At 72.6% G+C, this 57,671-nt stretch carries 45 protein-coding genes and 1 pseudogene (1 of these 46 only partly in view); 31 read left to right on the top strand and 15 right to left on the bottom strand.

The window, feature by feature from the left end:
- The first annotated feature begins 172 nt into the window (after positions 1-172).
- From OV079_RS05790 to OV079_RS05780, 3 genes are all read left to right on the top strand, one after another.
- Complete coding sequence (locus OV079_RS05790; RefSeq protein ID WP_267766714.1) at positions 173-439, top strand: YdeI/OmpD-associated family protein; 267 nt, start codon at positions 173-175, stop codon at positions 437-439.
- 448 nt (positions 440-887) lie between these two features.
- On the top strand, positions 888-1,262 hold the full coding sequence (locus OV079_RS05785) for a hypothetical protein (RefSeq protein WP_267766713.1): 375 nt from the start codon (positions 888-890) through the stop codon (positions 1,260-1,262).
- Between the two features lie 334 nt (positions 1,263-1,596).
- Positions 1,597-1,896 (top strand): hypothetical protein, encoded by a 300-nt coding sequence (locus tag OV079_RS05780; RefSeq protein WP_267766712.1) that lies wholly within the window; start codon positions 1,597-1,599, stop codon positions 1,894-1,896.
- A 158-nt stretch (positions 1,897-2,054) separates the two neighbouring features.
- On the opposite strand, the gene OV079_RS05775 is transcribed toward OV079_RS05780, so the two are convergent.
- Positions 2,055-2,657, bottom strand: a complete 603-nt coding sequence (locus OV079_RS05775; RefSeq protein ID WP_267766711.1) for a nitroreductase family protein — start codon at positions 2,655-2,657, stop codon at positions 2,055-2,057.
- A gap of 111 nt (positions 2,658-2,768) precedes the next feature.
- Here OV079_RS05775 and OV079_RS05770 point away from each other — a divergent pair, with 111 nt between their 5' ends.
- From OV079_RS05770 to OV079_RS05760, 3 genes are all read left to right on the top strand, one after another.
- Complete coding sequence (locus OV079_RS05770) at positions 2,769-3,467, top strand: hypothetical protein (RefSeq protein ID WP_267766710.1); 699 nt, start codon at positions 2,769-2,771, stop codon at positions 3,465-3,467.
- Positions 3,468-3,536: 69 nt separating this feature from the next.
- Entirely contained in the window at positions 3,537-3,737 is a 201-nt protein-coding gene (locus tag OV079_RS05765) for a hypothetical protein (RefSeq protein ID WP_267766709.1), read from the top strand.
- A 20-nt stretch (positions 3,738-3,757) separates the two neighbouring features.
- Positions 3,758-4,312, top strand: a complete 555-nt coding sequence (locus OV079_RS05760) for a YceI family protein (RefSeq protein WP_267766707.1) — start codon at positions 3,758-3,760, stop codon at positions 4,310-4,312.
- A gap of 183 nt (positions 4,313-4,495) precedes the next feature.
- Here the strand turns inward: OV079_RS05760 and OV079_RS05755 are convergent, their stop codons facing one another.
- Positions 4,496-6,667 (bottom strand): M56 family metallopeptidase, encoded by a 2,172-nt coding sequence (locus OV079_RS05755; protein ID WP_267766706.1) that lies wholly within the window; start codon positions 6,665-6,667, stop codon positions 4,496-4,498.
- Complete coding sequence (locus OV079_RS05750; protein ID WP_420829505.1) at positions 6,660-6,920, bottom strand: BlaI/MecI/CopY family transcriptional regulator; 261 nt, start codon at positions 6,918-6,920, stop codon at positions 6,660-6,662. The genes OV079_RS05755 and OV079_RS05750 overlap by 8 nt, the downstream gene beginning before the upstream one ends.
- A gap of 32 nt (positions 6,921-6,952) precedes the next feature.
- Between OV079_RS05750 and OV079_RS05745 the strand changes: the two genes are divergently transcribed.
- Positions 6,953-7,075 (top strand): hypothetical protein, encoded by a 123-nt coding sequence (locus OV079_RS05745; RefSeq protein ID WP_267778871.1) that lies wholly within the window; start codon positions 6,953-6,955, stop codon positions 7,073-7,075.
- A 643-nt stretch (positions 7,076-7,718) separates the two neighbouring features.
- A complete protein-coding gene (locus tag OV079_RS05740) occupies positions 7,719-8,510 on the top strand; it encodes a hypothetical protein (RefSeq protein ID WP_267766704.1) in 792 nt (263 codons plus the stop codon).
- 66 nt (positions 8,511-8,576) lie between these two features.
- Here OV079_RS05740 and OV079_RS05735 read toward each other — a convergent pair whose 3' ends face one another.
- Entirely contained in the window at positions 8,577-8,912 is a 336-nt protein-coding gene (locus OV079_RS05735) for a hypothetical protein (protein ID WP_267766703.1), read from the bottom strand.
- Between the two features lie 393 nt (positions 8,913-9,305).
- Between OV079_RS05735 and OV079_RS05730 the strand changes: the two genes are divergently transcribed.
- The 4 genes from OV079_RS05730 to OV079_RS05715 all read left to right on the top strand — a co-directional run bounded on the left by OV079_RS05730 (position 9,306) and on the right by OV079_RS05715 (position 13,737).
- Complete coding sequence (locus OV079_RS05730) at positions 9,306-10,052, top strand: hypothetical protein (protein WP_267766702.1); 747 nt, start codon at positions 9,306-9,308, stop codon at positions 10,050-10,052.
- 378 nt (positions 10,053-10,430) lie between these two features.
- Positions 10,431-10,799: a hypothetical protein gene (locus tag OV079_RS05725; RefSeq protein ID WP_267766700.1), complete on the top strand. Its 369-nt coding sequence runs from the start codon at positions 10,431-10,433 to the stop codon at positions 10,797-10,799.
- Positions 10,796-11,962 carry a WD40 repeat domain-containing protein gene (locus OV079_RS05720; RefSeq protein WP_267766699.1) on the top strand — a complete coding sequence of 389 codons (1,167 nt, stop codon included), beginning with the start codon at positions 10,796-10,798 and terminating at the stop codon, positions 11,960-11,962. Before OV079_RS05725 ends, OV079_RS05720 begins: the two co-directional genes overlap by 4 nt.
- Positions 11,963-12,231: 269 nt before the next feature.
- Entirely contained in the window at positions 12,232-13,737 is a 1,506-nt protein-coding gene (locus tag OV079_RS05715) for an NHL repeat-containing protein (RefSeq protein ID WP_267766698.1), read from the top strand.
- Between the two features lie 52 nt (positions 13,738-13,789).
- Here the strand turns inward: OV079_RS05715 and OV079_RS05710 are convergent, their stop codons facing one another.
- The 3 genes from OV079_RS05710 to OV079_RS05700 all read right to left on the bottom strand — a co-directional run bounded on the left by OV079_RS05710 (position 13,790) and on the right by OV079_RS05700 (position 20,529).
- The gene (locus OV079_RS05710; protein ID WP_267766696.1) at positions 13,790-14,236 is read right to left on the bottom strand and encodes a response regulator; all 447 of its coding nucleotides are present in this window, start codon (positions 14,234-14,236) and stop codon (positions 13,790-13,792) included.
- A complete protein-coding gene (locus tag OV079_RS05705) occupies positions 14,185-19,878 on the bottom strand; it encodes an ATP-binding sensor histidine kinase (RefSeq protein ID WP_267766695.1) in 5,694 nt (1,897 codons plus the stop codon). Before OV079_RS05705 ends, OV079_RS05710 begins: the two co-directional genes overlap by 52 nt.
- Positions 19,879-20,055: 177 nt before the next feature.
- A complete protein-coding gene (locus tag OV079_RS05700; protein WP_267766694.1) occupies positions 20,056-20,529 on the bottom strand; it encodes an SgcJ/EcaC family oxidoreductase in 474 nt (157 codons plus the stop codon).
- Between the two features lie 67 nt (positions 20,530-20,596).
- Here OV079_RS05700 and OV079_RS05695 point away from each other — a divergent pair, with 67 nt between their 5' ends.
- The 4 genes from OV079_RS05695 to OV079_RS05680 all read left to right on the top strand — a co-directional run bounded on the left by OV079_RS05695 (position 20,597) and on the right by OV079_RS05680 (position 26,937).
- Positions 20,597-21,628, top strand: coding sequence for a LysR family transcriptional regulator (locus OV079_RS05695; RefSeq protein WP_267766693.1), 1,032 nt, complete (start codon positions 20,597-20,599; stop codon positions 21,626-21,628).
- Positions 21,629-21,998: 370 nt separating this feature from the next.
- Entirely contained in the window at positions 21,999-23,975 is a 1,977-nt protein-coding gene (locus OV079_RS05690; protein ID WP_267766692.1) for a hypothetical protein, read from the top strand.
- Positions 23,976-23,980: 5 nt separating this feature from the next.
- Entirely contained in the window at positions 23,981-25,810 is a 1,830-nt protein-coding gene (locus tag OV079_RS05685; RefSeq protein ID WP_267766691.1) for a HEAT repeat domain-containing protein, read from the top strand.
- Positions 25,807-26,937, top strand: a complete 1,131-nt coding sequence (locus tag OV079_RS05680; protein WP_267766690.1) for a zinc metalloprotease — start codon at positions 25,807-25,809, stop codon at positions 26,935-26,937. Before OV079_RS05685 ends, OV079_RS05680 begins: the two co-directional genes overlap by 4 nt.
- Before the next feature lie 59 nt (positions 26,938-26,996).
- On the opposite strand, the gene OV079_RS05675 is transcribed toward OV079_RS05680, so the two are convergent.
- The 3 genes from OV079_RS05675 to mtnP all read right to left on the bottom strand — a co-directional run bounded on the left by OV079_RS05675 (position 26,997) and on the right by mtnP (position 30,463).
- On the bottom strand, positions 26,997-27,980 hold the full coding sequence (locus tag OV079_RS05675) for a LysR family transcriptional regulator (RefSeq protein ID WP_267766689.1): 984 nt from the start codon (positions 27,978-27,980) through the stop codon (positions 26,997-26,999).
- 567 nt (positions 27,981-28,547) lie between these two features.
- The gene (locus OV079_RS05670; protein ID WP_267766688.1) at positions 28,548-29,489 is read right to left on the bottom strand and encodes a PfkB family carbohydrate kinase; all 942 of its coding nucleotides are present in this window, start codon (positions 29,487-29,489) and stop codon (positions 28,548-28,550) included.
- 89 nt (positions 29,490-29,578) lie between these two features.
- Entirely contained in the window at positions 29,579-30,463 is an 885-nt protein-coding gene (mtnP, locus tag OV079_RS05665) for an S-methyl-5'-thioadenosine phosphorylase (RefSeq protein WP_420829504.1), read from the bottom strand.
- A gap of 194 nt (positions 30,464-30,657) precedes the next feature.
- Between mtnP and OV079_RS57325 the strand changes: the two are divergent.
- Positions 30,658-31,455 (top strand): annotated as a pseudogene (locus tag OV079_RS57325) (gamma-glutamyltransferase); the annotation flags it as partial.
- 112 nt (positions 31,456-31,567) lie between these two features.
- Positions 31,568-32,161, top strand: coding sequence for a gamma-glutamyltransferase (locus OV079_RS05655; protein WP_338089054.1), 594 nt, complete (start codon positions 31,568-31,570; stop codon positions 32,159-32,161).
- Between the two features lie 132 nt (positions 32,162-32,293).
- Here OV079_RS05655 and OV079_RS05650 read toward each other — a convergent pair whose 3' ends face one another.
- The 4 genes from OV079_RS05650 to OV079_RS05635 all read right to left on the bottom strand — a co-directional run bounded on the left by OV079_RS05650 (position 32,294) and on the right by OV079_RS05635 (position 39,243).
- A complete protein-coding gene (locus OV079_RS05650) occupies positions 32,294-35,389 on the bottom strand; it encodes an efflux RND transporter permease subunit (protein WP_267766685.1) in 3,096 nt (1,031 codons plus the stop codon).
- A gap of 6 nt (positions 35,390-35,395) precedes the next feature.
- On the bottom strand, positions 35,396-36,559 hold the full coding sequence (locus tag OV079_RS05645) for an efflux RND transporter periplasmic adaptor subunit (protein WP_267766684.1): 1,164 nt from the start codon (positions 36,557-36,559) through the stop codon (positions 35,396-35,398).
- Positions 36,556-37,857 (bottom strand): TolC family protein, encoded by a 1,302-nt coding sequence (locus OV079_RS05640; RefSeq protein WP_267766681.1) that lies wholly within the window; start codon positions 37,855-37,857, stop codon positions 36,556-36,558. Before OV079_RS05640 ends, OV079_RS05645 begins: the two co-directional genes overlap by 4 nt.
- 501 nt (positions 37,858-38,358) lie before the next feature.
- Positions 38,359-39,243: a hypothetical protein gene (locus tag OV079_RS05635; protein WP_267766680.1), complete on the bottom strand. Its 885-nt coding sequence runs from the start codon at positions 39,241-39,243 to the stop codon at positions 38,359-38,361.
- A gap of 817 nt (positions 39,244-40,060) precedes the next feature.
- Here OV079_RS05635 and OV079_RS05630 point away from each other — a divergent pair.
- The 9 genes from OV079_RS05630 (at position 40,061) to OV079_RS05590 (ending at position 51,361) form a co-directional block, all read left to right on the top strand.
- Positions 40,061-41,761, top strand: a complete 1,701-nt coding sequence (locus OV079_RS05630) for a serine/threonine protein kinase (RefSeq protein ID WP_267766679.1) — start codon at positions 40,061-40,063, stop codon at positions 41,759-41,761.
- A gap of 204 nt (positions 41,762-41,965) precedes the next feature.
- On the top strand, positions 41,966-43,405 hold the full coding sequence (locus OV079_RS05625; protein ID WP_267766678.1) for a hypothetical protein: 1,440 nt from the start codon (positions 41,966-41,968) through the stop codon (positions 43,403-43,405).
- Between the two features lie 225 nt (positions 43,406-43,630).
- Positions 43,631-47,089 (top strand): TonB-dependent receptor domain-containing protein, encoded by a 3,459-nt coding sequence (locus OV079_RS05620; protein ID WP_267766677.1) that lies wholly within the window; start codon positions 43,631-43,633, stop codon positions 47,087-47,089.
- Positions 47,086-47,775 (top strand): MotA/TolQ/ExbB proton channel family protein, encoded by a 690-nt coding sequence (locus tag OV079_RS05615; RefSeq protein WP_267766676.1) that lies wholly within the window; start codon positions 47,086-47,088, stop codon positions 47,773-47,775. Before OV079_RS05620 ends, OV079_RS05615 begins: the two co-directional genes overlap by 4 nt.
- Complete coding sequence (locus OV079_RS05610) at positions 47,775-48,215, top strand: ExbD/TolR family protein (RefSeq protein ID WP_267766674.1); 441 nt, start codon at positions 47,775-47,777, stop codon at positions 48,213-48,215. Before OV079_RS05615 ends, OV079_RS05610 begins: the two co-directional genes overlap by 1 nt.
- 289 nt (positions 48,216-48,504) lie before the next feature.
- Positions 48,505-49,341, top strand: a complete 837-nt coding sequence (locus tag OV079_RS05605; protein ID WP_267766672.1) for a TonB family protein — start codon at positions 48,505-48,507, stop codon at positions 49,339-49,341.
- A 48-nt stretch (positions 49,342-49,389) separates the two neighbouring features.
- Positions 49,390-49,710, top strand: coding sequence for a hypothetical protein (locus OV079_RS05600; protein WP_267766671.1), 321 nt, complete (start codon positions 49,390-49,392; stop codon positions 49,708-49,710).
- Positions 49,711-49,861: 151 nt separating this feature from the next.
- A complete protein-coding gene (locus tag OV079_RS05595; protein ID WP_267766670.1) occupies positions 49,862-50,554 on the top strand; it encodes a hypothetical protein in 693 nt (230 codons plus the stop codon).
- 51 nt (positions 50,555-50,605) lie between these two features.
- Positions 50,606-51,361, top strand: coding sequence for a hypothetical protein (locus tag OV079_RS05590; protein WP_267766669.1), 756 nt, complete (start codon positions 50,606-50,608; stop codon positions 51,359-51,361).
- 264 nt (positions 51,362-51,625) lie between these two features.
- On the opposite strand, the gene OV079_RS55605 is transcribed toward OV079_RS05590, so the two are convergent.
- Positions 51,626-53,818, bottom strand: coding sequence for a vWA domain-containing protein (locus OV079_RS55605; protein WP_267766668.1), 2,193 nt, complete (start codon positions 53,816-53,818; stop codon positions 51,626-51,628).
- A gap of 275 nt (positions 53,819-54,093) precedes the next feature.
- On the opposite strand from OV079_RS55605, the gene OV079_RS05580 reads away from it, so the two are divergent.
- The 4 genes in view from OV079_RS05580 to OV079_RS05565 are tightly spaced (at most 9 nt apart) and all read left to right on the top strand, a layout consistent with a single transcriptional unit that may run on beyond the window.
- The gene (locus OV079_RS05580; protein ID WP_267766666.1) at positions 54,094-55,155 is read left to right on the top strand and encodes a hypothetical protein; all 1,062 of its coding nucleotides are present in this window, start codon (positions 54,094-54,096) and stop codon (positions 55,153-55,155) included.
- A 9-nt stretch (positions 55,156-55,164) separates the two neighbouring features.
- Positions 55,165-55,731: an RNA polymerase sigma factor gene (locus OV079_RS05575; RefSeq protein ID WP_267766665.1), complete on the top strand. Its 567-nt coding sequence runs from the start codon at positions 55,165-55,167 to the stop codon at positions 55,729-55,731.
- Complete coding sequence (locus OV079_RS05570) at positions 55,719-56,444, top strand: hypothetical protein (protein ID WP_267766664.1); 726 nt, start codon at positions 55,719-55,721, stop codon at positions 56,442-56,444. Before OV079_RS05575 ends, OV079_RS05570 begins: the two co-directional genes overlap by 13 nt.
- 8 nt (positions 56,445-56,452) lie before the next feature.
- A protein-coding gene (locus OV079_RS05565; RefSeq protein WP_267766663.1) for a hypothetical protein crosses the window boundary here: on the top strand, positions 56,453-57,671 show its 5' portion. Its footprint extends 356 nt past the window's final position; only the first 1,219 of its 1,575 coding nucleotides appear in the window; its start codon is at positions 56,453-56,455; the stop codon falls past the right edge of the window.

Below are 57,671 nucleotides of genomic sequence, written 5' to 3'. Positions count from 1 at the left end.
GCCGTCACCGCGCGGCGAGCTCCACGGGACTGGGTCGTCGGAGCATGCGGAAAGATATCGTCGAACCTGGGGCGGCAGCAGAGGGTGCTCGCGTGATGCGCGGCCCGGTCGCGCGACGGTCGGCGAGCGAACGGCTTGACCGCCGGTGGCCCTTGCGCTCCTACTCGTCTCCGTGACCAGCAAGCGCGTGCCCGGCGGGGTGGTGCACAAACTCCCTGAAGACCTGCGTGAGGCGCTGATCGCAAGCTCCACGGCGCTTGCTGCCTGGAGGGACATCACCCCCCTGGCACGCAACGAGTTCATCTGCTGGGTCGAGGACGCGAAGCAAGCGGAGACGCGAGAGCGCCGCATTCGCAGGACTCGAGAGGAGCTGGAAGAGGGCCAGCGCCGGCCCTGCTGCTGGCCTGGGTGCAAGCACCGCGAGCGAACGGGTGGGTGAGCCTCCGCCCTCGGAGGCATCGCATGGCCTTCAAGACATGTTCATACGAGCATGCGCAGGCTGGCCGCGGCACGCGCGGCCCTGTTGTCATTGTCGATGCAAGCATGTCTTTCAGGACATCTTCCATCCAGCGTGCGCTCGTCGACCCGGCACCGCCGCGAGCGGCCTCTGCCGTCATTCACCGGCGACCTCGCGCGTGCGCGTGCGCGCCCGTGCCGACGCCTGCGGGCGGCGAGGTGGCCGGTCCCCGAGAGCGCTCACGTCGGGCGTCCGCGGCCGCGACGGGGCCGCAAAGCCCGTTCGCGAGGCGTTGCGCGATTGTGCGGGCATGGGCGCTCGCCCGGCTTGCGGTAGCCTGCGAGGCGGTCGAGATCGGCGCCGCGCCGCGTCTCGACGAGTCGCGTCAGGAGATTCGATGATGGTCCGGTTCGATCGGTGCGCTGCTTCCGTGCTGCTCCTCCTCGCCGCGGTCCTGGTCGGCGCCTCGCCGGCGTCCGCGGGCAAGCCCATCAAGCCCGGCGTCCACCCCCCGAAGGAGGGCGGCGCGCTGGAGCCGAGCGTCACGCCGACGACGCCCTCCCCGGCGCCGAGCGCCACGCCGACGACGCCCGCGCCGGCGCCCGCGGGCAAGGTCCACAAGCCCGGCGTCCACGCGCCGAAACAGGGCGGCGCGCTGGAACCAGGCGTGACGCCGACGGCGCCGACGACCTCGCCGACGACGGCGCCGACGATGACGCCCGCAGGCCATGTCATCAAGCCCCGGTCAACATCCCGACGGGCGGCGTGTTCCAGCCGACGCCGCCGCCGCCTCCGCCCGAGGTGAAGGGTTGGCCGCACTCGATCCTCACCGCCGCCGCGACCAACTGCGCGCGCAACCCTTTGCCGCACGAGGTCATCGTCTACCGCGACCCAAACTTCACCGGCCAGTGCGCCGTGCTGGTCGCGGGCTTCTATCCCTACGCGGCCAACTTGGTGGTCGGTAACGACGCCATCAGCGCGATCAAGGTCGGCAGCGCGGTGCGGGCCCGGATCTTCAAGGACCCGGTGTTCGCCGGCGACTGGAACGCCTACGCGCCCGGGACGATGGCCGGGGGCATCGGCGGCTTCAACGACAAGATCACGTCGATCCGGGTCGAGCCGGCCAACCGCTCGCAGCTGTGCGACGATCTGCGCGAGGGGAGATCGCGCTGTTCGAGAACCCCCACGGCACCGGCGACTGCGTGGTGCTGCCCGGCGACGAGTCGTACGCGAACGCGGAGAGCATGGGCATCGAGAACGACAGCATCTCGTCGATGCGCAACAACAGCGCGCGCCGGCTGCTCACCTTCTGGCACCCCTCGTTCTCCCAGGGGAGCCTCCAGCTGCCGCCGCACTCGAAGGTCGACTCGCTGCCCACGGACGGTTTCATGACCACGGGCATCAACGACAACATCTCGAGCATCCAGATGGCGCAGTAGTCGTCGGCGTCGAGCGCGGCAGCGCGTCCGAGGTCCGGGCGAACCGTCGCGTCACCGCCGATCGACGAGCGGCCCGCGCACCACCGCGTGGACCCAGACCGAGAGCCGTCAGCTCGGGCCCGTGGCGGAGGAGCGACGGCTCCTCGATCGCTTCGGCGTCACTGCTCGTCGAAGGCCCGGCGCGCGCCGCTGCCGTCGAGCACGCTGGCGAAGTCGGCCAGGACCAGCGGAGGACGCGGGGCCGGGGCGGCCTCGTCGCTGGCGCGGCCGAGGTGGATCCACCCGAACATCTCCTCCTCGGCGCTCAGGCCGAGGACGCGGGTCAGCGCCGCGCCGCGGGTGAACGGCACGCTCTTCCAGTTGGCGCCGACGCCGAGCGCGTGGGCGGCGAGGACCACCGCATAGCCGGCGCAGGCGGCGGTCGCGTGCTGCTCCCAGCGCTCGATCTTGTCGTTGCGCGGCGAGGCGATCACGGCGACGAGCGTCGGCGAGCGGAACGCCTTGGCGCGGATCTTCTCGAGCCCTGCCGCCGGCATCCCCGGGCGGTGTTCGGCCGCAGTCTCGGCCAGAGCGTCGCCGAAGGCCGCCCGCCCTTCCCCCTCCGCCACCACGAAGCGGAACGGCCGCAGCGAGCCGTGGTCGGGCACCGTACCCGCGGCCGCGAGGATGCGCGCGAGCTCGGCGCGGCTCGGGCCCGGTTCCTTCAACACGGGGGCGCTGCGGCGGGCGAGCATGAGGTCGAGCAGGCGTGCGTCCGTCATGCCGTAGCTGTCTCGCGGCCCGCCCGCGCCGTCAAGCCGGAGCGAGGCGAGTCGCCGCTTCGGCGTGGACCGCGGGCTCGCCGGCGCTGTAGCTTGGCCGGGAGCGAGCCCATGTACGGATCTCTGAAGACGGCCCACGGAAGTTTCCGGGCAGAAGATGGCGAGACCTGCTTCGTCCAGACGGACGAGCGCCCGGCCTCCGAGATCGCGCAAGACCTCGACTACTCGACGCTGTTCGCGCTGGTCCGGACGCTGAACCCGCTGCGCATGAAGCCGGAGGGTCGGCCCCGGCTCCACTACGTCTTCGCCGAGGTGCCGCCGGATCCGGTACAAGAGGCCGTCGCTTCGGCGGGCGGGTATCTGATCCACAAGTCGAGCCTCATCCCCCACGACGGCCTGCGCGCGCCCGAGGACATCGCCGACCTCGCCCTATCCCGGATCGCGCAAAGAGTCGCGGCCGAACGCAACCTGGAATTCACGGGCGACCACCTGTTGCAGCTCGAGACGGAGCTGGCTCGTCCCCCGCTCACCGACGACCCGGCCTACTGGCGGGCCGTGTTCGACCTCGGCGCCTTCGCCGGTGAGGCTCTGCGGAAGGTCGCCGGTGGGCGATGGATCCGCTGCGACCAGGCCGGCGTCGTCCCCTTCGCCTTCGCATCCCGTTTCCGCTCCGAGCCCGCCCAGCTCTACGTCCTGGCCAAGGCGATGAAGTTCTTCGCCAACGGCCCGGAGGACAGCCTGACCGGCTTCGTCGACCTGGCGGCGCCGCCGAGCCCGAAGACGAGCCTCTGGTCGCGGATCTTCGGCTAGCCGGACTCCCTCGCCACTCGGGTCCATGCCATCCAGCGAGCAGCGGGTGTTGCGCCCAAGGGCCCTCCCATGAGCCGACACACCGCCTCGACGCTCGCCGCGCAGGCCGGTGTGCCCCCGCTGGCCTTGCAGAAGCTAGCCCGTCACAGCACGCTCGAAACGACGATGCGCAACTGCGTCCACATCCACGATATGGAGATGGCTGCCCTCGCGGTGGCCGCCCTCGACCCGACGCCTGCCGGCCCGTTTGGCGACGGACTGGCAACGTAGGCAATGGACCGGGAATTCCCATGACCACGCAGGACAAAGGCAAGATCCACGTCTTCACTTTCAAGGACGGCCTGCTCGCGCGGCTCGCCCACGATCTCCGGCTGTCGCTGGGTCGCTTCGAGATCCGCCGCGATGGCACCGCGCTCAGCGGTCGCTTCTGGCCGGCCACCTTGAGGGTCGACGGCGTCGTCGGCAAGGACGGGCGCGTCGACGTCGACGGCCTCGGCGCCGGCGACAAGGCCAAGATCCAGCGCAACATCACCGACGAGATCCTGCTGACCGCGCAGCACCCGGAGGTCAGCTTCACCGGCGCGCTCACCCCCGGCGGCGTCCTGGATGGCCGATTGGTCATGCTCGGAAGGACAGCCCCGGTGCGCGCCCCGGTCCGCGTCGAGGGCGACCGCCTGCGCGCCGACTTCACGCTCGTGCCCTCGCAATGGGGCATCGCACCGTACAAGGCGCTGGCCGGCGCGATCAAGCTGCAGGACCGCATCGTCGTCTCCCTCGACTTGCCCGCCGATCCCACCGCCGGCGGCGAGACCACGCCCGACCCCTGCACCTGGGCAGCCCCCTGACCGCGCGACCGCGCTCGGTCTCCGCGCCGACCCGCGCGGCCGCGCATCTCCGGCCGCGCGCCCCGCAGGCCGCGAGCGCGCCCGGCCTGCCGGACATGCCCGAAAGGACATGCCCGTAGGGCCATGAAAAAGAGGACATGCTCGCACGAGCATGTCCCCTCGGACATCTGCGAAACTACCGCCTCACTTCACGCGGGCCTGGCGGGCCGCCTCGCTGATCTTGCGCTGCTCCTCGGCGTCGATCACCCCGTCGCGCAGGGCCTCGTCGACCGCGCTGCGGACCGCAGCTGCGGCCCGCGAGGTGTCGGCCTTGCGGCGGCCTTTCTCGGCCTGCCGCTCGGCCCGCTCGCGCGCCCGCTCGGCCCGCTCGCGCGCCCGCTCACCCTGCTCGCGCGCCCGATCGCCCTGCTCACGCGCCCGGTCCGCCCGCTCGCGCGCCCGGTCCGCCTGCTCGCGCGCCCTCTCGACGCCGCGGAGCGACGCCTGGACCCCGCGCTGCACGTCGGCCGCGATCTTGTCGAAGTCGATGCTCTCCAGCTCGCGCTCGATCTGCTCGTCGAGGCCCTCGAGCTGGGCTTCGACCTGGGCCGCGATCGCCTCGGCCTGCGCCGCGATCGCCTCCTCGTCGATGTCCGGCACGTGGAACACGTGCGGGTGGACCGCCACGTGCGGCACGGCGATCGGCCGGACCATCACGTCGTGATCGTCGTCGTCGCAGTCGTCGTGGTCGTGCGCGACCACGACCTTGAAGCTCGGCGGCGTCGGCGGCGTCGGCGGCGTCGGCGGCGTCGGCGGCGTCGGCGGCGTCATGTGCGACACCGGCACGTACACCGCGTGGGTCGCCGGCACCGCGTACAGCCCGCTCTTGGCGCGCAGCTTGGCCGCCTTGCGGGCGTGCCGCTCGGCCCGGCGCAGCAAGCGTTTCTGCTTGCGGGTCAGATCCTGCGCATGCTCGACGACGATGATCTCGTGCCCGTGCACCGCGTGGTCGTGCGGCGTCCGCACGGCCACGATCGGCGTCTCGGGCACGTGGACGAACGACAGCGTCGGCTGCGGCGCCGGCCCGTTGTCGGGCAACGTCGGCCACTCCGGCCCACCTTGCGCCTCGGCCGCGATCGACAGCCCGGGCGCGCCGAACGTCACCATCGCCAGCAGCGCTGCGCCGAGCGCCACCCGCCAGCGCCGCGCCCACAGCCCGCGGTCGCGCAGCTGCACGTCGAGCAGCCGCTTCACCCGGCGCACCAGCTGCGAGGCGTGGCCCGCCATCGGGCTGGCGAACGCCGACATGTCCCGATGACCAGGCCACGCCGCGACCTCGGCCAGGCAACGCGCCAGGTGCACCTCCGAGCCGGTGTGACGGACCGCCCAGTCGTCGCACAGCTCCTCCGCCGCCTCCTGCATCCCGCGGCGGGCCACCCGATTGAGCGGCTGAAAGAACAGCAGCGACTCGACGAACGCCGCCAGCACCTGCCACGCCGGATCGCGGCGCAGCACGTGGGCCAGCTCGTGGGCCAGCATCGCCTCCTGCTGCCGCGGCGCCAGCTCACGCACCTGCTCCGGCACCACGATCTCGCGGCCGGTGAGGGCGACCGGCGAGCTGATGTCCGTCGACTCGCTCAGCGTGACGCTGTGGCCGGGCAGCCGCGCGTGGGCCAGCAGCCGCGTCAGCCGCTCGCGCAGCGAGCCCGAGCCGAGCAGGCGACGACCGCGGAGCCCGCGGCGCAGGCGAGAGAACGTCATCCCCAGCCGGCCGAGCGAGGCCGCGGCGCCGAACACGAACAGCCCCGCGAACGCCCACACCGCCGCGCTCACGCCCCCGACCGGACCCGCGGTCGCGATCTGCATCGGCGCGGCCGCGGTCGTCGGCGCGGCCATCGGCGCCGGCGTCGGCGCGACCGCCCAGCCCGGCGCGTCGACGAACAGCGGCGGCGAGGCGAACACTGCCGTGAAGTCGTCGTCGCGGACGACCACCACGTGCGACTCGCAACCGACGCACGCGCGGGTGAACGGCACCAGCAGCGTCGCCGGCTCCTCCTCGACCACCGGCGGCGGCGCCGGAGCCGTCGTCGGCGCGCCCAGGTCAGGGCTGCTGGCCGCCACGGTGACGCGGCCGAACATCGGTTCGACGCCGAGCCCCGTCTGCAGCGTCGCCGTGAACAGCCCGCCGACCAGCGATGTCTTCCACAGCAAGCTGCGGGTCAGCGCGTCGAGCGGCAGGAAGCGGCTGAACATCCACACGCCGCCGATGAGCACCGTCGAGTGGACAAAGTAGGTGCCGAGCCAGCTCACCGTCGTGTGAGCGGCAGGCGCCGCGAGACCGGCGAGGCCGGCAGGATCGATCGCAAGATCAAACATCGTCGTGTTCCTCAGCTCCGCCGGATCGTTCGGCCACTAGTTGTTGCAGGCGCGCGACGTCGTCCGGTTCGACGCAGCGGCCTTCGACGAGGTGGCTGACCAGCGCCGCCACGTCCCCGCCGAAGAAGTAATCGGTGAGCCTGCCCAGCATCGAGCGCCTCACGTCCCCCTCGCACACGAGCGCCCGGTAGATGAACTGCCGGCCCTCCGTGCGGTGCGCGAGGGTCCCCTTCTTCTCCAATCGCGACAGCATCGTCGACACCGTCGTCGGCGCGAGCCCCGGTCTTGCTCGACCAGAGCCGCATGCACCTCGAGCGCCGTCGCCTCCCCGCGGTCCCACAAGATCCGCAGCAGGCCGAGCTGCAGATCGCTGAGCTGGAGTACCTCACCCATGAACGACAAGCGTAGTACTACAGGTGTAGTAAGCCGTCAAGCGAGAATTTCCGGCCCCCGGCGGCCTTCCAGAGCAGGCGCGCGATATCGATCCGACCTGCACTTTCGTACATGTCAGCGGCCGATTGCGCATTTCGCGCCAGGCGTCGCACGGCCTCCTTTAATGGGCTCGCCCGGACCCGACGTGCTCTCTCAGACATGTACGATAAGACATGTCTCATTCGACATTACCATATGGACATTTCTCGATGGACATGTCACGAGGCTCGCTCGGGCGCGCCGCAGCACCTCTCCTCGTCCGAGCCGACAGCGCGTGGCTCTCTCACCGATATGCATCCGCGCCATCGCACGAGCGACGGCGTGATACCTCGCCGAGCGCGGGCAGACAGTCCCCGGGCGCCGCTCACGAACGCGCCGCTGCCCCCGGTGCGCGAAGGTGAGGGTCACCGGCCGGGCGCACACGAGACCTGTGGCATTTCGCATCACCGAGGCGCCCGACCGATTGGTTTCACCGTCGCCCGCGCCCCCGCGTGCGGACGCGACGGGCCCTGCTCGCCCCCGGCGTGATCCGCTGCTGCGCCTCTCGCAGCTACTCCGGCGTGGCGCGGCGACGCGGCCGGCTTCGGGCCCGCGAATCGCAGCACCCCGTAGGATTATCATGTCAGCACGAATCTTCGTCTCTACCTTTGCGATGCTCCTCTTCACCGGCGCCTGCGGCGACGACGGCGACGGCCCCGGGGACACCACCGCCGCGACTGCGGACGGGCCGACCACCGACGACACCGCCGCGACCACCGACGAGTCGCCGACCAGCGCCAGCGAGGCCACCACCGGGGCCATTCCCACCACCAGCGTCAGCGACGGCGAGATCACCACCGACGCGACCACCGACGCGACCACCGACGCGACCACCGACGCGACCACCGGCGGTCCGTCGACCGACACCGGCGCGACCACCGACGCCGACACCACCACCGGCGGCCTCGATCCCGACGCCCTGAACGCCTGCCAGGCCTACTGCGAGCGCTGGGGCGAGTGCGGCTTCCAGCCGGACCTCGCCGGCTGCATCGACGGCTGCAGCGACAATCAGTGGGGACTCGCCGGCGAATGCAAGCAGGCTAACCTCGCCGTCCTCGCCTGCTTCACCGGCTTGAGCTGCGACGACCTGCTGGCGTCCGTCGACGAGAACAGCGCGATGTGCAGCGAGCAGAAGGCCGCGGTCACCGACGCCTGCGCCGGGGACGAGTGCGCCCAGAGCGTGATCGGCGGCGGCGACGAGTGCGAGGTCCAGCTCGAGTGCCCCGACGGGCCGGTGCAGCGGATGGTCTGCGACGCTCAGACCTGCACCTGCCTCGAGGACGGCGTGACCGTCGGCGAGTGCGCGGCCGAGGGCGTCTGCGACGCGGGCGACGCCATCGTCGACAAGGCAGCGACCTGCTGCGGCTTCTGAGGGCCGGCCGCTCGCCCGGCGCGTCCTCGCGCCGGGCCGCGACTTGAGCCCGCGCGCGACCTCGCGTCACACTGCCGCCATGCCCACCGCCGAGGCTGGCGTCCGCCACCCGCGTGTCCCTCGATCGCTCCGCCTCGCAGCCGCGCTGCTGCTCGCCGGTTGTCCGGCGAACGGCGCCGGCGCCACCGACAATCCTCCGCTCACGTCCTCCGGCACCACCGCCGCCGATCCATCCACCACGTTCGCTACCACCGAGGTCGCCACGACGACGACCACCACCACCACCGGCGAGCCCATCTCCACCTCGACCACCGGCGACGAACCGAACCCCACGACCACGGGCACCACCGCCGCCGGCACCACCGGGGCCATTCCGCCGCCGGAGGTCGCCCTGACGCTCATCACCGACGACAACCGCGCCTACGTCGAGATGCACGGCGGTTGGGGACCGCACCTGCGCGGCCTCATGCGCGCGCCCGACGACAGCCTGTGGTTTCACGTCGACGCCGGCGAGGACGTGTACCACAACCGCACGATCCGCTACTTCCGCCGCGGCGCCGGCGAGCCCGCGTGGAGCCTCGTCGCCGAACAACCGCACACCGAGGGGATCCAGCAGAACGCCGCCAGCGTGCTGGTCGGCTCGACGATCCTCACCTACGGCGTCAACATCCAGCAGCACTTCCTCGAGGAGTGCTACCTCGACACCGCCGATCCGTCGGTGCACGCCTGCAACGCGGTGCTCGTCAGCGGCCAGGTCTACACCACCCCGCCCGCCTCGAATACGTCGGCGCCGCGGTGCTCGGCCCCGGCGCCCGCGTCGCGTGGTTTACCGTCGTCGGCGAGGGCGGCGGCCCCGGTCGCTGGGTCTACACCTACAACTTCGGCGGCGGCTGGAACGGCCCGGTCGAGGTCGACCTCGGCGGCGCCAACGACCTCGGCTACGTCCACGCCATGGCCACGCCCGGCGGCCAGCTGGCGCTGGTCGGCCAGACCTTCACCGGCCAGTACCCTGACGGCACCTACGCCGCGGTGGTCGCCGACGTCACCTTGGGACAGGTCCCGACGTTTATGTCCCTCGAGCCACCCGACCCCGCCGCGCAGGTCCGCAGCGGCGCCGACCTGTTTTACGACGGCGCCGGCGACACCCACGTGCTCGCCTACTTCGACGGCGTCGTCGCCTACTATCACCGCCCCGCCGGCGCCGGCTGGGCCGGGCACACCGCCCCGCTGCACGTGTTCCCGGACACCTACCGCGCTCGCTTCCTCCGGCCCGCAGACGACCGCCTGTGGCTCGTCCGCGGCAGCGCCAGCGGCCAGGGCGTCCAGATGCTGCGAGCGCCGACCCGACGCGGCGGGCCGGTCGACTGGGCGAGCGCCGAGATCGTCGACGTCACCAGCCCCGGCCCCGGCTTCGCCGCCCCGTCCGCGATCTACGTCGAATCCCCGACCTACCAGCCCGCCCCGGCCGGCGCGCTCGAGTTCGCCGTGTGCGGCCAGTACCAGGTCGGCGACCGCTCGATCTGGCACGGCCGCCGCGAGTGACATATCCCCGCGGACATCCCCGTCCGCGCGCTCCGAATCATTCGAGTGACATGTTCCCGCGGACATCTCCGGCCCGCGCTCCGAATCATCCGAGCGCGTTCGTGCCAGGCGGGTGAGGAACAGCGCGCCTCGCAGCGAGGCGGACCTCGCGTCCTGAGGGGAGGTGGCGACCTCGCCGTGGCAATCCGACCCCGGCCTGCGAGTGCGCCCTGGTGCCCCACCCGCGAGGCCGCCAGCGCGCGCCGATGGGGCCACCCTGCCGGTCTCCGTCCCGCTCCCAGCACGCCGCCACCGGGCGTCTGCACGCGACCGCCGGTCCGCCCTTGAACACCCTGCGCCGTCGATCCAGGCTTGAGCAGCCCTGTCGGGCCCCACTTCATGCGAACTCGAAGCCTGTCCGCCGTATTCGCCGTATCGACCCTCTTCCTCTCCGCGTGCGGCGATCGCCCGCTCGAGGACCAGCCCGAGGATGGTTGCGCGCTCGACCAGCCGTCCCTCCTCGTGCCTCTCCCCGCCGGTTGGGATCCGGACGAGCCGTCCTCCGGCGTCAATATGTGGGTCACCGAGAATCACCTGCTCTACTCCTTCGATCAGGCGGGGAAAAAAGGCCGGTTCGACCTCGTCCCGCTCTGCGGCGGCGCCCCCGAGTTCGTCGCCGAGAAGAGCCCCTCGTTCACCTCCTATTCGGTGATCAATCCGAGCAAGGCCCGGTGCTCTATCGATTCGGGGATAACACGCTGGACGTGATCGATCGCCTCGAGGTCCCCGGCCGCGACGAGGTCCGGCGAGCCGGTGAATTCGCCCCGCCCCAGGCGAGCGAGGGCTCCCTGATGTCGGTGTCGTTCCGCGGCGGTGACTTCGGCATGATGTACGGATTCACCGTCACCGCCAGAGATCCGGACCCCGTGGTGGTCGACGGGGTGGCGGGGCTCGGCGGCGGGCGCTCGCGCTACTACTTCCACAGCGGCGAACCCGACACGCCGACCGTGCTCATCGGCGACGACATCGTCCGTTACTACCAGGCCGAGAACCTCGCCTTCATGCTCGGCGACGACGGCAGCGTCGACACCTTCGACCGCGAGACCGGCGAGGCCGCGCACGTCCTCGACGGCGCCCGCTACATCGAATCGGTGTGGACCGCGGACGGCCACCTCCACCTGCTCTACCAGGTCATGGGCGACGACACGTCCGAGCCCGTGCGCATCCGCGACCTCGAGACCGGCGAGGAGCGCGAGGTCACCGTCAACGACTTCGCGGCCGAATCCTGGGGCCGCGGTCCGACGACCGGCGCCGGCCTTTGGCGCGTGGCGGCCGGCCCGGACACCACGGTGTTCGCGCTCCGTGGCCTCGACTCTCGCTTCGTCGAGGCCTACCGCCTCGACACCCTCGAGCCCCTCGCGATCCCGGACCACGTCGGCACCTCGACCTTCATTCAGGGGAGTTACCCCGGATTCGCGCTCGTCGTGCCCGATCCCGAGGACCACGTGATCGCCGTGTGGAACGCGCTGACTGGCGCGATGGTCGAGGTCTACCGCGGCCCCGAGCCGGACTGGCGGTTCCGCCTGAGCCACGACAGCGGTCGCGTGCACTACGAGCGCCCGAACGCCGACGGCAGCATGCGGCGAATCGCCGTCGATCTGGCCTCGGGCGAGGCCACCACCGTCATCCCGCGCCTGGGCGACGAGTGGCTCGTCCTGGAGGACGGCCGCCTCCTCTCGCGCCTCGACATCAGCGACGACGAGATCGAGCACGAGTTCGAGTATGCGCTGGTCGACCCCGACACCGGTGATTACGAGCTCCTGGTCGAAAGGACAGGCGAGGCGGCGCTCGTCGAGGGCGTCGGGCTCCTGTACCTCGACCTCGAGGCGTCCAGGCCGGGCATCTGGACCCTCCCGTTCCCGCCGCGCTGATCCGTGCGGCGAGGCAGGCGGCGCACGCGACGTGCCGACCCGTCTTCGCACCATCCTCTCGAGCGCGACCGCGTCCGGCTCTCGTCGCCGTCACCGACGACGCGTCCCGGCGCGCTCGCGGTCTCGCGCACGGGAAGCGCCGATGCTTCCCCGCGCACTTCCCCGACCCATGTCTCACCAGCGCCCGCAAACCCCTGCCGGGGCCCTCCACGGGCCTTGCGAGCGCTCTCGCGCTTGTCTCGATCGAGGGTTTCTGCTCTCATCGAGCGATGCGTAGTTCGCCTCGTCTTCGCTGGAGATCCACCGCAGTTACCCTCGCCACCCTCGCGGCGATCCACGGATGCGGCGACGCCGGCGGCAGCACGACGAGCGACGGCAGCGCCACCCAGGGCACCAGCCCGACCGGTACCGCCGGGACGATGACCGGCACCGGCACCGGCACCGCGACCGAGACCTCGGGCGACGTACCCACCGGCACCGGCACGCAGGGCGAGACGCAGGGCACCACGACGACCGCGCCCACCACGACCACGCCCACCGGCACGACCACCGCGACCACCACCGAGGGCGTCACGCTCACCGATACCGACGGCACCGCCACCACCGCCACGACCACCACCACGGGCGGCATGAAGCTCGACATGGGCGGTCCGCCGGTCTGTCCGCCCGACGATCAGCCCGTCACCTTCGATTACATCTGGATCGCCAACACCACCCAGGGCACCGTCTCCAAAATCAACACGATGACGGGCGTCGAGGAGGGCCGCTATTACACCAACCCGGTGCCGGGCAGCGGCGAGCCGTCGCGCACCTCCGTCAACCAGTTCGGCGACGTCGCGGTCAGCAACCGCAACCCGGGCAGCGTCACCAAGGTCATGGCATTGCCGGAGAAGTGCGTCGACAAGAACGCCAACGGCGTGATCGACACCTCGACCGGCCCTGGCGACATTCGCCCGTGGGGTCAAGACGAATGCGTGCTGTGGCACACCACGCTGCCGCTGGCCGACGGTTATTACGGCGGCGCGCGCCCGACCGCGTGGGAGGGCGTGGCCCAGGACCCCGTCACCTGCGAGACCCCGGTCCCGCGGCTGTGGGTCGGCTACAAGGACGTGAACGGCGTCGCTCACTTCGCGCGCCTCGAGGGCGACACCGGCGCGATCCTCGACGACGTCCAGCGCCCCGGCTGGACCACCAACACGTTCGGCCCCTACGGCGGCGCCGTCAACTCCGCCGGCGACCTGTTCGTCATCGGCTACGACAACGAGGTCTCGATCCGCATCGACGCGACCACCCTCGAGATCGAGGAGCTCGGCCTCTCCCCCGGCCAGTACAAGTACGGCATGGGCGTCGACCAGAACGGCAACATGTGGGTCGGCAGCTTCTCGGGCACCGACCACATGTATTTCTACGATCCGGTCGCCAAGCAGTGGCAGGGCATGGGCAACGGCGGCAACAACGGCGGCGGCGCGCTCGGCATCGCCGTCGACGACGAGAATCGGGTGTGGGGCGCCGCCAACGGCCCGTGCCGCCTCATCGAGCTCGACGGCGACACCAAGACCTGGACCAACCAGAACATCACATTGCCCGACTGCGGCTCGCCGTGGGGCGTCAGCATCGACAACGAGGGCTACGTATGGGTCGTCGACAAGGCCAACAAGGCCTACAAGGTCGACCCCGACACCTACGAGATCAAGCTCGTCGTCACCGGCCTCGTCAATCCGTACACCTACTCGGACATGACGGGCCAGGGCCTCAAGCTCGTCCTCCCGCAGTGACGCGGGCGCCCGCTCGCGGACGCTTCGACGCATCGGCCGGGGCGCGTGGGCGTCAGCACGTACAAGCCGGCGGCCCGCAGAACCGGCCCACGAGCTGCAGCAGGTCGTCGATGTCGATCGGCTTGCTCAGCCCTTCCAGGCCCATCTCGACCGCCTTCTCGGCCACGCGGTGATCGCCCGAGACCACCACCACCGGGACCCCGGCGATCGCCGGGTCCTCGCGTTGCCGGGCGCGGAACTCCTGCCCGTTCATCACCGGCATCATCAGGTCGAGCAAGACCAGACACGGACGAACCCCGCTGCGCAGCGTCTTCAGGGCCTCCTCGCCGTTGCCCGCCGCGGCGACGCGATAGCCCGACACCTCGAGGACCGTCTGCAGCGTCTCGCAGACGTCCGGGTCGTCGTCGACCACGAGCACCAGCCCGCCCGCCTCCTTCTTCTCGACCGTCATGACCGTGGACCTCCGCCCGTCGCCGTCGGCGGCGTGCTCGCGCAGCACGGCAGTTCGACGATGAACGTCGTCCCCTCGCCCGGCGTGCTCGTGGCGCGGATCGTACCACAGTGGCCCTCGACGATCTTGCGGGCGATGTAGAGGCCCAGCCCCAGCCCGCCGTAGTTCTGCGCCGACACGCCGCGCTCGAAGCGGTCGAAGATCTTCGGCAAACGGTCCGGGTCGATGCCGAGCCCGTGGTCGCGGATCGTCAACCGCGCCACGTCGCCCAGGCGCCTCACCGTGATCTCGATCGGCGCCCCGGCCCCGAACTTGGCCGCGTTCGAGAGGATGTTGGAGACGACCTGCTCGAGGCGCGAACGGTCCCAGCGTCCGACCACCGGCGCCGGGGCCTCGATCGTCGCCGAGCTGCCGGCCCGGGCCAGATCGGGCTGGAACCGGGCCAGGACCTCGCGCACGAGGCCGCTCAGCTCGACCTCGCCGAGCGACAGCGCGAGCTGCCAGGTCTCGATGCGCGACACGTCGAGGAGGTCGCCGATCAGGCGGTTCATCCGCCCAGACTGACGGATCGCCAGGTCGAGCAGCTTGCTCGTGATCTGCGGATCGAGCGGCTTGCCGGTCGGGGTCGGCTTGACGATCGTCTGCAGCGCGAGGGTCAGCGACGTCATCGGCGTGCGCAGCTCGTGCGACGCGACCGACAGGAACTCGTCGCGCAGCCGCAGCGCGGCCTGGGCCTGGCGGTAGAGCCGGGCGTTGTCGATCGCCATGGCCGCGCGGCGGGCGAGCTCCACCAAGAGATCGAGGTCGGCGGCCGCGTAGTGAAAGTCCGGCCGCCCCGAGCCGAGAGTGATGGCGCCGAGGATCCGCGACCCGGTCGGCAGCGGCGCCACGATCGCCGTCCTGACCCCGAGCTCGCGCAGCAGCCGGGCGTGCCCCTCGTCGACGCAGTAGCGCGCGAGGTTCTCCTCGGTCATCTCGACGAGGAGCGGCGCGCCGGCGCGGATCGCCGTCGACGACGGGTGCGGTGAGTCCAGGCGCGGCGGATAGCGAGCCCGGATCTCCTCGAGCACCGCCGCCTGCGCCGGGCTGCTCGGCGCCGACGTGCGGCGGCGGATCTCCTGGCCCTCGACGACATCGATCGCGCACCAGTCGGCGAACGAGCCCACGCACAGGTCGGCCAGACGGTGCAGCACCTCCTCGTAGTCGAGCGACTCGCCGAGCAGCTTGCTCGCGTCGCCGAGGAACGCCGCGCGCCGGTGGTCCGCCTCGGCCGCCTGCCGCGCCGCCTGCTCCTGCGTCAGCAGCGTCGCGTTCTCGAGCGAGATGGCCGCCTGCGCGGCCAGCAGCTCGAGCACCGTCAAGTGCTCGCTGCGGAACGCGCTCGGGACCAGGCTGTTCTCGAGGTAGAGGACGTCCTGCACCGTGCCGCGGCGGCGGATCGGGAAGCACAGGAGCGAGCGCGGCTGGACCTGCGCGACGTACTCGTCGAGGCCGAACCGACCCGGGTCGGCGCGCGCGTCGTCGAGGAGCACGCGCTCGCCGGTGCGCTGCACGTATTGCACGATCGACGCCGGCACCAGCCTCGCTAGCTCCTCGGGGCCGCGTCGGCGCAGGTCGGCGTGCATCCCCGACTCGTCGAGCGTGGCGCTGGCCTCGAGCGTCAGCTCGCCGGTCCGGACCCCGATGAGGTGCGCGGTGCGGGCCCCGCTCTGCTCGAGCACCACGCTGAGCAAGCGTCGCAGCAGCTTCTCCTGCACGATCTCGCTCGAGATCGACTGCGACGCCTTGGTCACCGCCAGCAGATCGACGTGCTCCGCGGTGAACGTGTCGCTGGCCTCGCAGCCGTCCGGCCGCCCGTCGGACAGGCCCTCCTCCTGCTCGTCGAGCTGGCGGACCTTGGCGTGCGCCTCCCACTTCACGTAGCAGGCGCGGGCCGCGTGCAGGTGCGTCTCGGCCAGCATCTCGAGCCCGCGGTCGCGGTAGAAGCGGGCCAGCAGCTCGTCGGCGATCGCCTGGTTTTGCACGAAGCCGTGCTCGCGCGCCCCCCTGATCGCGCGGTCGTAGCATTGCAGCGCGTCGCGCTCGCGGCCCTCCAGGCGGGCGATCTCGGCCGAGACCAGCGCGTGCTTGTGGCCGAAGTTCTGCGGGCACGAGGCCGCCCACTCCGCCAGCTTCGCCTCGTGGCGCGCCAGCACCACGAGCGCCTCGCGCTGCCGCACCGGCGCGGCGGACGACACGTGGGCCGCCAGCGCCAGCGCGTAATAATACCAGTACTCGGGCTCCTGGATATGCGCCAGCGAGCACCAGAGCAGCGGCGCCGCCGCGTCGCCGGCCGCCAGCGCCGCTGCGTAATCGCCGCTGATGAACAGGCCCTGCAGCTTCATGATGAAGTACCAGCACTTCACCACCGTCCACGGCGACGCATTCACCTCCGCCTCGTACGCCGCGTCGTCGCGGAAGCTCGCGCGGCTGCGCGTCCGCCCGAGGAGGTGGCGGACCAGCCGCTGGATCCCGATCAGCACCTGCGACGAGCCGGCGAAGTCGGCGTTGCGCGTGAATTCCAGCCGGCGCTCCGTCTCGCGCTCGACCTGCTCGAGCGGCTCGCCGAGGACCAGCAGGTCGACCACGTAATGATTGCAGCAGTAGCAGGCGAACGTGAGGTCGCCGGACTGGAGCGCCGCCTGGAACGCGCTCTCGAGGTAGCGCAGCGCGCCCTGCAGGTGCTGCGTCCACGAGCAGACGCAGTCGCCGAAGATGAAATGCAGCTTGGCGCGATAGGCCACCAGCCCGAGCCGCTCCGCCAGGTCGTACCCGAGCTTGCCGAATTGGTAGCCCTCGCGATAGCGGCCGAACGACGGGCCGAGCACCATCCCGAAGTACGCGTAGCCCAGCGCCGAGGCCTCGCCGTTGCCGTGGCGCAGGCTGATCTCGACCATGCGGCAATAGCAGAGGGACGGCAGCTCGGGGTCGGTGTTGAGCGCCGGCGCGAACAGCACCGCGAGGATCCCCAGCGCCGCGCGCATGTCGGGGTCGACGAGCGGCGGCAGGTCGACGAGGTCTTCGATCTGCCGCTCGCCGAGCGCGTCCTGGATCGTCTGCAGCTCGCGGTGCACCTGCGCGCGCGTCGGGTGGGCCGACACCTCCACGCCGAGCCAGCGCAGGCCCTCGATCCCGCGCTCGACCGCCGTGTGCAGCTCCTGTCGGCTGGTGAACAGATCGACCTCGACCCGCCGGATCTCCGCCCGCTCGCGGCGGGTCCGCGCGCGCTCGAACAGCGCCGCGAACTGCGACACCGACGCGTCGAATCGGCACCGCAAATATTCACACTCGGCCTGCGCGAAGCCCAGCGAGAAGGCCAGCGAGTGCTGCTCGTCCCACGCCTCGGGGCCGAGCAGCGCGCTCCCGGCCGCGTGGTAGCGCACGGCCGCGTCGTAGGCCGTCGACGCCTGGGCCTTACGCCCGGCCGCCAGGTGGAGCGCGGCGACGCGGACCTTCTCGTCTGTCCTTTCGAGCAGGTGCGCGGCCTCTTCGAAATGACCGGCGACCTCGAACAGCTGCGCCTCGAGCTCCTCGCGCCCCAGACGAGCCAGCAGCGCCCGCCCGATCCGCAGGTGGACGGCGGCTCGCTCCGCCGCAGGGATCAGGCTGAACGCCGCCTCCTGCACGCGGTCGTGGGCGAACTTGTAGGCGTCGCCGTCGCGCAGCACCAGCCCTGCCTGGACCGCCGCCGCCAGGTCGCGCCGCACCTCCTCTTCCGGCCGGTCGGCGAGCGCCGCGAGCAGGCCGAGCTCGGAGGTCCCGCCGAGGCACGCGGCCAGCTCGAGGGCCTCGCGCGCCCCCGGCGACAGGCGCTGCAGCGTCTGCACCATCAGCTCGGCCACGTTGATCGTCGTCGTCTTGGCCTGGATCCGCGGGATGTCCCCCGCCCACGTCCCGGTCGACAGGTCGAGCGCGATGAGCCCCTCCTGATGCAGCATGTTCAAGAACTGCAGCGCGAAGAACGGGTTGCCGTCGGTCTTGCCGTGGATCAGGCGAGCGAGCGCCGCCGCGTCGCGGACACGCCCGCCGAACGTGGCCGTGACGAGCGACGCGAGGTGCTCCTCGGACAGCGGCGTGAGGAAGATGTCGCACATCGCGACGTTCGCCGCGCGCACCCGGGCGAGCGCCGTCATCAACGGATGCGCCGCGCTCACCTCGTTGTCCCGGTACGCGCAGATCCACAGGAAATAGTGGATGTCGGGGTGCGTGATCAGGTGGGAGAGCAGCGCCAGACTGGCCGGATCGACCCATTGCAGGTCGTCGAGGAACAGCGCCACCGGGTGCTCACGCGCCGCGAACACCCCGAGGAATTGGCGAAAGACCAGGTGGAACCGGCTCTGCGCGTCCGACCCCGACAGCTCGGGCACCGGCGGCTGCTCGCCGATCACGAGCGCCAGCTCGGGGATGATGTCGACGATGAGCCGCGCGTTCAGGCCGAGCGCCGCCGTCAAGCGCCCGCGCCACTCGGTGACCCGCTCCTCCGGCTCGGCGAGGATGTCGCGGACGAGCGCGCGGAAGGCCTGCGAGATCGTCGCGTAGGGGATCCCGCGCTGGTATTGATCGAACTTGCCCGAGAGGAAGAACCCGTGGGCCTGGACGATCGGTCGCTGCAGCTTGTGGACCAGGGACGACTTGCCCACCCCGGAATAGCCGGACACGCGCACGACCCCCGGCGCCCCGGTCTCGACCATCGCCTCGAACGCGCCGCGCAGCGCCGCCAGCTCGCGCTCGCGCCCGTACAGCTGCAGCGGCACGCGGGGCCGCTCCGCCAGGTCCTCCTCGCCGAGCGGGAACGGCTCGATCTGCCCGCGCGCGCGCCATGCCGCCAGGCACCGCTCGAGATCGCGGCGGAGCCCCCGCGCGCTCTGGTAGCGGTCCTCCGCGACCTTGGCCAGCAGCTTCACCACGATCGCCGACACCACCTCCGGCACCGACGGGCGCAGCGCCGACGGCGGCGTGACGCGGCGCGCCACGTGGCAGTGGATCCATTCCAGCGGGTCGCTGGCGCGGAACGGGAGGCGTCCGGTCAGCATGCGGTAGAACGTCACGCCCAGCGAGTAGAGGTCGCTGCGAAAGTCGAGCGGGCGGTTCATCCGCCCGGTCTGCTCCGGCGACATGTACGGCAGCGATCCGGTCAGGATCCCCGCGGTGGGCGCGAGCCCGGACTCGCGCTGCTGCGGCGACGCCACGCCGAGGTTGGCCAGCTTGACCTCGCCGCGGACCGGGTCGACCACGATGTTGTCGGGCTTGAGGTCCTTGTGGACCACGTCGCTTCGGTGGAGCTCCTCGACCGCCCCGGCGATGCCGATCGCCAGCGTCAGGAAGCGCTCGAGCGGCAGCGGCGTCCCCGTGAGCAGCTGCTCGAGGAACGTCCCCTCGAAGTGCTCGAGCACCAGCGCCGGCATGCCGCGGTACGTGTCCAGCGCGATCGGCTTGACCGTCCCCGGGAGGTCGAGCGACCGCCCCAGCTCGTACTCCGCCCGCAACCGCTCGAGCTCCCGCGCCGGGCGCAGCCGTGGGTCGAGCGTCTTGATGACGACCGCGCAGTTGTCCTCCAGCCGGACCGCGCGATAGATGCCCGCGCCCGCGCTCTGACTGAGCAGTCCGGTGGTGCGGTACTTCGCCGGGTCCGCTGTCCCTGCGTCGCCCATGCAAATACCGTGGCGTAGCCCGCCGGGGAAAACCACCGGGCCCGCCGGCGCCCCTCGGCCCGGCTCGGCGACGCGCGCGTCGAAGCGCCCTCTCGCCCGTCCGCGTGCTGCGCCGAACCTCCCCCGCCCTCGCTTGCGGGCGGCCCGCCCGCGGCCTCCTGCGCGCGGATGCTCGCCTCACCCGATCGCCCCGCGCAGCCGCAGCCGCAGCCGCACGAACCACGCGAACAGCTTGAACGCGAGCGATTCCGGCCGCGGCAGCGGCCGCACGCGCGTGTTGTGAAACGCGGTGATCGTCCAGCCCTCGCCGGCGCGGACCAGCACGTAGGTCTGCCGGGACAGCCGGTCGGCCGGGATCCCGCGCTGCCACGGCCACACCGCCCCGCCGATCGCGTGGGCCACCGCCGCGTCCTCGCCGATCGTGCGCACGTCGGTGACCTCCCCGCGCAGGCTCGTCCCGCGCAGCACCGTCGCGAACAGCGCCGCGTGGGCCCGCTCGACCTCCGCCCGCCCGCGCGCCAGCCCGCCGTCGAACGTCACGTAATCGACCTCCGGCGCGAACAGGGCCGCGAAGGCCCGCGCGTCGCCGCGGCTCCACACCTCGAAGGTCGCCAGCACATGCCCACGGATCTCCGCCTCCTCGGTTTGCATGCGATCGGAGTAGCCCTGGCCGGCGATGACGACCAGTGATACTTCCTCATCTCATCCATCACCAGCGGTGATACTCGTGGACCTCGCGGCGATCGACCTCAACCTGTTCCTCGTCCTCGACGCGGTGCTCACCGAGGGCAGCGCGACCGCGGCGGCGCGACGTCTGCACGTCACCCAGTCGGCGGTCTCGAACGCCCTCGCGCGGCTGCGCGAGGTCGTCGGCGACCCACTCGTGGTCCGCCGCGGCCGCGGCCTGGCGCCGACCCCGGTGGCGCTCCAGCTGCAGCCGCGGATCGCCGCCGGCCTGCACGAGCTGCGGGCTGCCCTCGCCGCCGGCCGCGAGTTCGACCCTGCCACCACCACCCGCCGCTTCTCCATCGCCCTCACCGACAACCAGGAGGTCTCCGACCTGCCGCGGATCGTCGCCCGCTTCGAGCGCCAGCTCCCGCGCGCCTCCTTGCAGGTCATCACCGTCGAGCGGCTGCTCGCCAGCGACGGCCTCGCCGCCGGCCTCGTCGACCTCGCCCTCGCCCCCGCCGCCGTCACTGCGCCCGGCCTGCGCCAGACCCCGCTCTACAGCGAACAGGGCGTCCTCGTCGTCCGCCGCGACAACCGCAAGGTCGGCCGCCGCCTCGACCGCGCCGGCTTCGAGGCCACCCCCTACGTCGGCGTGCAGATCCTCGGCGAGGGCGGCCACGGCCACCGCGTCGCCCGCGACAACCTCGCCCGCGCCGGCCTGCGCCGCCGCGTCGTCCTCACCGTCCCGCACTTCATGGCCGCCGCCGTCGCCGTCTCGCGCACCGACTGGATGACCGGCCTCCCGCGCCGCTTCGCCGCCGAGGTCAGCCGTCGCCTACCCCTGCGCACCGTCGCCGCCCCGCTCGAGATCGTCGACTTCCCGCTCGCCCTGCACTGGCACGCGCGCACCGACGCCGACCCCGGCGCGCAGTTCTTCCGCGCCCTCGTCGTCGCCGCCCTGCGGCCCCCGCCGCCTCGCGCGCGCCTGATACGGCATGTCCCAAGGGACATGTCTTCCGGGTCGCGCCCGAGAGGGGTCATGAGGATTTGCCGATCTTTGCCTTCGTCGCCGTGCGCGTGAATCGGCCGGATGCAGCGCTCCGCGGCCGTCGCGCCCGAATCTCCGCCTGCGGAGCGGCCCGGCGGCGGTGCAGCTCGCTATGGCAGCCATACATGCGGCCTATGAGACTCGGTGTGGCGCCGCGGCTATAACCGACCGGCGCCAGGTAGGGCGATGACACGGGCAAGACGCCTCCAATGGGTGCGCGCCGATCGCGGTCGCGCACGGGCTCTTTTTCACCCTCAGCCTTGCACCGGACAATCGTATGCATTTTCGTACACCATCTCTCATTGCCTTTTCTTTGTTCGCGGCCGCCTGTCAGGAGGGCACCGCCGTTTGTGAGGAGGGGAGCGTCGAACGCGACGGACAGTGCATCCCCGCCGCGGTTCAGGTGCGATTGACGCACCTCGACGTCCGCTATGACCTCTCGCAGCCGGTCTATGTCAACAATCGGGTCCCCATCACCTTCGGCATCACCGCAGACGCCGCCGACCCGGCGAACCCCGTCACCCGCAACGTCGCCGTCACCTTCTCCTTCGTCGAGGCCGAGCCGAGCGACCCGGAGAAACCGCTCGCGTGCAGCTCGAGCGCGATCGACGTCGAGGTGACCGGCGACGGGAAGGAGCAGATCGTCGAGGGCTTCATCTGGCCGACCTCGCTGTGCGCCGCGCTCGCGGCGAAGGGCGCCCCGGTGAACCTCCAGGTCGACTTCAACGGCGGTGAGGAGCTCGCGAGCGAGCTCGAGTCGGACATCGACGCCCCGAGCGTCGTGCTGACCGAGGCGCACCGCGGCGACGAGCTCAACCAGCGCTGCCGCGCCTCGCTGGACGGCGCCGACCCGAAGCTCGGCTGCGTCCACGCCATCGACCTGCAACCGACTCCCAGCGAGGGTGGCGGGACACTGATCGACGTCCGCTACGCGCTCAGCGCGACCTCGTCGGTGGCCGTCGTGCCGTACCGGCCGACCGAGAACATCGGCGTCGACGGGCCCGCCGACCTCGAGCCCAGCCTCGTGGTCCAGTCGCGCTTCGTCGTCAACGGACGCGACCCCTACACCTCCGCCGTCGATCCGGCGCTGATCCCTCCGTCGCTCGTCGAGGCTGTCCCCTCGATCGTCGAGGACCTGCAATTCGGCCTCGACCCCGCCGGGCTGGCCGCTCTCTCCGCGCTGCCCGGCAAGGCGGTCGTGTCCTACACGATCGAGTCGGCGGCCGACAGCACCACGCGGCTGTCCCTCACCATCCGCGACCCTGCCGACCCGGCCAACACGATCGCCGAGGCCCTCATCGACCGGGTCGTGCCGGGCACCGCCAACGACGTCGTGCACGAGCTGTTCCTCGCGGACGAGGCGCTCGCGGCCGTGTCGGCGGGCGGCATCTGGGAGGACCAGAGCGACTTCGTCGTCCGCGGCTGCTTCAACGCCGAGTTCCCCCAGGACGGCAACCGCGGCGAGGGTTCGGTCGACGACTGCCGCGAGCTGGAGGTGGTGCTGGTCCACGAGACCGCGCCGGCCTCGGGCGCCTCGTCGCTGAGCTTCGACAAGGAGTTCGAGCGCACGCTCGGCAACGACCGGATCGGCATCGACAGCACGATGTCGACGCAGAACCGCCTCGACCTGAGCGGCGCGTCGAGCCGGATCGAGGGTGAGGTCGCGCTCCATGGAAATCTCGGGGCCAAGTTCGACCTGACGCTGGCGCGCGCCTTCGGCACCGCCACCCTCGCCGTCGACCCGACCAAGAACGCCTACGAGATCGGCGTCGACGCCTTCGGCCAGCGCCTCTACGGCCTCGAGCGGCAGGAGACGACGATCGTCAACAGCGAGGACTTCAGCGCCGCCAAGTCCTTCACGATCGGCAACCTCGGCTTCGGCTTCGGTCCGGTGCGCGTCGGCTTCAAGATCGGCGTCGGCGGCACCATCGGCATCGAGGTCGAGGACACCCTCGAGGCGCTGACCGACGACGCCACCTGCCAGGAGCTGTTGAACTCGGCCGAGAGCTTCGCCGCCTGCGGCCGGCTGACCCGCGTGACCACCCCGAACTTCGGCCTGACCGGCGAGATCGAGGGCGGCATCGACCTGAAGCTGGTGAAGGCGGGCGTGGCGGCCGACCTCCGCTTCGCCACCACCCGGTTCCCGCTCGACACGACGCTCGGCTTCGGGCTCACCGACGAAGAGCGGCTGCTGGTCCGCGGCAGCGCGACCTGGGACATGTCGTTCCGGCCGCTGTCCGGCGACGTCTCGATCGTCGGCAAGGTCGGCTTCCGTCGCTTCGCCAAGTCGCTGAAGGTCCACCTCTTCAGCTTCTCCTCGCCGGAGATCACGACGCGGCTCCTGAGCCTGGCGATGGACGCCTCCGAGGAGCTGCAGTGAGCGCCATGGCGACGGCCGGCCGCTCCCTCAAGCTGTCGCTCGCAGCGGGCTCGATCGTGGTGATCGCGCTCGGCCTGCTGCGGGCGACCGAGCCCCGCACACCGACCCGAGAGACCGCGGCTTCGGCCGCGGCCTCGGCCGCCCCGCGCTGCCGCTTCAGCCCCGGCGAGACGGCCGCGTTCACGCTCGAGTCCACGGTCCGAGACGTCCGCGACGAGGAGGAGGACCACCTTCGGGCCACGCTGAGCTGGCAGGTCGACGCGCAGCTCGCGGCCGATCGCTGGCGGCTCCGCGCCGCGCTCACCGACGTGTCGCAGAGCCAGGAGCTGACCCTGCCGGAGGAGCGCGTCGAGGGGCGGCTCACCGACCCCTTCTTCGTCGACGTCGACGCGTCGTGCCGCTTCGTCGGCTTCGGCTTCGCGCGCGACTGGGACCCGCGCCGGCGTCAACTCGTCCAGTCGACGCTGCTGACCCACGAGTTCGTGCTGCCGGCGAAGCAGGGCGCGAAGCGCTGGAGCGCGGCGCAGTCGGACGGCATCGGCGCGTTCGAGGCGAGCTATGCGATGGCATCCGCCGCGCGCGGCCCGGCGGTCCGCGTCAAGCGGCGCAAGGCCGCGTACGAGGGGCAGACGGGCGCCGCGACGTTCGGCGTGTCGGTGGTGATGGTCGGCTCGGAGGCGACCGCGAGCTTCGACCGCGAGCGCCCGCACTGGCTGACGACGTCGTCCGGCCTCGAGCGGGTGCAGATCCTCGTGCAGGGCGAGGTCGAGGCCGACCTGCTGCAGCAGTTCCATCTGACTCGCGACGACGGGCGTTTCGTCGCCGTGCGCGCCCTGAACGCGGACGAGGTCGACTTCGGCGACGCCTTCGCGCTCGCGGCCGAACGCGACGTCCGCGTCGACGAGCGTGTCGCGCGGCTCTCCTACGAGGAGGCGCTGCAGGCCTTCCTTTCTCGCCTCGGCGGGGCCGAGGAGGCGAGCTACGCCGCGGCGCGCTCGCTGGCGGCGTGGCTGAAGGCTCACCCCGAGGCAGCGAGCCCCCTGATCGCCGCGCTGCGAGCCGGCGACCTCGACGAGGCGGTCCACCCGGCGCTGTTCCTCGCGCTCGAGCTGTCGGGCACCGAGGCCGCCCGCGACGCGCTGACGGACGCCCTCGTGGACCCGCGCCTCCGCGCCGTCGATCGCGCCCGGGCCGCTTCGGCGCTGGCGGACATCGGCGAGCCCACGCGGAGCACGGCCGAGCTGCTCCTCGCGCAGGCGAGGAGCGAGGCCGACCCGATGGTCGCCAACGTCAGCTTGCTCGGCCTCGGCAGCATGGCCCGGCGCAGCGGCGACGACGAGCTCCGCACCTACGTCCAAGACTCGCTCACGGGCGAGCTGGCGAGCGCCGCGGGCACGGAGCAGACCCACCTCGTCCTCGACGCGATGGGCAACAGCGGCGACGCTGCGTTCGTCGACGTGCTCGCTACGCACGCCGACGCCGACAGCGCGACGACGCGGCAGCACGCGGTCGAGGCGCTCGGTCGCCTCGATCCGGCCGAGTCCGGCCCGCGTCTCCTGGACCGCCTCCGCGAGGAGACCGACCCGGCCGTCGGCGCCGCGATCGTGAAGGCCCTGCGCGGGCCTCCCACGGGCGACGCGGTCGCGCTGATGTCGGACAAGCTCGCGGCCAGCACGTCGATCACGGAGCGGTCGGCGATCATCGCCTGGCTCGGGTCCGCCTCGCGCACCCGACCCGAGGCGCGCAGCCTGCTCGCGGCCCACGTGCGCGAGGAGACCCATGCGCGGCTGGTGCAGCAGATCGGCGCCTTCGTGCCCGCCTCGGAGCTGCGATGAGCCGGCCCGTCGAACTAGCGAAGGTCACGCTGGCGGCGCTGCTCGCCGGGTGCGCCGAGGCGGACCTCGCCGTCGACGAGGACGGCGCGCTCGCGTCGGCCTGGCTCGAGGTCGGCGCCACGCAGTTCGAGGGCGACGGCGAGAGCGGTCGCGTGACGATCGCCGCGCAGGCGCCCCTCGCCGCCCTCGCGCTGCGCATCACGACCGCGCCCGGCGTGTGCTTCCAGCTCAGCGGGGCGGTCGACGGCGCGGGGCGGACGGTGATCGACGGCCGCAGCGCGGGGTCGTTCTGCCGCGACTGCGAGCTGCGCACCTCGGTCGCCGTCGAGGCCGGCGTGTTCGTCCTCCCCGTCGAGTCCGGCCGCTTCGCGCCGGACACCGGCGCCTCGCTCCGCTTCGCCCGCGTCGACTGTCAGACCCTCACGCCGCTCTCCACGCCGGACGATCGCCCGCCGCTGCGGATCGACGCGCAGCCGGTCGAGGTGGTGCCGGAGCGGGCGACGATCGATCTGCGCTTCCACGTCGCGGACAGCTCGATCCTGTTCGGCGACGACGACCGCCAACGGGAGTTGATCGCGTTGCTCGAGCAGGAGCTCGCCGCGAGCGGCGTCGCCCCGCGGCTCGTCGAGTCACGCGAACTCGAAGAAATCCCCGCGACGCTCCGCTTCCACGCCGGCGACGTCTCCGAGCTGGCGGCGGCGTTCGCGGGTGCTCCGCCCAAGGACGAGACGACCGTCGATGTCGTCTTCGGCGGGTGCCTGCTCTACGACGACCCGGTCTTCGGACCGCCCCGCGCGGTCAACGGATTCACGCCGAGGATCCCCGGCGGCGCCGGCCCTGCCGACGGCGTGTTCATGCCGGGCCTCGACTGTTTCGCGGAAGGCGCCGGCCCAGTCGACATACCCCTGGGCGCCCAGGCTCGCGTGCTCGCGCACGAGCTCGGGCACTACCTCGGGCTCTACCACGCGGTCGAGGCGGACGGCCTCGCCGATCCGCTCGATGACACCGACGCAGACAACATCATGAATCCCCGCACCGAGCTGGCCGGTTCGCTCGGGTTCAGCCCGTCGCAGGGCCGCGTGATGCGTACGCACCCTGCGGTCCGCGCGGCGGAGGGCCCGCGCTGAGCTTCAGAGACTTTCACCATGAACGTAGGAACATGTCCGAAGAGACACAGGATCGTTCGTCACGGCACGCCGACGTCCGGCATCTGCTGCCCGCAGCGGACCAGCGCGTCCTTGATGAACATCGCGGCGCGGGTCTTCGGCATGTCGGCGCGGTAGATCAGCGAGATGTCGTCGGGGAAGATCGGCAGCTCCGCGTGCAGCCGGCGCAGCCGACCCTCGTGGTGGTAGGCGGCGATCCGGCGCGGCAAGATCGCCGGGCCGACGCCCGCGAGCGCCAGCGACTTGACGAGCTCGAAGTCGCCGCAGGACAACAGTCGCCGCGGCACCATGTCGTGCTCGGCGAGCTGGTCTATCAGCCAGGTGCACTGATGGACCCGCCCCGCGACGATCAGCGGGCGGTCGCGCAGCAGCGCCGCGGCGACAGCGAGGTCGGCGGTGAAGCAGCCGGCAGGCCCGTACAGCGCCGCCCCCGCGGGGACGGGCGCGTCGGGGGGCGCGGCGACGAAGAGATCGACGGCGTCGCGGCATAGCCGCAGGATCACCAGGTCCGGGTGCGACGTCGGGTTGACGACCAGCCCGAAGGGGATCTCGCGCTCGACGACGGCGCGCAGGACGTCGTCGCTGTTCGCGTTGTGCAGCGTCAGAGCGATCTGCGGGGCCTCGCGCAGGAAGCCCGGCAAGAACCGCGGCAGAAAGTAGGCTCCGAGCGACTCGTTACAACCAAGCACGTAGCTGCCGACGAGGTCGCGTTCGAGCCCGGCGACCGCCGCCGTCGCCCGTTCGAGCGCGGCGAACACCTCTTCCGCGTGCCGCAGCAGTTCGGCGCCCCCAGCAGTCAAGCTGACCCCGCCGCGGTGGCGCAGCAACAGCGTCGCTCCCAGCGACTCCTCGAGCTGGCGCACCGCGACGCTCAGCGTGGGCTGGCTGACCTTGAGCGCCCGCGCCGCGGCGCTCATGCTGCCGAGCCGGGCGACCTCGCGAAGTAGCGCAGCTGGGTGATGTCCATCGCTCGAGTGACGATACGCGCGGCGCCGCGTCCCCACAACACAGTGCGTCTCAGGCGCCCGAGGTCGTAGGTCCTGCGTCTACCCTTCCGAATGCCGACTCTGCTGCGTCGATTTCCTACAGGAGATTCACCCGATCAGCGCGTAACTCGCTCGCTCTCACCGCGTCGAAATTAACCATGGTCACCTGAGCGATGCATGCTCCTCGTCGACGACCGGTCACCACTGTGACGATCGGCGCCGCGGTCGGTTCGAACTCGCCCACCGTGCCGCTGGCCCCTCGCTCGCGCACCCACCAACGAAGCGAGCCGCGCCGAAAGCCCGCGAGAAGCGTCGATGCGACGGCCAGCCCTGGCCGTCGCATCGACGCCGACGAGCGCCTCTCGGCCCCGCTCCCGAATGGAGCCGGGTTCGGCGCGGCGGCTCCTCACGGCTGCAGCCGTGCCAGGGGTCCGGGGAAGGGCCGGCCGCGAATTAGAGACAGGATGGGCGCGAGGAACGAGCGTCCATCCTGTCGGTTAACTCGCGGACGGACCTTCCCCGGACCCCCCGCGAGGCGCAGTCGGCAATTAGCGAAGCCTCTGCGCCTCTGTCTCGAAAGACAGCTCAGGTCAACGAGGCCCGAGCGAAGTTCGTCAGCGAAGCGAACGTCTCGAAGCGCTTCTGGATCGTCGCCGCATCGAGCCCCTTCAGCCGGTCGTACGAGAACCCCTCGACGCAGAACGAAGCCATCACCGACCCGTAGATCATGGCCGTGCGCAGCGAGGCCCCGCTGGTCTCCACGCCTGGGCGGGCCAGGTAGCCCATGAAGCCGCCCGCGAAGCTGTCGCCGGCGCCCGTCGGGTCGACCACCTCTTCGAGCGGCAGCGCCGGCGCCGAGAACACCTCGCCGTCCGCGTCGAACAGCAGCGCCCCGTACTCGCCGCGCTTGATCACCACGTTGCGGGGTCCGAGGGCCCGGACCGCGCGGGCCGCCTTCACGATGTTGTGCTCGCCGCTGAGCTGGCGGGCCTCCTCGTCGTTGAGGGTCAGCACGTCCACGTTCTTCAGCACCGCCTTGAGGTCGTCGTTGGCGATCGAGATCCACAGGTTCATCGTGTCGAGGCCGACCAGGCGGGGCCGCTGCATCTGCGCGAACACGTCGCTCTGCAGGCGCGGCTGGATGTTGGCCAGGAACAGGAACTCGCTGCCGCGGAACTCGTCCGGCAGGCGCGGCTGGAACTTCTCGAACACGTTGAGGTGCGTCTCGAGCGTCGTCCGGTCGTTCATGTTCTCGTGGTACTGGCCCTTCCAGCGGAAGGTCAGCCCGTCCTGCACGATCTCGAGGCCGGACGTGTCGACGCCCGCCGCCTTGAGGTCGGCCACCGCGTAGTCGGGGAAGTCGCGCCCGACCACGCCGACCAGCCGCACCTGGGACAGGTACGACGCCGCCATCGCGAAGAAGGTCGCCGATCCGCCGACGCTCTCGGGCCGCTCGGCGCGGGGCGTGATGATCCAGTCGATGGCGACGCTGCCGACGACGACGAGGTGGGGCTTACTGACGGTCATGGCTCTCTCTTCGTTGCTGTTCGTTCAAACATGCCTGAAAGGACAGGCATCGACGGACATGCGCACTGGCACATGTCCTCTGGGACATCTCACTCCGGCGCCTGCAGCAGGTGCCCCGCGATCAGCTCGAGGCGCTTGCGCGTCTCCGCCGGGATGCGCGTGGGATCGGTGATGAGCGCGTGCTGCAGCGCGCGCGGGTACGGCAGCTCCGCGGTCGACACCGGCAGGCCGGCGGCCACGCGGGCGATGAGGCGGCGCGACAGCGCCACGTTGGCCCCTAGCACCGCGATCACGGCCTCGACGCTGACCTCGCCCTCGCTCTGGTGCCAGCAGTCGTAGTCGGTGGCCAGCGCCACCAGGGCGTAGGCGATCTCGGCCTCGCGGGCGAGCTTGGCCTCGGGCAGCGCGGTCATGCCGATCACGTGCGCGCCCCACGAGCGGTACAGGTTGGACTCGGCGCGGGTCGAGAACGCCGGGCCTTCCATCACCACGCACGTGCCGCCGACGTGGACGCGGGCGCCCTCGGCCTCGGCCGCGCCGGCGACGCGGCGCGACAGCCCGGCGTCGACCGGGTCGCCCATCTGCACGTGCGCCACCAGCCCGCCGCCGAAGAAGGTCTGGGCGCGGCCCGCGGTGCGGTCGATGAATTGATCGGGCATGACGACGTCGCCGGGCGCGATGTCCTCGCGCAGCGAGCCGACCGCCGACACGCTGAGCAGGTGGGTCACGCCGAGCTGCTTGAAGCCGTGCACGTTGGCGCGGAAGTTGATCTCCGACGGCAGCAGCACGTGTCCGCGTCCGTGCCGCGGCAGGAACACCGCGCGCACCGGCGGCAGCCCGTCCGCGCGCGGCAGGAGCCCCACCGTGTAGGCGTCGGACGGTCGTCCGAAGGGCGTCTCGAGCGCGACCTGCTCGACCTCTTCGAGCCCCTCGATCTCGTACAGCCCCGAGCCGCCGACGACTCCCAGCACCAGACGATCACTGGGCCTCGGGCGAAGCAGGATGCGGGGTCGACATCGGCGGCGAGGATACCGGCGGCCCCCCGACGCGCCAAGCGCCGTTGCGCGCGACCCCTCACGCACGATACACAGCGGTCACGCCACCCGAGTTCCATCACGACCGCCGCGGCTGCGTCGCCGCCGGTCACCCCGTCACCGCAGCGGCCGCCATGCACGCGCTCGCGGCCGGGGGCAACGCGTTCGACGCCGTGCTCGCCGCGCTGATGGCCGCGTGTGTCGCCGAGCCGGTGCTCGCCTCGCCCGGCGGCGGCGGCTTCATCCTCGCGCTCCCAGCCGGCGGCGAGCCGCGGCTCTACGACGCCTTCGTACACACGCCGCGGGTGCGCCGGCCGCAGGCCGAGGCCAACGCGCGCGAGGTGATCACCGACTGGGGCACCGCGCAGCAGGCGTTCCACATCGGGGTCGGCTGCGCCGCCACGCCGGGCCTCGTCGCCGGCATGTTCGCCGTCCACCGCGAGCTCGCGCGCCTGCCGATGCCCGTCATCGCCGCCCCCGCGGTGCAGGCCGCCCGCGACGGCATCGCCGTGTCGCCGTTCATGGCCTACCTCATGACGCTGGTGGCGCCGATCTACCTCGAGCTGCCGGCCGCCCGCGCGATCTTCGGCGACCCCGCGGCCGTCGAGGGCGGCGCGCCGACGCCGGTCAAGGCCGGCGGGCGCCTCGTCAATCCTGTCCTCGGGGACATGCTCGAGCAGCTCGCGCGCGAGGGCGAGGACCTGTTCTACCGCGGCGACGTCGCCGCCGCGATCGTCCGCCAGAGCCGCGAGGCCGGCGGCCACATCACCGCCGACGACCTCGCCGCCTACCGCGTGAACGCCCGCGCCCCGCTGCGCCTGCGCTACCGCGACGCCACCCTGCTCACCAACCCGCCGCCGGCCGCCGGCGGGCTGATGATCGCCTTCGCCCTCGCCTTGCTCTCCGGACATGCCCTGAAAGACATGGGCTTTCAGACAGCCGAGCACGCGGCCCTGCTGGCCCGCGTCCAGGCCGAGACGGTGCGCGCGCGCGACCGCCGGCCCGCCGCGCGAGGGCGTCGAGGCGACCTGGCTCGGCGGCGACCTGCTGGCCGCCCACGCCGCGGCGCTGGCCGGCCCGCTGCGCAGCCGCGGCACCACCCACGTCAGCGTCATCGACGCCGCCGGCAACGCCGCCTCGGCCACCGTCAGCAACGGCGAGGGCTGCGGCGAGATCGTCCCCGGCACCGGCATGATGCTCAACAACATGCTCGGCGAGGACGACGTGAACCCGCCGGGCCCGCACGCCTGGCCGCTCGATCAGCGCCTGGCGTCGATGATGTCGCCGACGGCGATCGTCGGCGACGACGGCAGCCTGCTCGTGTGCGGCAGCGGCGGCTCGAAGCGGATCCGCACCGCCGTCCTCCAGGTCGTCTCCAACGTCCTCGACTTCGGCCTGCCCCTGCCCGCGGCGATCGCGGCCCCGCGGATCCACGTCGAGGACGACCACGTCAGCTTCGAGGCCGGCCTCTCCCCGGCCGCCGCCGAGCTCCTCGCCGGCCTGTTCGACCGCACCACCGCCTGGCCCGGCCTCAACATGTTCTTCGGCGGCGTCCACACCGTCCAGCGCGCCAAGGACGGCCGCCTGTCGGGCTTCGGCGACCCCCGCCGCGACGGCGTCTGCCTCGGCGGCGAGTGAGCGGCGCGGCCGCTGCCGCATGTCGCCCGGGACATGCCCGTAAGCGCATGTCTCCCTGGACATGCCCCTGGGCGCATGTCGTATCGGACATGTCGCCAGGGACACCAGCGTCGCGCGAACCCGCCGCCGTCTTCATGTCCCTGAAGACATGTCCCTCGCGCCACCCCGCCGCCGCGGCCGCACCAGCGACGCCGCGCACGGCAGCACCAGCAGCGTCAGGAGCAGCGTCGACACCAGCCCGCCGACCACCACCGTCGCCAGCGGCCGCTGCACGTCGGAGCCGATCCCGGTCGCCCGCGCCGCCGGGACCATCCCGAGCAGCGCGACCAGGATCATGAGCAGCAGCGGGCGCACCGCCCGGGTGGCCCCCTGCACCGTGTCCTCGACCGCGTCGCCGCCGGCCGCGACCGCGCGGATCGACTCGACCAGCAGCACCCCGCTCATCACCGCCACGCCGAACAGCGACACCATCCCGACCGCCGCCGACACGCTGAGGTGGATCCCGCGCAGCCACAGCGCGAGCACCCCGCCGAGCAGCGAGAACGGCACGCACGCCAGCACCAGCAGCGCCCAGCGCAGCGAGCGGAAGGCGAAGCACAGCAGCGCCAGGATGATGCCCAGCGTCAGCGGCAGGATCACCACCAGGCGTCGCCGCGCCCGCGTCAGGTTCTCGAACTGCCCGCCCCACTCGAGCCGGTAGCCGGGCGGCAGCTGCAGCGCCGCCTGCAGCTGCCGCTGCGCCTCGGCGACGAAGCTGCCCTGATCGCGCCCGCGGATGTTGGTGCGCACGGTGACCTGGCGCTGGTTCTCGCGCCGGGCGATGATCGTCGCGCCCTCGGCCACCTCGATGTCGGCGACCTCGGCCAGCGGCACCCGGCCGCCGCGGTGCGGCATCACCATCAGGCGCCCGATCGCCTCCCCGCTGGCGCGCGCCTCCGGGATGTACCGCAACGCCGCCGCGAACCGCCGCGAGCCCTCGTACACCGTGGCGATCGGCCGCCCGCCGATCGCCAGGCTCACCAGCTGCTGCACGTCCGCCACGTCGGCCCCGTAGCGCGCCATGTCGGCCCGGCGCAGGCGCAGTCGCAGCTGCTCCTGGGCCGCCTCCTGCTCGATCGCCGTGTCGGCCGCGCCCGCGATCCCGGCCACGATCGCGCGGCTCTGCACCGCCAGCCGCCGCAGCTCGCCGAGGTCGGGGCCGCGGACGATGATCGCCAGGTCGGCCGACGACCCCGTCGCCGCCTCGGTCGCGTTGTCGAGGATCGGCTGGGTGAAGCTGAACGTGGCGCCGGGGATCGCCGCTCGCAGCCGCCGCGCCAGCGCCTCGACCAGGTCGGCCTTGACCTGTCCCTTCGGCCACGTGTCGTACGGCTGCAGGCCGACCAGGAATTCGTTGCGGTTGGGCCCGTACGGGTCGGTGCCCGAGTCGTTGCGGCCGGTCTGCGAGGCGACTTGCCGGACCTCGGGCGACTGCAGCACCAGGCCCCGGATCGTCGACGCGATCTCGGCCGACTTGAACAGCGACAGCCCGCGCGGCAGGTTGCAGCGGATCCAGATCGATCCCTCGTCGAGCTGCGGCAGGAACTCGGTGCCGACGCGGCCGCCGACCAGCACCAGCGCCGCCACCGTCACCACCGCCGCGCCCGCCACCACCGGTCTGGCCCGCCGCACGAGGCGCCGGACGAGCCCCGCGTAGCCGGCCGCGATCGCCGACATCACCCGGCTGGGGCGGCTCTTCACCCCGCGGCGGAACACGTAGCTGGCCAGCACCGGCGTCAGCGTCAAGCTCAGCAGCAGCGCGCCCAGCAGCGCCGTGCTGACGGTGAACGCCATCGGCGTGAACAGCCGCCGCTCGACCCGCTGCAGCATGAACAGCGGCAGGTACGCGGCGATGATGATCGCCAGCGAGAACACGATCGGGCGCGTCACCTCGCGGGCCGCCGCGGCGAACTCGTCCGGCTCGGCCGGGGCCCGCGGGTCGGGCCGCTGCTGCAGCCGGTGCACGATCGCCTCGACCATCACCAGCGTGCCGTCGACGATGATGCCGAAGTCGATCGCCCCGAGGCTCAGCAGGTTGGCCGGGACCCCGGCCAGCTTCATGCACACGAACGCGAACAGCAGCGACAGCGGGATCATCAGCGCCGTCAGCAGCGCCGCGCGCACGCTGGCGAGCAAGAGCACCAGCACGAACACGACGATGGTCACCCCCTCGGCGAGCGTGCGCGAGACGGTGCGCAGCGTCCGACCGACCAGCTCGCTGCGGTCGTAGAAGCCCTCGATGCGGGCCCCGGCCAGCTCCTCGCCGGCGTTCAGCGCGTCGACGCGGGCGTGGATGCCCCGCAGCACCTCGCTCGGGTTCTCCCACCGCCGCATCAGCACCACGCCCTCGACCCCGCCCTGGGCCGCGTCGAGGCCGAAGATCCCGGTCGGCGGCGCCGGGCCGATCCGCACCGTGGCGACGTCGCGGACGAAGATCGGCACCCCGCCGTCGACCCCGACCAGCGTCGACGCGATGTCCTCGGCCGACTGCAGCTGGCCCACGCTGCGCACCGCGATCGACTGCTGCCCGTTGTCGATCACCCCGCCGCCGGCGTTCTCGTTGTTCTCCTCGATCGCCGCCGCGATGTCGTCGATCGACAGATGAAACTTGTCGAGCGCGAGCGGGTCGACCTCGACCTGGTACTGCCGGACCTCCCCGCCGAACGTGATGACGTCGGCCACCCCGGGCGACTGCAGCAGCCGCGGCGCCACCACCCAGTCCTGCAGCGTGCGCAGCTGCATCGTCGTCAGCGTCGCGCTCACCAGGTGGTAGCGGAACATCTCGCCGATCGCCGTCGACATCGGCCCGAGCGACGACTCCACCCCCGGCGGCAGATCGGCGTCGCGCAGCTTCTCCAGCACCACCTGGCGCGCGACCAGGTCGTCGATCGCGTCGTCGAAGGTCAGCTCGACCACCGACAGGCCGAAGATCGTCCGCGAGCGGCGGCCGATCACGTGCGGCACGCTGCCGAGCGCCCGCTCGATCGGCACCGTCACCAGCTGCTCGACCTCCTCCGCCGCGTAGCCCGGCAGCATCGTGATCACCACCACCTGCGTGTCCGACACGTCCGGATAGGCCTCGATCTTCAGCGTCGCCAGCGCGTACGCCCCCGCCGCGATCCACACCGCCGCGGCCAGCAGCACCGCGAGGCGGAAGCGCAGGGCGAGGAGCGGCAGCCGCGTCAGCATCGATCCTCACTCCGACGGCAGCAGCAACAGCCCGCCGTCGATCACCACCCGCTCGCCGACCTTCGCCCCCTCCGCCAGCCCGAGCCACTCGCCGCTGCGCGCCCCGATCCGCACCGGCCGGACCTCGAAGCGGCCCGGCCCGCGCTCGACCAGCACCACGTCGCCGCCGTCGCGGTGCAGCACCGCCGACTGCGGCACCGCCGGCATCGACGTGGTCGCCCGCGAGTGACGCACGCGACCGAACATCTCTGGGCGCAGGCGGCCGTCGGGGTTCGGCAGCGCCGCCTGCACCTTGATCGTCCGCGTCTTCGGCTCGACCGTATCGGCGATCCGCACCACCTTGGCCGCGAACGTCTCGCCCGGGTAGGCCGCCAGCTCGGTCTGCATCGACTCGCCGAGCCCGACGAAGCGGATCAGGTTCTCCGGCACGTCGGCCGTCACCAGCACCACGCTGAGGTCGGCGATCGTCATCAGCGGCTGGGCCGTGTCGGAGTGGAACTCGCCCGGCGCGACGTGCAGCTCGAGCACCTTGCCGGCGATCGGCGCGCGCACCGAGATCGTGTCGCGCCGGTCGCCCGCGCGCAGCCCGAGCAGCCCGAGGCGTCGGCGCGCCTGCCTGCGATCGGCCTCGCTGCGGACCAGCGCCGCCCGGGCCTCGGCGTGGGCCGCGTCGACGTTGTCGACCTCCTTGCGCGCCACCGCGTCGTGGGCGAAGAGCCCGTGGACGCGCTCGCGGTCGGCCGTGGCCTTGACCAGCCCGGCCCGCGCCGCCAGCACGTCGGCCTCGGACTGCTCATAGTGGGCGATCGCCGCGTCGGCCTCCGGGCTGTCGAGCACCAGCAGCACGTCGCCGGCCGCCACGCGGTCGCCGACGCGGACGTCGACCTCGCGCACGCGCCCGGTCACCGGCAGGAGCACGTGCGACAACCTGCCCGGATCGATCTCGAGCTGCGCCGGCGACACCACCTCGTCGGTCGACAGCTCGCGCGCGGTGACCTCGCCGATCTTCAGGCTCGACAGCATCGGCGAGTCGGCCGGCAGCTCGATCTGCGGCGAACCGCCCGGCACCGCCGCCGGCGTCGACGCGGCGTCGCGCTGCGGCGCCCGCGGTCGACACGGCCCGAGCGAACCGATCAGCCACAGCGCGACCGACCACCCGCGCGCGCTCACTGCCATCCTCCGCTCGCCGTCACCGCGTCGATCTCGTACAGCGCCCGGGCGAACGCCGCCCGCGCCTCGTTGTAGGTCCGGCGCGTGTCGTTGTGGGCTCGCTGGGCGTCGATCAGCTCGATCAGGCTGGCCTCGCCGCGGCGGTACGCGTACTCCGCCGTCGCCAGGACCCGCTCGGCCCGCGCCAGCATCCCGCCCTCGAAGCTCGCCAGCAGCTCGCGCGCCACTTCGTAGGCCACGTGGGCGTTGGCCGCCTCGAAGCGGATCGCCTGCTCCACCGCCAGCGCCCGCTGGTCGGCCTGCGCCGCCTGCTGGCGCGAGCGCTCGATCTGCCCCTGGTTGCGGTCGAACAGCCGCAGCGGCACCACCACGAAGAACCCGAGCGAGTTGCCGGTGCCGGCCAGACCTTGCTGGCGCCGCGCCTCGACGCCGACGCTCAGGTCGATCTTGCCCTCGGCGATCTGGCGGCGCACGTCGAGCTGGGTGAAGCGCTGCTCGCCGTGCGCCGCCCGCAGATCGGGCCGCTCGCGCAGCGCCCGGGCCTGGATCTCCGCCAGCGCCCGCGGCCTCGCGTCGGCCCGCATCTCGCCCGTGACGAAGATCGCAGCCGCCGACGCGGTGCGGCCGAGCAGCAGCGCCAGGTTGTTGCTCGCGACCCGCTGCGCCCCCTCCGCCTGCCGCAGCTCGTTGCTCGCCTGCAGCTCGGCGATCTGCGCGCGCGTCAGGTCGACCTTGGCCAGGTCGCCGTTGGCCACGCGGACCTCGTTGAGCGCGACCACGCGGGCGTACAGGTCGCGGTTCACCTCGGCGAGCTCGACCGCCGCGGCCGCGGCCTGCACGTCGACGCAGGCGGACTGCACGTCGCGGACCAGGAGGCGGACCGCGTCGCGGAGGCGCTGCTCGGCGACCGCCACGCCGGTCTCGGCGACCTCGATCCGGCGCTTGCGCTTGCGGCCGACGCGGAACAGCCAGTCGGTGCGGACGAAGAACTCCTCGGGGCCCGCGTGGTTGACGTTGTCGTAGTGCGTGCCGAGCAGGTCGAGGTGGTCGGCGCCGAAGCTGAGCGTGGGGTTCAGGCGCAGCCGCGCCGAGACGATCTCGGCCCGCGCCAGCGGCACCTCGTATCTCCGCGCCAGGAGCTCCAGGTTGTGCCCCAGCGCCTCGTCGACCGCCTCCTCCACGCGCATCGCCTCCACCGGCGTCGGCGGCGCCGCGCTCGCCTGGCCCGAGAGCCAGATGAGCACGAGCCCCGCCCCGCGGACGCGGAGCCGGCGCGCACGGGCCTGCGAGCGAGACACGCGACGGTGTATGCCAGCGGCCACGGCCGGCAAGCGGGCGCCCGGCCGCCTCGGGGTCGGCGGCCGGGATGAAAATGGCCTTCAGGACATGCTCCTTCAGACAGCTTCAGTCAGTGACCCGTCGCCGCCCGGCATCGACGGGTCGACAGCGCCGGCCCGCACCTCCGCGCCTTCACCTGGACTGAGAGCCCGCGACCTGCTCATCGCGGATGCCCGCGAGCACATGTCGCCGAGGACATGTCCGCCCGCCCCTCGAACGCCCTCTGTCCCGCGGAGTCCGCGAGCGCATGCCCCGAGCACGTGCCCGCACCGACCAAGCGAAGCCTGCCTCTCCGGACATGCCCGAAAAAACATCCCCCCGAACACATGCCCGCGCCGACCCCGCGCTCACCGCCCGCGAAGCCTGCCTCTTCGGACATGCCCGAAAAAACATGCCCCCGATCACATGCCCTCTCGGACATGTCCCTCACCCCTGCCGAGCGCCCCGACCGGCCGCCCCGCTCAGAACGAGCCGCGCAGGCTGAGCCCGACGAACCCGGGCGCCAGCGCCGGCGCGAACGCCGTGTTGGCCTGCGAGCGGCGCTTGAGCCCGACGACCAGCAGGGCCACGCCGGCGCCCGCCAGCAGCGGGGCCAGCACCGCGCCGGCGATGGTCATCGACTCGGCCGCCTTGCCGCGGTCGAGCAGGTCCTGGCACGACGGCGACGGCATGCTGAGCACGCACATGTTGGCCGGGTCGTCGACCTGCTTCTCGAGCGAAGCGACGCGGGCCCCGCCGACCCCGGCCACCACCGCCGCGCCCACGCCGAGCCCGATCATCACCCCGCCGCCGATCGCCAGCCCCTTCCACGGCTTCGCCGCCGGCACGGCGTCGGGCGGCGGCGGCGGCAGCTCCTCGGGGCCCTCGACCGCGTCCGGCACCTGCGGCTTCTCGGCCGCGGCCGCCGCTTCGGCCTCGGCCAGCCGCTGCTTGAAGTCGTCGCGCGCCGCCACGATCTTCGGGCTGATCGGCGTCTCGGTCCCGTACGCGCGGGTGAAGCCCTCGCAGTAGGCGTCGAGCGCCTGGGCCGCCTCGCGCAGCGCCTCGGGCCGCGTCTCGCCCTGCAGCCCGCGCGTGAACGCGTCGACCACGTACTCGTAGACCGCGGCGCGGTTGTCCCGGTGGGCCGTCGTCTCCTTGAGGTTGGCCGCCGCCGCGATCCACGTGCGCGCCGCCGCGAGGTTCTCGCCGCGGTCGAACTCGGCCTGTCCCTCGTTGAACCCGGCCTCGAACGCCGCCAGCGCCTTCGTGTCCTGGGCGGGGGCCGCCGGCGCCGGCGAGGGCGCCAGCAACGCGAGCGCGGTGAGGAGGGACAGGACCCGAGAGGGACGCGTGGCGTGCTTCATGTCGTGGGGGGGATGTCCGAAGGGGCAGGGCGGATCGGACCGGTGCGTCGCGCCGGCGCGGTCAGCAGGGCGCCTCGGGGGGCGAGGGCCGGGCTGCAGGCAGGGCCGAGGGGGCGGCCCGTCCGGGCCCGCACAGGCACAGTCGACCTCGACGAGGGCGACCGACCAGGTGCGGGCGAGGCGGCGCGACATCCGGGGAAAAACCGGCGCGAGTGTACAACACCTGCGCCCGTCGAGCGTCGCGCTGATCCGCGCCGCCGGCGCGCCGCCGGGCCTCTGGCAGCCGCTGCGAGGGCCGCTGCGGGGGTCCAGGGCGCCGACCGCCACCTCGCTGCAGCGCCGCTCGCCGCCCCTCGTCCCGGTGACGGCGACGCCTTCGCGTTCGACGGCTCGCCCCCTCGCGGTCGAGGCTTTCACGGCCCTCGTCGACCTTCGCCCAGTCATCTCCCGTCGCGTCCGCCAGCCTCGTGCGACGAGCCTGAGGCCCCGCGCCCCGAGGTCGGCGCACGCACGCGACGACGCCTCCCGGCGCAGCGGTCGCTGCACGAGAACCGCAGCCGACGGGCAGCGAACAGCGCCGGGGACCCACATCACGGCCAGCAGCCGGGAGGATCCCGGACACCTGCACCGCCGGCGATCGATCGCCGCGAGCACACCCGTGCCGTTCGACGTTTCGCCCCCAACATGGCAAAAGACGCCGTTTCAGCGCAGATCCGCCCGCCCGGCGCACCGCCGCCCGCACACCGCCTCGCTCCAGAACGGACTTCGTTCTAGCGTGCAGATCGGCGACGGCTGGTGTAGGTAAGCCAGACCAGGCATGCCAGTCGAGGCCCAGCAGGACGCGCTCGTCGGAACCGTGCTCGAAGGACGCTTCCAGGTCGAGCGTCTCCTCGGCGAAGGCGGCATGGGCCGCGTCTACGTGGCCGACGAGCTGCGCCTGCGTCGCCGCTGCGCGCTCAAGGTCCTGCTCCCCGAGCTCACCGAGGACAAGGACTGCGTCGAACGCTTCCTGCGCGAGGCCCAGGCGATCGCGCAGATCCACCACGAGCACGTCGTCGACATCTACCACCTCGGCGAGGACGTGAACTCCGGCGTGGTGTTCTTCGCCATGGAGCTGCTGGTCGGCAAGGACCTCGAGACGCGCCTGCTCGAGCGCAGCCGCAAGCCGCTCGGCTGGCAGCAGGTCACCCTGTGGATGGAGCAGGTCGCCAGCGCCATGGCTGCGGTGCACGCCGCCGGCATGATCCACCGCGACCTCAAGCCGTCGAACGTGTTCCTCACCGCCAAGCGCGGCGGCGGCGAGCAGGTCAAGCTGCTCGACTTCGGCATCGCCAAGACCGCCCACCACGCCGCGTTGACCAGCACCGGCGCGGCGCTCGGCACCCCGTTCTACATGTCGCCGGAGCAGATCCTGGCGCAGGCGCTCGACTCGCGCACCGACATCTACTCGTTCGGCGTGGTGCTCTTCGAGGCGCTGGCCGGGCGCATGCCGTTCATCGGCGAGCCGATCCAGGTGGCGATGCAGCACTGCAACCTGCCGCCGCCGACCATCCACGCCATCAACCCCGAGGCCGGCGTGCCGGCCGAGCTCGACGCCTACGTCCAGCGCATGCTGGCCAAGGACCGCGACGCTCGCCCGCAGACGATGGACGAGATCGAGGCCGTCCTGCACGACCTGCTCGCGGCCCACAACCCCGGCCCGCGCCCGAGCACCGGCCCGCTGCCGATCGCCGCCCCGGTGAGCGCCGGCCTCCAGGACTCGGCCCCCAATCACTTCGGCCCCGAGTCCACGCTGCAGAGCACCTCCTCGAGCCCGGCGGCCAGGACGGTGCTCGCCGGCTCCACGCCGGCCTCGGGCCTGCCGCGGGTCGACACGCGCACCAACCTCGACAACCGGCGCCCGCCGGCCTCCACCGTCGAGATCCACTTCGACGCCGGCGAGCCCGGGACCCGCGCCGCGCGCAACAAGCTGCTCGTGCCGATCCTGGTCGGCGCCGCCGCGCTGGTGGGGCTGCTCGCCTTCGTGTTCACCGGCGGCGACGACCCGCCGGCCCCGCCGCCGCTCCCCGTCGCCGCGCCGCCGGCGGCCCAGACGACCCCGCCTCCGCCGGTCAAGCCGCCCGCCCCGCCGGTCCAGCCCGACCCGCCCGCGCAGCCCGAGGTCGAACCTGGCCCCACGGACAGCCCGGGCGCTACCGCCGGCGAACCTGTCCCTTCGGACACAGCCGGCGAGCCCAAGGTCGAGGATCCCAAGGGCAAGAAGAACCCCGTCGTCAAGACCGGCGACAAGCCGCAGGACCCGATGGCCAAGCTGCGACGCGCCGCTGACGGCTGCCGCAAGACGCACAAGGCCGTGAAGGGCCCCAAGATCACCGTCGACTACGCCACCGGCAGCGACGGCTCGGTCACCCGCGCCGTCCCCTCGCAGCAGGACGCGCTGGGCAAGTGCCTCGCCGACGCCGTCAAGGCGACCAAGTTCGCGCCCCAGCTCAAGCTCGGCCTCAAGATCGACCTCTAGAGCCCTGCCCGCGGCCTGACGACCAGGCGCCGTCATGCCCGCTCGCTCGCCCTCGCCCGCGTCCTCCTCGGGTCGAGCCCGCCGCTCGTCGGCTCGCTGCGCCGCTGCGGGCCGACCGGCGCCGCTTCGCCGGGCCTGGTCGGCGCCGCCGCTCACCTGTCCTTCGTTTCATGACCCAACCACCATGACCGAAAGAGCATGACCGTGAAGACATCCCCCCTGTCCCTCGCGTCATCCCTCCTCCTCGCCGCCTGCTTCAACCCGGCGGGCAGCGACACCACCGACACCGGCGGCAGCGACGGCCCGACCACCACGAGCACCGCCACGGTCGGGCCCGGGAGCACGAGCAGCGGCGAGGGCCCGGCCACCAGCCTGGGCCCCACCGGGCCCACCAGCGGCGAGGAGGGCACCGTCACCCTCACCGGCGACACCTCGACCGGCACCGACACCACCGGCGAGCCCTGCGACCTCGACGTGTGCCCCTGCGACAGCGCCACCGAGTGCCGGCCCGGCCAGCAGTGTCACGAGGGCCAGTGCGTCGAGTGCATCGACAGCGCCACCTGCGACGGCCGCGTGTGCGACCCCGTCGACCACGTCTGCCGCGCCTGCCGCGAGCACGACGACTGCCCGGAGACCGCCTGCGAGCTCGACGACGGCGTCTGCTTCCCCAAGGCCAGCACCAGCCACGCCTTCATCGACCCCGCGCTCGTCTGCGGCGCGCAGTCCTGCGCCGAGGACCAGCCGTGCTGCTCGATCGCCCAGGCCATGTCCCAGCACCAGGACGCGGAGCACCTCGTCGTCCACCTGCTCCCCGGCACCTACGCGACCGGCATCCACCTCGACCAGGGCGGGCGCAAGATCGCCGTCCTCGGCAGCGAGCTCACCACCTTCACCGTCGACGTCGAGCCCGCCGTCCTCCTCGGCCTCGAGATGCAGGACCTCGCCATCGACAGCGAGCTCTACGTCGCGCGGATCCGCATCGAAGACGGTCAGGGCGCCGCCGCGGTCCGTTGCCGCGCCGCCGCCCAGCTGTGGCTCGACGACGTCCGGATCGTCGGCTACGGCGGTCGCGCCATCTCGGCCGCCGAGTGCACCACCGTGGTCCGCCGCAACCAGCTCGCGCAGAACCTCTACTCGATCCACATCGCCGAGGGCGCCACCTTGCGGCTGGAGAACAGCCTCGTCGCCCACTTCAACATGGGCGCCGCGCTCGAGATCGGCGCCGCCAGCACTGCGAACCTCCTCTACACCACGCTCGGCGACGTCACCCAGCACGAGTCGGGCCTGTTCGCCTGCCTCGACGGCACCGCCGGGCTCGACGCGCGCAACTCGGCGCTCCTCAGCCACGGCCTCGTCGACACCTTCTCCTGTGCCACCAGCGCGGCCCAGCTCTCCGACTCGCTCGTCAGCGCCGCGGAGCTGGAGAACGCCGACACCAACACCAGCGTCATCCCGCCGCAGGCCGTCCCGCAGATCTTCATGGACTGGAACGGCGGCGACCTGCACGTGTTCGGCGACGGCCTCCCGCTCGCCGGCGTCGCCCGCTGGAAGCAGGGCGACCCGCGGACCGACGTCGACGGCGATCCGCGGCCGCTGATGGACGGCGCGCCCGACATCGCCGGCGGCGACCGCCCGCCGGGTTGACCGTGACCTAACTCCGACCGGGCGACCGCCGGCGCCGCCGGTTCGCGCCGTCGATCGGCCCATCGCGCCCGCGCACGCCCCTCTCGCCCGCCCGAAGCCTGTTCGCGCGCCATCCGCACATGCACTCGCATTGCAATTGCAGTCCGCTGACAACAGCGACTCGAGTGCGAGAGCGGCCCGCTCGCTTGACGGCCTCGGCCGGGATCTCTTAACCGTTCGATCCCGGTGCCACGCGCTCGCGCCACGCTCTGCACCTGCCTCGCGGCGTGCCTGTGGGCCTCGCCGGGCTGGGCCGCGCCCGCGGTCGTCCCGCCGAGCCCGCGGACCCGGGTCGACGCCGTCTATCCGCTCGCCGAGGCGCGCAGCGACGTCGTCGCGGTCAAGCTGGCGGTCACCGTCGAGGCCGACGGGCGGGTCGGCGCCGTCGAGGTGCTGAAGAGCGGCGGCGCGGCCTTCGACGACGCCGCGGTCGCCGCGGTCAAGCAGTGGCGGTTCGACCCGGCGCGCCGGGACGACGTCGCGGTGGCCGTCAAGATCCGCGTGCCCTTCAACTTCGCCCCGCCGGCCCAGCCCGCCGAGGCGCCCGCCGGTGAACCTGCCCCTTCGGCCCCGCCCGGGCAACCTGCCCCTTCGGCCAGCCAACCGGGTCCCTCCCGACCTGCCCCTCCGGCCAGCCAGCCGGCCCCCTCCCAACCTGTCCCTCCGGCCAGCCAGCCGGGTCCGCCCCAACCTGTCCCTTCGGCCAGCCAGCCGGGTCCGTCCCAACCTGCCCCTTCGGCCAGCCCGTCCCAACCTGCCCCTTCGGCCAGCCAGCCCGAGCCGGTGCTCGACGTCGCCGCGCGCAGCCGGCGGCCGCCGCCGCGGGCCGCCAGCGACTTCGTCGTCGAGCGCGACGTCCTCGCCGCCCCGCCGCGGCAGAGCGCCGCCGACATGCTGAGCAGCGCCCCCGGCGTCTACGTCGCGCGGGCCGAGGGCGAGGCCGTGGCGCACGAGATCACCCTGCGCGGCTTCAACGCCGCGCACGGCCAGGACATCGAGATCACCGCCGGCGCCTTGCCGCTCAACCAGGTCTCGCACCTGCACGGCCAGGGCTACGCCGACCTCAACTGGATCGTCCCCGAGACCGTACGATCGATCCGCGTCACCGAGGGCGTCTACGACCCGCGGCAGGGCGACTTCGCCGTCGCCGGCAGCATCGACTTCGACCTCGCCGTCCCGCGCCGCGGCATCCAGCTGCGCAGCACCGGCGGCTCCTTCGCCACCTTCCGCCAGCTCGTCCTGTGGGCCCCCAAGGGCCAGGAGGACGAGACCTTCGCCGCCGCCGCCGTCCGTCGCACCCGCGGCTTCGGCATGAACCGCGGCGGCCTCTCGGGCATGGCCATGGGCCAGTTCGCCTTCTCGGCCGCGGGCGGCTGGCGCGGCAAGGTCCACGTCGCCGCCTACGCCGCGCGGGCCGGCCTCGCCGGCGTCCTGCGCCGCGACGACGTCGCCGCCGGCGTCGTCGGCTTCTACGACAGCTACGGCGACCCCTCGGCCAACAGCCAGTCCGCCTCGGCCGCGCGCGGCCACCTCTCGCTCGAGCTCGAGCGCCGCGGCGAGGGCGGCGCGGTCACCCGCATGGCCGTGTGGACCGCCCTCGTCGACCTCCACAGCCGCGAGAACTTCACCGGCTACACCCAGCGCGGCGTCGTCATGCCGCAGTGGGTCGGCCGCGGCGACCTCATCGAGCAGCAGAACCGCGACTTCGGCGGCGGCATGCGCCTGTCCCATCGGACAGCCGGATGGCGCCCCGCCCCGTGGTTCCACGCCGCCCTCGAGGTCGGCGCCGCCGCCCGGATCCACAACATCCAGCAGGCGCAGAACCTGCTGCAAGCGCCGCAGAACGAGACCTGGGACCGGCGCGTCGACGCCACCGTCCTCGCCAGCGACGTCGGCCTCTACGGCGACCTCGACCTCCGCCTCGGCAAGCGCGTGCGCCTGCGCGGCGGCGGTCGGGCCGACGTCCTCCACTACGACATCGACGACCGCCTCGGCAACTTCATCGCCCCCTACCAGGTCGAGAGCCACCTCGTCGGTCACCGCCGCACCGCCACCGGCGTGGCCGCCGGCCCGCGCGTCAGCCTCGAGGTCGCGCCTGTCCCTTGGGTCAGCCTGTTCGCCGCCTACGGCCAGGGCTACCGCTCGCCGCAGGCGCGCCAGCTCGACGAGGGCGAGCGGGCCCCGTTCGCCAAGGTCCACAGCACCGAGGGTGGCGTGCGCATGAGCCCGCTCGGCGGTCGCCTCCAGCTCAGCGCCGCCGGCTTCGCCACCTTCCTCGCCCAGGACCTCGCCTTCGACCCCGAGGAGGGCCGGCTCGAGAAAGTCGGTCCGACGCGGCGGGCCGGCGCCGCGCTCCAGCTGATCGCGCGCCCGCTCCCGTGGCTGGTCGCCGCCGGCAGCGTCACCTACGTCCACGCCGTCCTGCGCGCCCCGCCGCCGGCCACCGCCGAGAACCCCTCCCCGCCCTACGTCCCCGGCCAGCTCCTGCCCTACGTCCCGCCGGTCGTCGTGCGCGCCGACATCGGCCTCGACAAGGACCTCGTGGAGCTCAAGGGTCGCCCGCTCGGCCTGCGCGTCGGCCTCGGCTACTCCTACCTGTCCCCGCGGCCATTGCCTTACGGACAGTTCGCCGACCCCGTCCACCTCCTCGACGCCAGCGCCGCCGTGCGCTGGTCGGTCGTCGAGGTCGGCGTCGAGGCCTTCAACCTGCTGGCCCGCCGCTGGGCCGCCACCGAGTACAACTTCGTGTCCGACTGGGGCACCCGCCCGATCCTCCCTCCTGCCCGCCCGCCACTTCGCCGCCGGCCCCCCGCTCAGCGTCATGGGCACCCTCACCCTGCACTTCTAGCCGCCTGTCCCTCCAGACCTGTCCTCTCGCACCTGTCCCTCGTCACCGGTCCTTTCGCGCATGTCCCTCCGACCAGCCATGCTCCTCCTGCTCTGCGCCGCCTGCGGCGCCACCGGCGAGCCGGCCTTCCAGGCCCCGCTGCGGGCGCGCGGGGCCGCGGCCGAGCTGACCGCGGGCGCCTGGACCGTGACCCTCACGCGCGCCGAAGTCGGCCTCGGCCCGCTCTACCTGTGCGCCACCGCGGCCGCCTCCTCCGAACTGTGCGCCACCGCGGCCGCCGAGTTCGCCGCGGTCGCCCCCGTCGACCTGCTCGACCCCGGGCCTCAGGCGCTCGGCGAGCTCGACGTCCTGCCCGGTCAGGTCCGCTCGGCCATGCTCGACTACGGCGTCACCTGGCTCAAGACGCAGGCCAAGCCGGGCGCCCAGGACGGCGCGCCGGGCGGGCGCGCGGCCCGGTTCGCCGGCACGGCTGTCTCTGCGGACATGTCCTTCGAGTTCACCGCCGACCTCGACGTCGCCCCCGTGCTCCGCGGCAGCCGCACCATCGAGGGCCTGCGGGTCGGTCCCTTCGACCTCGACGTCGGCGGCGCGCTCGACGTCACGATCGACGGCGCCGCCTGGTGGGCCGGCGTCGACTTCGACGAGCTCGCCGAGCTCGGCCCCGGCCCGCACGACCTCGCCGCCCTGGCCGCCGAAGATCCGGCCTCGCCCGCCGCCGACGCCCTGGCCGCCGTCCGCTTCGCCATGATCGCCGTCCCGCCGCGGTTCGCCTGGGCCGCCGAGGAATGATCCCATGACCCCGATCGACGCCCTCCAGCAGCTCTTCCTCCGCGCCGGCGCCGGCTGGGTGCTGTGGCTGCTCGGCCTGCTCTCGGTCGTCAGCGTCGCCCTCACCGTCGAGCGCTGGCTGGTCCTGCGCGCCCGCGGCGGCGACCTGCGCGTGCTCGCCGGCCGCGTCGCCGCCCTCTTGCAGGCCGGCGACCGCGACGGCGCCCTAAACCTGCTCGCCGCCTCGCCGAGCGTCGCCGCGGCGATCGCCGCCGCCGGCCTGCGCCTCGCCGACCGCGGGCCCAAGGCCGCCGAGTACGCCATGCAGAGCGCCCTCGCCCTCGAGCGCGGCCAGCTCGAGCGCGGCCTTATCTTCCTCGGCACCCTCGGCAACAACGCCCCGTTCGTCGGCCTGCTCGGCACCGTCATCGGCGTCATCGCGGCCTTCGAGGAGCTCGGCCACGCCGCCCCCGGCCACGGCGGGGGCACCGGCGCCGCCTCGCAGGTCGCCTCCAACGCCGTCATGTCGAGCATCGCCGAGGCCCTCGTCGCCACCGCGGTTGGCCTCCTCGTCGCCCTCCCCGCCGTCGCCGCCTACAACGCCTTCCAGCGCAAGATCACCTCGCTGTGCCAGGGCAGCGAGGCCCTCACCAACCTCGTCCTCGCGTACATGTCCGATACGACAGGTCCCGAAGGCCAGCCGGAGGCGCGCTGATGGCCGGCCACGGCAGCGGCGATCCGGGCGGCATGATCGTCGGCATCAACGTCACGCCGATGGTCGACATCGTCCTGGTGCTGCTCATCATCTTCATCGTCACCGCCAAGATCATCGTCACCCCCGCGGTCGAGATGGACCTGCCGGAGGCCAGCACCGCCGGCGAGGTCCAGGTCGTCCTGTCGGTGATCGTCCCCGAGCGCGGCGCCACCCTCGTCGACGGCGAGCCGATCGCCGGCGACGACGAGCTCGTCACCCGCGCCGCCTCCGTGCGCGCCCGCACCCCGCAGGTCCGCGCCGTCATCCACGCCGACGGCGAGGTCCCCCACCGCCGCGTGATCGCCACCATCGACGCCCTCCAGCGCGGCGGCGTCTACCGCGTCGCCTTCGCCACCCTGTCCCCCGCGCCAGGCCCCGCCGGCCAGGAGGCGGCGCCGTGACCCGGTCGCCGAATCACCTGTCCTTCGGGACATCCTCTGCAGCGCCCGGCGCGGCTCCTCACCTGTCCCTCGAGCGATCCTCTCCCCCGCTCGCCCAGGCACCGGCACGAACGCTCGCCGCCGCTCATGACCCGTCCTTCGAGACATCCTCCGCCGGGCCCGAAGCGGCTCATCACCTGTCCCTCGGGCCATCCTCCTTCGCGCTCGTCCAGGCGCCCGCACGAGCCCGGACGAGCGCCCCGGCCCCTCACCTGTCTCTTCATAAGACGTTCTTCGCGGAGGTCCGCGGGTGACTCGGCCGGGCATCGCCGCCCAGGTGTTCGCCGCCGCCGCGCCGCCGGCCTCGCGGCGGCACCACGCGATCGTCGTCGCGGTCCTCCTGCACCTCGGCGTCGCGGTGATGATCTTGCGGGCCCAGCCCACGCTGGAGACCTGGAGCGCCACCATGGCCGCGCGCGTCCACGACGAGCTGACCCGCCTGCAGCTCGCCGACGTCGAGCGCACCGAGCCAACGCCTCCGCCGCCCGAGCCCCCGCCGTCCGAGCCTCCCCCAGCCGCCAGCGAGCCGGCCCCCGCCGTCGCCTCCGCCCCGCCCGCCCCCTCACGACCGGCCCGGCCCGCCCCCGCGCGCGCCGGCAAGGTCGTCGCCGCCCCGCCGGGCGCCCTCGACCTCACCGGCGACGTCGTCGTCGTCGGCAACGCCAGCGCCTACGTCGGCGGCGCCACCAGCTCGACCGGCACCGGTACCAAACCTGTCCCGAACGCCAGCTCGGAGCCATCGCCCGCGCCCCCGCCCGCGCCCACCGCCAGCCCACCGCCCGCCTCCCCCGGCGCCGTCGATCGCTCGCGCCCGGTCGCCCTCGCCAGCGACGAGTGGAACTGCCCCTGGCCGCTCGAGGCCGACGGCCTCGCGCTCGACGAGCAGGTCGCCACGATCCGCGTCACCGTCGACGCCCGCGGCGTCGTCGAGTCCGCCGAGCTCGTCACCGACCCCGGCGACGGCTTCGGCGCCGCCGCCCTCGCCTGCGCCCGCCGGACCCGCTTCACCCCCGCCCTCGACCGCGACGGCCGCCCGGTCCGCGCCCCCTCGCCTGCCATCCGCGTCCACTTCACCCGCGACCGCTGATGTCGCCTGCACTTTGAGACATGTCCTGAAGACCACTCACTGCCGCCCATGCTCGACCCGCAGCAGCCACCGACCCCGAAGCCGCGCCGCCTCGCCCCGCTGGGCGTCGCGCTGCTGCTGCTCACGTGTCGCTCGGAGCGGGCCGGCGCCGACGACTGCGCCGTCATCCTCGACCGGATCGTCGCCCTCGAGCTCGCCGAGCAGGGCTACCGCGATCCCGAGCTCACGCGGCGCAAGCAGCAGGAGTTCGCGCGGCGGTTCGTCCCCGAGCTGCAGCGCTGCGAGGGCCTGTCGCTCCCGCCGGGCGCGCGCGAGTGCATCGCGCGGGCGGGCTCGGCCGAGGAGATCAGCCACGTCTGCCTGCGCTGACGCGCGCCCACGCGCCGCGCCGCGGCCCCGCGCTCGCCCCCTCCGTTCACCTGTCCTTTCAGACAGGTCTCAAGCGGCGCCGCTGCGGCCCTCCGGCCCCACGGCCCGTGGTTGACAACGCGATCGCGCGGGCCGCAGACTGCGGATCGCCATGGGGAAGCCGGCCACCGCGCTCGTCGTCTCGCTCGTGCTCGCCGCCTGCAAGTCGGAGCCCGGGGACGAGAGCACCGGCAGCGGCAGCGACGGCAGCAGCACCACCACGACCTCTGCCGCCACCCTCGAGCCCACCACCGCCGGGCCCACCACCGCCGAGCCCACGTCGACGTCGACCACCTCCGGCGACACCGAGACCTCGACCACCGGCGTCGACGAGGCGCTGTGCGCCGACTACTGCGCCGACGTCATGACGAATTGTCTCGACCCGCAGGCGCAGTACCCCAACGCCGACAGCTGCAAGCGCGCCTGCGCCAGCTTCCCCGCCGGCGCGCGCGGCGACGTCTCGGGCAACAGCTACGCCTGTCGCCGCTACCACACCGACGCCGCCGCCATGGACGCGCCGACCCACTGCGTCCACGCCGGCCCGGGCGGCGGCGGCGCCTGCGGCGACAACTGCGACGGCTTCTGCGCCCTCGCGGTGTCCGTCTGCCCGGGCGAGCACCCCAGCCTCGATGTCTGCCTCGCGACCTGCGCCGGCTTCACCGACGACGAGAAGTTCGACGTCGGCGACGTCGCCGGCGACACCCTCGCCTGCCGCCTCTACCACCTCACCGTCGCCGCCACCGGCGAGACCGACGCCGCGGTGCACTGCCCGCACACCCTCCAGGACTCCCCGCCCTGCATGTAAAGACATGTCCCTTCAACCATGCCGGTTCACGCCGCCACGCAAGGCCCACGCATGACCTCTCGCGCCTTCCTTCCCCTCCTCGGTACCCTCCTGCTCCCCGCCTGCTTCGACGACTCGGGCGGTGACGACACCGGCTCGGCCGCGAGCACCACCGCGATGATCACGACCGCGACCCAGGTCAGCGGCGACGTCACGACCACCACGACGACCACCACCGCCACGACCGACTGGACCTCCGGCGAGCCCACCTCCTCGACCACCACCAGCGACGTCGATCCGGTCACCAGCACCGGCGACCCGACCACCGGCACCTCGAGCACCGGCGGCGACACCGACGTCGGCTGCCAGATGTACTGCGCGGCGATGATGGGCAGCTGCACCGGCACCAACGCCCAGTACCCGAGCAACGAGAGCTGCCTCGGCGCCTGCGGCGGCCTCCCGCCGGGCTCGCCGGGCGAGACCTCCGGCAACTCGCTGTCCTGCCGGGCCTACCACGCCGGCATGGCCTCGATCGATCCGGGCATGCACTGCATCCACGCCGGCCCCAGCGGCGCCGGCGCGTGCGGTCAGAGCTGCGAGGGCTTCTGCGCCATCGCCACCTCGATCTGCCCGACCGAGCACCCGAGCCCCGGCGACTGCATGGCCACCTGCGCCAACTTCATGGACACCGAGCCGTACAACACCGAGGACGCCGCCGGCAACACCCTCGCCTGCCGCCTCTACCACCTCACGATCGCCGCCACCGGCCCGGCCGAGGCCCAGGTCCACTGCGGCCACACGATCGAGGCCTCGCCGCCCTGCATGTGACCCGCAGGGCAGGTCCTTCGGAGCATGCTCCGAGGGGCAGGCTCTTGGGGACATGCTCCCGAGGCCAGGCAGCCCGGCTCGACGACCTCGGCTGCCCGACAGCACCCGCGCCGGAGCGCCCCGCCCGCGGCGTCGCAGCGCGCTCCGCAAGCAGCGACGGCCGCCGTGTCGCCCCGCGGCGGAGCGTCAGCGCGGCGTGCTTCAGACGCAGGCCGCGGCCCCGCGACGAAGCGTCGGGCCGCGGCCGTCGGTGTCACTGCGTTGTCAGCGGGCCGACGGCCACGCGTCGGGCCCGGACGCCGGGGTGCGGCGCACGGGGTTGCGCGGCTGCTCGTAGCGCGCGCAGAACTTGTCCCACAGCGACAGCACGCGGGTGACCTCGGGGTCGTTCATCCCCTGGGCCATGTCGCGCAGGTCGGCCTTGCCCTGCTCGCACTGCTGCCAGCCGTCGGCGTCGATCCACGCCCCTGCGACCGGCGCCGTGCCGATCGGCTGCGGCCGCGAGGCCATCAGCGCCAGGCGGTCGGCCCAGGCGATCAGCAGGCGACCCTTGCGGATGTTGTAGGCCTCGCGCTCGATCTCCGCCAGCTGGAACGCCCGCTCCTCGACCATCTTCTGCCCCGACTCCGGGTCCTCGTACTCGATGGTCAGCATGATCTGGTCCTGCGGCCGCAGCTTCTTGCCGCGCGCCATCAGGTCGGACAGGAACAGCTGCGACGTGTTGGCGAAGTAGTGGATCGCCTGCACGTCCTCCTTCACCGCCGAGCTCTCCTCGCCGTAGAACACGTTCATGCGCAGCGACGGCGGCAGGTGCAGCTGGAAGTGGACGTCCATCGCCGTCGTCTCGAGCAGCGAGATGAAGCGCGGGCCGAACACCGCGTCGACCTCGGCCTCGGAGCCGAGGAACACGTAGGCCCCCTTGCCGCGCTCGGTCAGCTTGTCGAGCAGCGCGTCGTTGAACTCGGTGCCGACGCCGACGCCGGACAGGCGGATCTTCCGCTCGTCGTAGTACTTGGCCACCATCGACATCGTCCGCGGGTCGGTGTTGCCGGTGTTGGCGAGCGCGTCGGTGACCAGCACCACGCGGTTGTTGTAGGTGTGCTGGTAGCCGCGGTCGGCCAGCTCGTAGCCGCGGGTCAGGCCTGCGTGCACGTCGGTCGACCCGCGCGGCTTCATGCGCTCGATCGCCTTCTCGAGCACCTCCGGCTTGTCGCGCCCGACCACGAAGTTCTCCACCGGCACGCACACCTCGTGGTCGAACAGCACCACGTTGACGAGGTCGCCGGTCTTGAGCTCGCCCATCATCTTCCGCATGCCCCGCTTGAGGTAGTCCATGCGGCCCTCGTCGCTCATCGAGCCCGAGCGATCCACGACGAACGTCAGGTTGCCGTTGCGCCGGGCCTGCTTGTCGACCGGGCGCCCGCGGATCGCCAGCGCCAGGTTGTAGATCCCGTCCTGCTTCGGATCCTTGGCGATCTCGGGCAGCACCGAGAAGTCGTCGGTCGGCGCCACCTCGGCCGTTTCGAACGAGAAGTAGTTGAGCAGCTCGTGCGGCCGGATGTGCTCGAGCGGCACCGGCAGGAACTTGTCGATGGCGAAGATCACCCGCTGCGCCGACGACATGCTCATCGTGTCGTCGTTCGACAGGTACGTCGCCTGACCCCAGTCGCTGTACTGGGCCTCGCCGTCGCCGACCTGCTGGACCGGCTCGTACGCCACCGAGTTCGTGTCCTCCGCCTCGTCACGGGCCACCTGCGCCTCGGCCGGCGCCGCCGCGGCGGTGCCCGGGCGCTCCTCCGCCGCCTTGTCGCGCCCGCGGTCCTTCTTCTGCTTCTTCTGCTCGGCCTTCTCGGCCCGGCGCGTGTCGGCGTCGCCCTGCGAGTTCGCCGACTTCGACGCCGTCACCGGCGGCGGCGGAGGAGACTGCGGCGGCGCTGCGCCGGCATCGAATCCCCCTCTGCTGCCGCGACCCGCCGCCCCCTCGCCCTTGCCGAGCGCCCCGGCCGACGGCGTCGTCTGGATCGGCGACGGCGAGGGCGGAGGCGCCGAGCCGCCGCCGTAGGTCACCTGCTTGTACTTCGGCTTCGGCGGCGCCGGCTTCTTGGTCGGTTTGGGGATCGCCCCGCCCGAGGGACCGCCACCGGAAGCGATGGCGCCGCCGCTCGGCCCGTAGCACTGATCGATCCGCGACACCATCTTCGGCAGCGCCGCCAGGTTCGGCGGCGGCGCGTCGCTCCGGTTGCGCGGCGGATGCGGACGCGCCGAGAACGTGTGCGGCGGCGCCTCGTAAGCCACGTCCCCTTGCCCGTGGGCCAGCATCACGTTGTTGTTGCCGTCGGGCGTCACCGTGCCGATCGGGGTCACCGAGCTCGAGCGGCACTGCGTCAGCGCGAGCGGGGTCGCCAGGAGGATCCACTTCATCCACGGGTTCATGCGCGTCTCCTTGGGCCGGGGCACGGGCCAGCTTGACAGCCTCGTGCCTCGGCGTGCAGCCCCACAACGCCGCCGCCTCGCCCGCGCTGACACCCCGCGGACACCGCCCCGAGCGTCCTGGCGCGCCCGCGACCGCCGGGCGGTTCCGCCCCGGGCGCCGCGTCGCGCTCGCGGTTCACATGTCCCGAAGGACAGCTCACCGCTCCGCCGCCGAACGCCGGACAAACTCGGCGCCGCCCCGCCGCAGCCCCCTGGCGTCCCGGCGGGGCTCGCGTCTACCATCCGAGGCTGCTGCGGCCATGCTCGGTCCGACCTCCGCGCTGCTCCTCCTGTCGCTGGCCGGACCGCCTGCGATCGAGTGGCGCGCCCCCGCGGGCTGCCCGACCCGCGACGACGTCCTCGAAGCTCTGGCCGCCCTCACCCGGCCACCCGACCTCGAGGGCGTGCGCGTGCGCGGCGTCGTCCGCAGGGTCGCCGGGCGCTACGAGCTGCGGCTCGACATCCACACCCAGCGCCTCACCCAGCGCCGGGTCGAGCGCGCCGACGCCTGCGACTCGCTCGACGGCGCCGCGGCCCTGATCATCGCCATCGCCATCGACCCGCTCGAGTTCGCCAACCAGCTCGCGCCTCCTGCCCCGGAACCCGAGCCCGAACCCGAGCCCGCGCCTCCGACCCCCGTCCCGCCGCCGCCTGACCCCGTCGAGCCTGCCCCCGTCGATCCCGAGCCCTCGCCGGTCCGCGATCCCCCGCCCGCGCCGCCCACCGCTCCGCCCTCGCGTCCGCCCGCGCCCCCACCCGCGCGCGCCCACAAGCTCAGCGTCCTCCTGCGCGTCGACGGGGCGATCGACGCCGGCGCCACCCCGACGATCGCCGGCGACATCGGCGGCGCCTTCGGCTTCCTCTACCACCGCCTCCGCGTCGAGGCCGTGGGCCACTACATGCCGGCGCGCCCGCTGACCTTCGAGGACGCCCGGGTCGGCGTCGTCGCTCGCTGGGCGCTGGGGGTCCGCGGTTGCGGCCGGTTCCTCCCCGGTTCGCTCGAGATCCCGGTGTGCCTCGGCCTCGAGGGCGGCCAGCTCCTCGCCGAGGGCGCCGGCATCACCGTCGACCGCCGACAGGCCCGCCCGCCCTGGTTCGCCGTCCTGCTCGGCCTCGGCCTCGTGTGGTCGCCGCATCCTCGGGTCGGCCTCGGCGTCCGCACCGACTTCGTCATCGCTCCGCTGCGGGCCCAGTTCACCGTCAGCGACGAGCTCGTCTTCATCACCCAGCCGGTCGGCGTGCGCTTCGGCGGCGGCCTCGAGATTCGTCTCGGGCCCGGCGCGCGGCGTGACGGATCGACCTCGGCCCGGCCAAAGAAATAAGTACCTGCCGTGCTGAAGCTTCAGCCGCCCATATCTGGCCCCGAGGAGCACGCGCAGCGCGGGTTCGCCACCGTGTACTACGCTTACTTCGACCTCGTCTGGCGGATCCTTCGCCGCCTCGGGGTCCCTTATGACCAGCTCGAGGACGCCGCCCAGGACGTCTTCCTCGTCCTGCACCGCCGCCTCCCGGGCCTCGACCCGCAGATCTCGCTGCGCAGCTGGCTGTTCGGCACCGCGCGGCGGGTCGCCAGCGACTTCCGCCGCGGCCTCCGGCGCCACGAGCGCCGGATCCAGGCATTCGCCGTCGTCCACACCCATCAACCGCGCGAGCGCGTCGCCGAACGCGCCGAGGCCGCCGACTTCGTGCAACGCTTCCTCGACAGCCTCGACAACGACAAGCGCATGGTCTTCATCCTCGCCGACCTCGAGGGCTTCACGGCGCCGGAGATCTCCCAGGCCCTCGATGTCAAATTGAACACCGTTTATTCGCGTCTGCGGGCCGCTCGGGCCGAGTTCGAGCGGGCCATCGCCGAGACCGAACGAGCGGATGGGAGGCAAGCAGCATGGAACCGCTGAGTTCGGAGGCGCGGGCGCGCCTGGCCGCATTTCGCAGCGCCGAGTCGCCCGACCGCGCGATCGCCGACCGAGTCCTCGCCGCGCTCGAGCAGCGCGTCGAGGAGGGCGGCGGCGACGACCTCGACGACGAAGCGCCCTCTCGCTCGCGCCTCGCCCCGCGGGTGCTCGCCGGCTTCGCCTTGGCGGCCGGCGTCCTGCTGGCCCTGACCTGGGCCGTCATGAAGGGCGGCGAGGCGCCGCAGACCCACGTCGCCGCTCCGTATCAGGCCCACGAGGGCGACGCGACCCGGACCGCCGAGTCCGTCCAGCGCCCCGATCCGGCCCGCGCCTCCACGCCCGATCCGGCGCCCGAGGTCGCACCCGAGGCGCAGCCCACCGACAAGCCTGGCCCTGCGGACACCTCCAAGGCGCGCCGCCCTGCGCGTGAGGACACCGTCGCCGCCGAGGTCGACCTGCTGCGGCGGGCCAAGCTGGCCGCGCCCGCCGAGCGCCTGCAGCTGATCGAGGAGCACGCCCGGCGCTTCCCGGGCGGCATTTTGGCCGCCGAGCGCAGCCTGCTCGAGATCGAGGCCCGCTGCGCCCTCGGCCAGCGCGACGCCGCCCGCGAGCTGGTCGCCAGCTTCCCCCAGCGTTTTCCGGGCTCGCCTCTGGTCGACCGGGCGGCCACGCTCTGTAATGGATCGGCCGCGCAGCCTGACCCCCGCGGCGGGTGAGACGACCCGTGCCCACTTCTCGAACGCACCGCAGCCCGATCGCCTCCGCGGCGAGGGCGTGCCTCGCCGTGGTTCTCACCTGTCCTTTCGTACATCTCGGCTGCATCCTCGATCCTAGCCCTCTGGGCGAGCTCCCCGGCGACACCGACGGCGCCGACACCATCAGCGTCGACACCCTCGTCGTCACCTCGCAGCACGTCGACGACACCACCCTCGACCCGCTGCCGACCACCACCGCCGGGCCGGACACCACCGGCGACCCGCCTGACGGCACCACCGGCGAGCCCGTCACCACCGGCGAAGATCCGCCGCCGGAGACCGGTTGCATCGACGGCGGCGCCTGCGAGCAGCTCGACGTCCTGTTCGTCATCGACAACTCCGGCACCATGGGCGAGGAGCAGAGCCAGCTCGCCGACAGCTTCCCTGCCTTCGTCAAGCTGCTGCGCGGCCTCAGCGACGCCAACGGTCAGCTCGTCGGCGCCGACGTGCACATCATGGTCACCACCACCGACGTGCCGCACCCGCTGTGCACGCCGTTCGAGAAGCCCGACTACGACGCCGCCGACGGCCAGCCGATCGACACCCCGTGCACCGACCGCCTGGCGCGATTTACCGGCCTCGGCGCCGATCCGCCCGTGATGTCCGAGATCTGCACCTCGCGCTGCGCCGAGGCTGCTCCCTCCGTCCCCACCGATCCGTTCATTCGTTTCAGCCCCACCAGCCACAACGTCATCGACCCTGACGGCATGGGCGACCCCGCGGCCGACGCCCTCGCCTGCATCGGCCCGCAGGGCATCGACGGCTGCGGCATGGAGTCGCCGCTCGAGGCCATGCGGCGCGCGCTCGACCTCGAAGCGCGGTGGAACATCGGCGAGCGGCCCTTCTTGCGCCCTGGCGCCCCGCTCGCGGTCGTCATCGTCACCGACGAGACCGACTGCTCCACCCTCAACTTCGCCTACTTCGACCCCAAGCTGCACGACGACCCCGAGTTCAGCAAGTACTGGCCGTCGCACCCGAGCAGCGGCCAGCGGACCGAGCCCACCAGCGCCGTGTGCTGGAACGCCGGCATGACCTGCGCCGACGACGACGACGACGGCGAGTACGAGTGGTGCATGTCCGAGGACAAGCACGTCCTCCAGCCCGTCTCCCGCTACACCGAGGCCCTCGCCGACCTGCGCCAGCACCACGGCAAGGACGTCGTCATGCTCGTCCTCGGCGGCGTCCCCC

It is taken from the genome of Nannocystis pusilla, assembly GCF_026626665.1.
Classification (GTDB): Bacteria; Myxococcota_A; Polyangia; order Nannocystales; family Nannocystaceae; genus Nannocystis; species Nannocystis pusilla.
This window is presented reverse-complemented; position numbering and strand designations above follow the sequence as displayed.

Bases quoted from the DNA above. Each gene is read 5' to 3' on its own strand.
- OV079_RS05765 (WP_267766709.1), top strand. From the start codon at position 3,537: ATGAGCCGACACACCGCCTCGACGCTCGCCGCGCAGGCCGGTGTGCCC.
- OV079_RS05580 (WP_267766666.1), top strand. From the start codon at position 54,094: ATGCTCGGTCCGACCTCCGCGCTGCTCCTCCTGTCGCTGGCCGGACCG.
- OV079_RS05725 (WP_267766700.1), top strand. From the start codon at position 10,431: ATGCGAACTCGAAGCCTGTCCGCCGTATTCGCCGTATCGACCCTCTTC.
- OV079_RS05635 (WP_267766680.1), bottom strand. From the start codon at position 39,243: ATGAAGCACGCCACGCGTCCCTCTCGGGTCCTGTCCCTCCTCACCGCG.
- OV079_RS05770 (WP_267766710.1), top strand. From the start codon at position 2,769: ATGTACGGATCTCTGAAGACGGCCCACGGAAGTTTCCGGGCAGAAGAT.
- OV079_RS05740 (WP_267766704.1), top strand. From the start codon at position 7,719: ATGTCAGCACGAATCTTCGTCTCTACCTTTGCGATGCTCCTCTTCACC.
- OV079_RS05760 (WP_267766707.1), top strand. From the start codon at position 3,758: ATGACCACGCAGGACAAAGGCAAGATCCACGTCTTCACTTTCAAGGAC.
- OV079_RS05570 (WP_267766664.1), top strand. From the start codon at position 55,719: ATGGAACCGCTGAGTTCGGAGGCGCGGGCGCGCCTGGCCGCATTTCGC.
- OV079_RS05610 (WP_267766674.1), top strand. From the start codon at position 47,775: ATGGCCGGCCACGGCAGCGGCGATCCGGGCGGCATGATCGTCGGCATC.
- OV079_RS05755 (WP_267766706.1), bottom strand. From the start codon at position 6,667: ATGTTTGATCTTGCGATCGATCCTGCCGGCCTCGCCGGTCTCGCGGCG.
- OV079_RS05735 (WP_267766703.1), bottom strand. From the start codon at position 8,912: ATGAGCGTCAGGGCGACCTCCGGCGGCGGAATGGCCCCGGTGGTGCCG.
- OV079_RS05615 (WP_267766676.1), top strand. From the start codon at position 47,086: ATGACCCCGATCGACGCCCTCCAGCAGCTCTTCCTCCGCGCCGGCGCC.
- OV079_RS05600 (WP_267766671.1), top strand. From the start codon at position 49,390: ATGCTCGACCCGCAGCAGCCACCGACCCCGAAGCCGCGCCGCCTCGCC.
- OV079_RS05700 (WP_267766694.1), bottom strand. From the start codon at position 20,529: ATGCAAACCGAGGAGGCGGAGATCCGTGGGCATGTGCTGGCGACCTTC.
- OV079_RS05670 (WP_267766688.1), bottom strand. From the start codon at position 29,489: ATGACCGTCAGTAAGCCCCACCTCGTCGTCGTCGGCAGCGTCGCCATC.
- OV079_RS05715 (WP_267766698.1), top strand. From the start codon at position 12,232: ATGCGTAGTTCGCCTCGTCTTCGCTGGAGATCCACCGCAGTTACCCTC.
- OV079_RS05680 (WP_267766690.1), top strand. From the start codon at position 25,807: ATGAGCCGGCCCGTCGAACTAGCGAAGGTCACGCTGGCGGCGCTGCTC.
- OV079_RS05685 (WP_267766691.1), top strand. From the start codon at position 23,981: ATGGCGACGGCCGGCCGCTCCCTCAAGCTGTCGCTCGCAGCGGGCTCG.
- OV079_RS05650 (WP_267766685.1), bottom strand. From the start codon at position 35,389: ATGCTGACGCGGCTGCCGCTCCTCGCCCTGCGCTTCCGCCTCGCGGTG.
- OV079_RS05590 (WP_267766669.1), top strand. From the start codon at position 50,606: ATGACCTCTCGCGCCTTCCTTCCCCTCCTCGGTACCCTCCTGCTCCCC.
- OV079_RS05750 (WP_420829505.1), bottom strand. From the start codon at position 6,920: ATGCTGTCGCGATTGGAGAAGAAGGGGACCCTCGCGCACCGCACGGAG.
- OV079_RS05775 (WP_267766711.1), bottom strand. From the start codon at position 2,657: ATGACGGACGCACGCCTGCTCGACCTCATGCTCGCCCGCCGCAGCGCC.
- OV079_RS05630 (WP_267766679.1), top strand. From the start codon at position 40,061: ATGCCAGTCGAGGCCCAGCAGGACGCGCTCGTCGGAACCGTGCTCGAA.
- OV079_RS05595 (WP_267766670.1), top strand. From the start codon at position 49,862: ATGGGGAAGCCGGCCACCGCGCTCGTCGTCTCGCTCGTGCTCGCCGCC.
- OV079_RS05705 (WP_267766695.1), bottom strand. From the start codon at position 19,878: ATGGGCGACGCAGGGACAGCGGACCCGGCGAAGTACCGCACCACCGGA.